We start from the raw sequence: 57,671 nt of genomic DNA, 5'->3' as shown, positions 1-57,671 counted from the left end.
TTTTTTAGAGTATAAAATATTTTAGATATTATTGAAAGTATCATTACTAGAGATAAAATGAAAATTGCTAAAAATAAAAAATAAGATTCAGGCAAAACATTTATTATTGGATCTTTTTTAGGATCAAATATCCAGTAATCATTATTGAAAAATATTTTATGGAATAGGGTAAAGACTTTTGAAAAGTTTAAGTAAAAACTTAAGATTAAACTAAGAAACATAAATAAAACTTCATAGAAGAAAATATTAAAAGCTTTAAATGATATTTTTAGTTTGAATTTTTTTGATATTATAAATAAAATTATTCCTAAAATTAAGCAAGCTAATCCTATTAAATATATTGAAGAAAAAATTTCTTTAACTTCTAGAAAGTGAAATTCTCCTATAGCACTTATTTTAAAGTTTTTAAATTTAAGAACTTCTTCTTGGGGAGAATTTAAATAATGAATTATATTATTATAGTCATTTAAAATTTCTTCACTGATAAGGTTGTTATACTTAGGGATTATATTAAGTTTAATAAATAGGGAATAGAGCACAGGAGAAATATTTAATGTTAAAATAACAGAAAATACTACTGAACTTATTAGAAGGTAAAATGAAAATAATATATCTTTTAAAATCTTAATCATTATGTCTCCTTAAAATAATTATTTTTATTTATTCTAGACTTTTTTATTAAATATTAAACAAAAATACATATTTTAAGAAAAATTTTAGTATTAATTTATAGTATGTAATGTATTAAGAGATAATAATATGGAAATAAGTAATAAATAGATGTATATATATGAAAAAAGTAAATTGAAGAAATTTCAAAAGAATAGCAGAAAACTTAAGATAAATTACCTTAAACATGGAAAATAATAATAATATATTCTAAATAAATAAATTTAGTTATTGAATTTACAACTGGTAAATTATATGATAATAGTAAGAATTAGCACTCTATATTAATGAGTGCTAAACAAAAATTAATTAGCATTTTTAAGGAGGGTTTTTTAATGAGTATTAAACCACTTGGAGACAGGGTTGTTATTAAAAGATTAGAAGCAGAAGAAACTACTAAAAGCGGTATAATAGTTACTGGAACTGCTAAGGAAAGACCACAAGAAGCAGAGGTTGTTGCAGTTGGACCAGGAGCGATAGTTGATGGAAAAAGAACAGAGATGGAAGTTAAAATAGGAGATAAAGTATTATATTCTAAATATGCAGGAACAGAAGTTAAGTTCGAGGGGGAAGAATATACTATTTTAAGACAAGACGATATACTAGCAATAGTTGAATAGTTTTAAAATATAAGTGATTTAGATATTCATAATATATTTGGGAGGTAAATTAATATGGCTAAAACATTATTATTCGGTGAAGAAGCAAGAAGATCTATGCAAGCGGGTGTAGATAAATTAGCTAACACTGTTAAGGTTACATTAGGACCAAAAGGAAGAAATGTTATTTTAGATAAAAAATTTGGATCACCATTAATAACAAATGATGGGGTTACAATAGCAAGAGAAATTGAACTTGAAGATGCTTATGAAAATATGGGAGCTCAACTTGTAAAAGAAGTAGCTACAAAGACTAATGATGTGGCAGGAGATGGAACTACTACAGCTACCTTATTAGCTCAAGCAATTATAAGAGAAGGATTAAAAAATGTAACAGCAGGGGCAAATCCTATATTAATAAGAAATGGAATTAAAACTGCAGTTGAAAAAGCTGTAGAGGAAATACAAAAAATTTCTAAGCCTGTAAATGGAAAAGAAGACATAGCTAGAGTTGCTGCAATTTCAGCAGCTGATGAAAAAATTGGTAAGTTAATTGCAGATGCTATGGAAAAGGTAGGAAATGAAGGAGTTATAACTGTAGAAGAATCTAAATCAATGGGAACTGAGTTAGATGTTGTTGAAGGTATGCAATTTGATAGGGGATATGTATCAGCTTATATGGTTACTGATACTGAAAAAATGGAAGCTGTTTTAGATAATCCATTAGTATTAATAACAGATAAGAAAATAAGCAATATACAAGATTTATTACCATTACTTGAGCAAATAGTTCAAGCAGGTAAAAAACTTTTAATAATAGCTGATGATATAGAAGGCGAAGCTATGACAACATTAGTTGTTAATAAATTAAGAGGAACATTTACTTGTGTTGGAGTTAAAGCACCTGGATTTGGTGATAGAAGAAAAGAAATGTTACAAGATATAGCTACTTTAACAGGAGGCGTTGTTATATCTGATGAAGTAGGCGGAGACTTAAAAGAAGCTACATTAGATATGCTTGGAGAAGCTGAAAGTGTTAAGGTAACTAAAGAAAGTACTACAATAGTTAATGGAAGAGGAAACTCAGAAGAGATTAAAAATAGAATTAACCAAATAAAATTACAATTAGAAGCTACTACTTCTGAATTTGACAAAGAAAAATTACAAGAAAGATTAGCTAAATTAGCAGGTGGGGTTGCAGTGGTTAAGGTTGGAGCTGCCACTGAAACAGAGCTTAAGGAAAGTAAGTTAAGAATAGAGGATGCTTTAGCAGCTACAAAGGCAGCTGTTGAAGAAGGAATAGTTCCAGGTGGTGGAACAGCTTACGTAAATGTAATAAATGAAGTGGCAAAATTAACTTCTGATATTCAAGATGAACAAGTTGGTATAAATATAATTGTAAGATCTTTAGAAGAACCTATGAGACAAATAGCTCATAACGCAGGATTAGAAGGTTCAGTTATAATAGAAAAAGTTAAAAATAGTGATGCAGGTGTAGGATTTGATGCTTTAAGAGGAGAATATAAAGATATGATTAAAGCAGGAATAGTTGATCCAACTAAGGTTACAAGATCAGCTCTTCAAAATGCAGCATCAGTAGCATCAACATTCTTAACAACAGAGGCTGCTGTAGCAGATATTCCAGAAAAAGAAATGCCTCAAGGTGCAGGTATGGGAATGGACGGAATGTATTAATAAAAGAATAAAAAGGATGACTTAACTGTCATCCTTTTTTTATTTAATTCTTATTGAAAATAATTACATAATATGATTAAAATGGTTTAAATGTCGAAAAAGTGATTGAAAAATTTATGAAAACAGGTTATTTAGAAATTAATTGTAATTAAAAGTATTAATTTTAAGTTTTTAATTGGTATAAAAAATATATATTAAAAAAAATAAGAAATATTGTATTATTTTGTAGACAACTGGGAAAAATTGTGTTATTATAAATACATAAGTTACAAATGATTTTTGAAAAACAAAAGAATTATAAATACTAAAGATAAAATAATGACTAACAAATGAATTCATAGAACGAAAGATATTAAAGTTACATATGAGTTAAGTTTAAAAATAGTTTTTGCTATTAAAACAAAAGACATTAGAGAGATACGAAAGAATTTATAGAGTACTTAAATAAGTTAGAATAAACAAAAGATTTAAAAAAACTAAAGATTTAAGATAACTTAAGACTTGAAATAACATAAGAGATTAAATATACAAATGATATAAAAAAAGAGATTCTTTAAAAGAATCTCTTTTTTTATGCATATAAATGGTAAAAATGTCCATAATCCTAATATAAATCTAAAGTTAAAAAATATTTAACTTTAAAAAATATAAAAGGAGGACCATAAATGTTATTACTGAAAGCAAGTGCAATATGTGGAAAAGGAAATGAAGGGAAAAGAAATAAGAAAGGGGGATTCACATTAATAGAATTAACTGTTGTTTTAGCTATTATGGCTATAATTTTAATGGTTATAGCTCCAAATTTTTCATCTGTTAAGGATAGCGCTAAGGCAAAAGTAGATAAGCAAAATTGTGCTGCTATTGAAAGATCTGTGGAAATGTTATTGGCAGAAGATGCTATTTCAAGTAGTATTACAAATATAAAAATAACTTCAAGTAATGGAAATGTACAAATTTCAGGAATAAGTGATGATACGGGTAAAAGTAAGTTACAAGATTTACTTGAAGATTTAGATAAGCCTCAAAGTGGAGAATCTTATAATGTAGATATAGAAAATGGAAGAAAGGTTACGGTGTCTATAGTATAAATATATTTTAATTAAAGTAATTTCATAGGGGCTGTATAAAATATAATAATAAAACTTATTTTACTACATGCCCTTATTTTTTAGGATTTAAAAAGATGATATTTAATTATTTATTAAATAATATTTAACAAAACATTAAATAAATGAAAAAATTAAATTATTCGTATAATGAGTAAAAAAAGCTTAATCAAAAATGTTTACAAAAAATTTCAAGATGTTTATAATAATTATGAAATATTAATAAATAATTCATTTTTGAATGATTTTGGAGGAAATGTGTCTATAATATTTTTTTTATTTGGATTAATAATTGGAAGTTTTTTAAATGTGTGTATTTTTAGAATTCCTGCAGGGGAATCTATAGCATTTCCGCCTTCACATTGTGGTACATGCAAAAAACAATTAAAGCCTATAGATTTAGTACCTGTTTTTAGTTATTTGTTTTTAGGTGGAAAGTGTAGATATTGTAAGAGTAAAATATCTATAAGATATCCACTAATAGAATTGCTTACAGGTTTTTTATATTTTTGTGTATATAAATATTATGGTATATCTTTTTTGACAGTTAAGTACATAGTCTTAATTACATTTCTCATAGTAATTTCATTTATAGATTACGATACCCAAGATGTTTATGCGGTTACTACTTACCCAGCTGTAATACTTGGGATTATTTTTGCCCTAATAGAAAAGTTTTATTTTGGAGAAAACTTATTAAATTATTTTATGGGATTAGTAATATCAGCTTTAGTAATATTTTTAATTAGTAAATTAACTGGAGCTATGGGGAGTGGAGATATAGAGATACATGCCATAGCAGGAATTTTTTTAGGGTGGAAATTAGCAATAATAAATATATTTTTATCATTTATTATTGGGGGAATAATAGCAGTATTAGCTATTTTGTTTAAACAAAAGAAAAAAGGTGATTATATAGCCTTTGGACCAGCTATAGGAATATCTACTATTATTTTAATATTTTTTGGAAACATAATAATACCAATATATTTTGGGGTGTAAAAAATTTAATATACTAGTTTAGATTAAGTTTTATAGTTAAATTTTTAACTTGAAAAGGAGGCATTTTCTTTGATTAGTTATCAGAAAAAGCGTTTAGGAGATATACTAATTGAATCAGGAAAGCTTACAGAGGATAAGCTTAAAGAAGCATTGATTATTCAGAAGCAGGTTGGAAAGAGGCTTGGAGAAATTTTAGTTGAACAAAACTTTGTTACTGAAGAGGATATAATAGAAGTTTTAGAAAAACAATTAAATATTGAAAGAGTAAATCTTGAAATTATAAGAATAGATAGAAGAGCTATAAAGATGATTTCAGAAAATGTTTGTAGAAAGCATTTAATAGTTCCATATGAAATAGATGATAATACTATAAAGGTTGCAATGGCAGATCCCTTAGATATAGTTGCAATAGATGACGTTGAGATTTCTACAGGTTTAAATGTGCGTCCTTATATAGCAGTAAAACAATCTATTCAAAGAGCTATAGATATATATTATTCAAACCAAAAGGTTTTATCAGCAGCGGAAGAATTAACTAAGGAAGTTGATGAAGGAAATAATCTTATTTTAGATAATATTGAAGAAGTTGATAACTTAGATAATGCTCCAATTATAAAAATGATTGAATATGTAATGAAAAATGCAGTAGAGGAAAGAGCTAGTGATATACATATTGAAAGCTATGAAAATATATTAAGAATTAGATATAGAATAGATGGTAAATTACATACAATATCTACTTTGCCAGTAGATACCCTAGCTCCCTTAGTTACTCGTATTAAAATTTTAGCAAACTTAGACATATCAGAGAAAAGACTTCCTCAAGATGGAAGAATTCTTACTAGATTTGGAGATAAACAAATTGATTTAAGGGTATCTATTCTTCCAATGATAACAGGAGAAAAGATAGTTATAAGAATAATAAACAAGGAAAATTTTATAATTTCTAAGGAAGGGCTTGGAATAAAGGACTATGAACTTAATTTATTAGAAAAAATAACAAAGCATTCTAATGGAATAATTCTTGTTACAGGTCCTACAGGAAGTGGTAAAACAACAACGCTCTATACTATTTTAAATGAGCTAAATACAGATAGTAAAAATATTATTACTATAGAAGATCCTGTTGAAGTATCAATTGAAGGAATTAACCAAGTCAATGTTAATAATAAAGTTGGATTAACTTTTGCAACGGGATTAAGATCTATATTAAGACAGGATCCAGATATAATAATGATTGGAGAAATAAGAGATTCTGAAACGGCTCAAATAGCAATAAGATCAGCTATTACAGGTCATTTAGTTTTATCAACTTTACATACTAATAATGCTCCATCTAGTATTTTAAGACTTGAGGATATGGGGGTTCAAAGATATTTAATTGCCAATGCTATTAAAGGAGTTATAGCTCAAAGACTTGTTAGAAAAATTTGTCCAAAGTGTAAATTACAATATGATGCTACACCATATGAAAAAGAAATATTAAATATAGATAAAAATGAAGAACTTATACTTCATAAAGGTAAAGGTTGTGCTTATTGTAATAATACTGGTTATGTAGGTAGAATGGGTATTTATGAAATTATGGAAGTGACTAAAGAACATAGAGAGGCTATTTTAGAAAATAAAAGTGCGGATATTCTTAAGGAGATTTCAATTAAAAATGGCATGAGAACTCTTGGACAAGCATGTAGAAGTTTAGTATTAGAGGGAAATACTACAGTTGAAGAAATGTTAAATATAACTTATGATATGTAATTTGCTAAAAGAAAAGGAGATGAATTATGGCAATTTTTAAATATAAAGCTATTAATTCAGAAGGACAAAGAATAGAAGGTTCTCAAAGTGCTGATTCTGAAAGTCAAATCAGGGAAATGCTTTTATCAAATCAATATTATCCTCTAAGTATAGAAAAGGAAAATAGTAAAAGTAAAAAGAGTTTTTCTTTTAATAGTAAAGTGAAGCTTAAGGATATAGCAGTATTTTGTAGACAGTTTTATGTTATGTTAGATTCTGGATTGTCTATTGGTAAGGCTTTAAATATATTAATAGAACAATGTGAGAAACCAAAGCTTAGGGAAGCCTTAATTGGAGTAAAAGGAGAGTTGAAAAGAGGAGAAACCCTAGCAAGTTCCATGAGAAAAAGAAAAGATGTTTTTCCTAACTTACTTACTAGTATGATTGATGCTGGGGAGAGAAGTGGTAACTTAGATATAATCTTAAAAAGAATGGCTGAGTACTACGAAAAAGAGACAAAGATTAGAGGAAAGATTAAAAGTGCTATGATTTATCCTATAGTTCTTGGAGTGGTAGCTATTATTGCTATTACTTTTATTCTTACCTTTGTAATGCCAACCTTTGTGCAGATGTTTGAAGAAAATAATGTAGACCTTCCAATGTCAACCAAGATGGTTCTTGGGACAAGCAAAATGTTAGGTAAGTATGGAATTATAATTTTTTTAATTTTAGTAACAGCAATTATATTACTTGGTAAATATTTAAAGAGTGAAGAGGGTCAATATAAGTTAAGTTCAATAAACTTAAAAATTCCAGTAATAAAGAAATTAACTCAAAAAATAATAGTTTCTAGATTTACAAGAACTATGGGAATAGTATCATCAAGTGGAATGTCTTTAGTAACCTCTATAGAAATAGTTGCCTCTGTAGTTGGAAATAAAATTGCAGAAAAGGAATTATTAAAAGTAAAAGAAAAGGTCTTAAAAGGGGAAGGGTTAGGAGATTCAATAATGAATATAAAAATCTTCCCGCCAATGCTTGCTTCCATGGTTAAGATTGGAGAGGAAGCTGGTTCACTAGATAGCATATTAGATAAAACCGCAGACTTCTATGATGATGAACTAGAAAGAGAAATAAAAACAGCAACAGCCTTAATAGAGCCATCAATGATAGTTCTTATGGGAATAATTATAGGATTCCTACTAATTTCAATATTAACACCTATGTTTAAAATGTATAACAGTATAAGTTAGTTTAAATTTTAGGAGATGAAAAAAAGTGAGTATTAGAAGTGAGAGAAGGAAAAAAGGCTTTACTTTAATAGAACTTATTATAGTTGTAGCAATTATAGGAATATTAGCAGCCGTAGCTATACCAAACTTTTTAGCTATTCAAAGAAAAGCTAGAGTTAGAGCTGATATTGCAACAGGAAAAACAATATATGATGCTACTATAGAGTTGATTGCTGAAGGAAAAGAAGGGTTTAATATGCCTGAGAAAACAACTATAAAAGATAAGGATGGAAAGTTGATTACTTATTATGGATATGGTATTGACTTATCTAGTTCGAGTGATGAAAGAGCAAAAGAATTAAGAAAGTATATATTAAATAGCACTAATTTAAAACCTAAGGCATTTAAAGGTTGTCATTTTTATGTAAGTGTTACATTTGATTTTTCAGATAATAATTCAAATAATGGCTACGATTTAACCAAGCCAATAGTTAAAGTAGATATTGTAAATTCGGATAATAAATCTAAGGGAGAGGCTTATCCAAATAATGAGCTTTTGAAGTGAATTAAAAGTTAGTAGACTTTTAATATAGATTACATATCATTTTAAGGAGGAAAACTAATGAATACAAAAAAACAAACTAAAAAGAAAAAAGGTTTTACGCTAATAGAGCTTATTATAGTAATAGCAATCATAGCAATATTAGCAGCAATAGCAATACCAAATTTCTTATCAATACAAAGAAAAGCAAGAGTTAAGGCTGATATAGCAAGTGCAAAAACAATATATGATGCAACATCAGCTTTAATTGCAGAAGGTAAAATTGTTCCAACTTCTAATGGTGTTACTTTTACATTAGATAATGAAAAAGTAACATCAAAGCCTGAGGATGCTGGAGAGCCAAAAACAAATGCTAATGCTACAAATGCTTTACAATCATATCTTCAAACAATACCTAAGCCAGAATCAATAGCAAATCAAAAGTTTGAAGTTACAGTAAGTGGAGAGGAAAATTCACCTAAAATACAAGTTAAAATTGGAGATAACACAAATGTTTATCCAGAGGCAAATGAAGACTATAAGTTAAATAAATAATAAGGAGGACTAATAATGTTTTTAAGAAAACAAAATAAAAAGAAAAAAGGTTTTACATTAATAGAACTAATTATAGTAATAGCAATCATAGCAATATTAGCAGCAATAGCAATACCAAACTTCTTATCAATACAAAGAAAAGCAAGAGTTAAGGCTGATATAGCGAGTGCAAAAACAATATATGATGCAACATCAGCATTAATTGCAGAGGGGAAAATAACTACAGATGAGAGTGTTGTTTTAAATCCTGGTTCAACTGATGAAATATCTAAATATTTACAAACTATTCCTGTATCTCAATCAGTAAGTGGAGATGTATTTGCTGTTAAAATAGATATAGATGGAACACCAGAAACTTCAAAGGGGAAAAATGATGCTAAACCAGCTAGAATAGAAGTTTACTTAGTAGCAAAGGATTCAACTATAAAAGATGATTCAACACTTGTTTATCCGACAACTACTGGAGAATATACAATAAATAATACTTCAAGTAACTAAAAGATTAATAATTAAATAGTAACCTGAAAATTAAAAAGTGTAAGGAACTTTTCCTTGCACTTTTCAACTATAAAGGTAAAGGAGGGAAAGTTTTGGCAATAGAAAATAAAGAGAAGAAAAGTATATTGCATATGGATGTTTCTGATATACTTAAGGCTCTTAAGAAGAAAAATTCTGAGAAAAAGAATGATAAAAAAGGTAGTAAGAAAAAAGCTAAGACTGTTATATGTAAAAAAGCTATTTCTATTGATATTGGAAGTGAGAATACCAAGGTTATTGTTGGAAGATATCATAAAAATAAGGTTAGTATAGATAAGGCTTTTTCTTTTAAGACTCCGAAAGGTAGTATAGATGATGGTCATATTAAGGATATAGATAATTTAGCTATGGCTATTAATGATGCTTTGGATTGTAATAATGTTAAGAATGATAATGTAATTTTCACTACAAACAGCACTTCTATTATAAATAGAACAATTATTATTCCAAAGGTTAATGAGGATGAAATAGAATCAGTTATTAAGTACGAGGTTCAGCAATATCTTCCTATAAACTTAGAGGATCATATGATTCAATATAATGTTTTAGGGGAAAAGGTTATTGATGGGAATGAAAAGCTAGAGGTTTTAATTGTGGTTTATCCTAATAAGATGGTTTATTCCTATGCAGAGCTTGTTAATAAAATTGGTGGAAAACCATATGCTTTAGATTTAAATTATAATTCTAAAAGAAAAGCTTATTACGTAATGAATCCTGAAATAAAGGAGTCTATTTTAAGTATTGATATGGGAGCAGAAAATATAGCATTAACAATAATGAAAGACAATGAGTTAATACTTATAAAAACTACAAAATCTGGTGGGAATTATTTAAATAGCAAAATATCAAAGGTCTTAGAAATTTCATTAGAAAATGCAGAAATGCAAAAGAGAGAAAATTGTAATTTGATGAATAGGGAAGAAGGGCCTTTAGAGCATGTTGTTAGAGAGGTTGTAGATTCTTGGTTTGATGAAGCTAGTAGAATAATTAAATATTATAAAAGTAAAAATACTCAAAATAATATAGACAAGATATATATTTGTGGAGGAAGTTCAAACATAAAGGGACTAGAAAGATATGTATCTACTAAACTAAACATGAAAGTAAAGATAGTTCAGGGAAATAGTAATATAGAATTTAAAAAAGGCGTTGAAGAAGTGAATATTTCAGAATACATAAACGCTATTGGAGCCTTAATAAGACTTTAGGTTGGTGATAAATAATGAGAGATTTTAACTTTTTCTCCCATATAACTGAGGAAAGAAAAAGTGATTCAAAAAGAAAATACATAGGATTTGGATTAATTGGAGCTTTAGTCTTTATATTTGTAGTTAATTTTTCCATAAATATTATACATGGGCATGTTTTAGATAAAAACATAAGTTATTATGAAGGGGAAATAGATAACCCAGATATGAAAGAAAAGTTAGGTGTAGCAACGAAGGTTGAAAAGGAGCATGATGCTTTAGAAAAGTATTACAATGATGTGAAGGTGGCTACAGAACAAGTTTATGATAATAATTATGTAACTACTCAAAGAATTAAGATAATAAATAGTACTGTTCCTAAGGATTTAGTATTTACTCAAATAAGTATAGATAATAAAACTTTAACAATACAAGCATTATCAAAAACAAGAAGTGCTATAAGTGATCTTCAATATAAATTAAATAATTTAGGTTTTATAGAAAATACATATATAAGTGGAATTGGAGAAAGAAATGCACAGGGAGACTATTCATTCTCCATAAATTGTACTTTAAAGGAGGTAGGAAATAATGAAAATTAATAAAAGAGAAAAAACTTTATTATTTGTCCTAGCTCTAGGGGTTGTTGGTTTTGGATATTATAAAGTGGTTTGGGATTATCAATATAACAAATTAAAAGATTTAAAATCAAAGGAACTAAAAGTAAAAGAAGAATATAACCATGATGTGAAAATGGTTAATTCTACAGAACCTAATAAAGAAGAAATAAATATTTTTAACTCAGAAATTCAAAACTTAACATCAGGATTTTATTCAAACATATCACAGCCCAATATAATATTAGAATTAAATAATCTTATGAATGATGCAAATGTTAAAGGAACTATGAGTTTTTCTGAAATAAAAACTATGCCAGTTATGGACAAGCAAGATGGAGATTCCTCTAGTAAAAGTGAGGATGATGAAAATCCAAATCAAATACAGGGAATAGTTAATGATTATAATAATATAACTGATAAGAAGAAAAATGAAGATAACAAAGATAAAAAGCAAGAAGAAATATATAACTTAAGCCAAATGACAGTTTCATTAAGTGTAAATGGTACTTATGATAATGTTATGAAATTTATGAAGTCTATTGAAGAGAATCCAAAGCACATAAATATACTTAATTTTAATTTAAGTGCACAAACTGATGGAAATGTATCAGCAAATATGAATATACAACTTGTTGCAATTCCAAAGATAGATGCTTCAAAAGAAGAGTTTACAACAGCTGATGAGAAGTATGGTAAAGAAAATCCATTTTCAGGAGCAAGTGCAGTTGGAACAGGAACAATAGAAAATGAATTAGAAAATTCAAAGGTTAAGAATGATTTCTTAATGACTGTTAGGCCTATAAACTCAGATTTACCAACAATAGTTTTAGGTAAATCAGATGATAAAGATAAAAAAACATATTTAAATAATGATGAAAACTCAGTAAGTAATATTGAGATGTACATTTCAGGTGACAATGGAAAGTACTATTACAAATACAAGGTTGAAGGAAAAAGTTACCCAACAAAATTTGAAGGTAATGGAGAAGAATTTAAACCCAATGGAAATGATATAAACTTTGAAATATTCTCAGAGAAGAGAGTAAATAAAGATGATAAATCTGGAGCTAACATAAAAATTGTGAATAGTTCAGATAAAGAAGTTAATTTAATAATAAATAAGGATGACGAAAAAAGTCCAAGAGTTAATGTAACCACAGATGGCAAGGTTAAAGTGATTAAAAACTAATAGAAAAGGTGTGTGAAGCTATGGGTATCAAAAAAAGAAAAAGTAAAAAAGGGTTTACAGTAATAGAAGCTATAATTAGTTTGGTTTTGTTTACTTTAATAATGATACCCCTAGGTAGCTTTACTTTAACAGCTGTTAAAACATCAGTAAAAAGTGGTGAAAAACAGCAAGCTATAGATATTGCTCAAAGTACCATTGAACAAATAAAGGCATTAAAAATTGATAAATTATATAATTTATCCACATATCCGGATAAAAATAAAATAGTATTGAATAATGGAATGATTATAACTTTAAATAAAGAAAATAATAGTCAAGATAACTTTGATTCTTATAAAGTTAATGGTATTTTTAAACCTAATAATACAAATAAGAGTTTTGAGATTGAGGGTACTATAACTCCAAATTTAAATGATTATAATCATAATAAAGGCGAAGAAAATAAAGAGAGTGAAAAATTAGACTTTAATTATTGTGTTTATATTGGGAATACTAGTATAACTGTTTATAAAATAGTAAATAGGGTATGGTACAGATTAAAATATGAAAGAATTAACAATGAAAATAATGATTTACTTGAATTGAGTATAGATAAGAATATTAAAGGTGAAGTTGATATCAGATCAACACATGAAACTGATATAGATGTATCACCAAATACTGATAATGTAAAAACTAAAAAGGATTTGAATGAATCAGATCTATTAGATAAAGATAAAGAGTCTAAAGTTAAAGTTCTTTTTTATGAAGATGAAAAAAATAAAGCTATAAAGTTGAAAGCTTCTAATAGTGATATAAATGGTGATTTAAGTGTATATGCTTATAAATACAAGGGGAGTGGTGTAAGGTATTATGATAATATTGAAAATACTAATCCTCAAGGAATAGTTAAAATTTATAAAAACTATGTTGAGAAATCACCTTATGACAATAAAGTTGGTTTATATGATATAGATTTAAATGTCAATTATGGAAATCAAGAGATATATAGTATAAAGGCTACAGAATTTATAGGAGAGTGATAATATGTTATACATGAAGAAGAAAAAAGGAGCTTCTCTTGCATATGTAATAGTAGTCTTGGCAATAATTGCAACAATAGGTACAGCTATAGTTTCACTTTCTTTAGCAAATTATAAAGCTATAATAGTTGATTCTAAAAAAACTCAAAATTTATATATGTCAGAATCAGGGTTAGATGAGGCTAAAGTGAAAATTAATAATTTGACTTCAAAGGCTGTAGAAGCGGGAAATAATGCTGTAACTAAAAGTAGTATTGAAAATTTAACTTCTGAAAATATAGAGAGTACTCAAAATGAGATTTTTAAAAAAGAATATAAAAAATATATACATAATAATTTAAAGAGTTTATTTAAAATTAAAGAAGGACATGTCTTGTTTAATACAAAAGGATTTAAATATGAAAAAGAAGATAATTATTATGATATAGAGTTAGTTTTTATAAATAATAATAAATTAGATTTAGATAATGGAATAAACCAGTTAAGTGATTTAGATAAGAACTTTATTTTTGTACTACCGAAAAATAAAAAAAGTGATAAGGAGATTCTAAGCCTAAGATTAAATTCAAAATTAAATGTTAAAGATGGAAATGAAATTAAAAACTATAAGGATGTATCATTAACTTTTGAGATAGAAGTGCCAGATTATAATGGAGCATATTATACAGAAAAGATACCAGTATATACTATATGGCAACAAGGTTTAGTGGTAGGTGAAAATCTTAATATTAATCAAAATAGCAATTTAAATATAAATGGAAGTGTTTATGTTTCAGCAAATTATAATTTTGAAGATAATAAGTCATATAAAAATGAAAGTCAAAATAAAAATGCAAGTGGAATAGTTATTTCTGGTGGTGATTTAAGTATAGATAACGGAACTTTAGTTAGTAAGCAAGACATAATTCTTAATGGAGAGAATGGAGAACTTAAAGTTTTATCTTCAGTGGGAGAAAGTAATAATGGAGTATATACACATAATCTTGGTATATATTCTTTTGAAGATCTTAATTCTAATAAAGTTTTTGGTAATAGTAAAAATTTAAAGGGAAATAAAATTGAAACTAAAGTTCCAGTTTATACTATGAATGATTTAATAATGAATGGATTAAACTCAACAATAAAACTTCAAGATGGTTTTTATGGAATAAATAGTAACTCTGGTGATAAAACTTTAACTGGAGAAAAACAAAATTCAAGTGCTATAATAATAAATTCAAAAGATTTAGGCAATGGATCAAGTTTAGATATTAAGAATAAAGCTGTAATAATGGGAAGTGCATATATAAATACTTTAGGTGAAAGTTACCAAACAGGGGAGTCTTTAGCTGTAAAGGGAAACTACATAGCTTATACATATGCGGTTAAAGGTAAAAATGTTGAGTTTAAATATTATAATCCGCTACAGTTAGTTGAGAGTATAAATGGAGATAGCAGTTTAGACGCTAAAGCTAAATACTTTAAGGAAGCTAGCAAGAGTTTTAATATAAAAAGTAGTGGAATAAAATTACCTAACGCTGATGATGTAAAAAGTGTTGGGGTAACTGTAGATGGTAATAATGATATAAAAGGAAACAACTTGGTTTTAGATGATATTAAAAAAATAAGAGAAAAATATGTAGATAATTATTTTAAAAAAGTAAATTCCATAAATACAGAAACAACAATTTCTAGAGAAAAGAAATATACAAATAAAATTACAAAGGATAATGATTTAATATATATTGATATAAATAATGGAGCTAATGTTCTAAAAAATATAGAGAATAGTCCGTTGAAAATAAAAGATAAATTAATAACAATAAATAAAAGTTGTAATGGAATTATTATAACAGATAAAGATATAAAAATAGATAGTAGTATAGATTTTAAGGGAACTATAATAACTACTGGGAATTTAGATGTTTTAAATAAGGATACGGCTAAAAAACAAAATATAAGTATAACTTATGATGAAGAATATTTAAAACAATTAATAGGAAGTAATTATGAATATTTTAAAGGCGTATTTACTGGAAATCCAGATTCTACATATTTATTAGTAAAATCAGAAAAAGATATAAATGATATAACTTTAGATTTAGTTAAAACAAGTAATTGGGAAGTAAACTAACTATTAAGAGAAAGATGGTGATTAAATGAAAAATTTAAAATTAAGAAAAAGAGGTCTTTCTCTTATAGAATTAGTTGTAGCACTATCATTAATAGCAATCATATTAATGATAGTCAGCCCATTCTTTATTTCAAATTATGTAACTTTAGATAAGACAAGCAATCAAATAGATTTTCAAAGGGAAGCAAAGTCTATAATGAATTATTTTACTGAATCATCTATGGAAGCTTCAAAAATTTCAAGTATTAAAATTGATAATAGTAAAGATAGTATTGATCTAACTAGAAATAGTACAACCGTTGGTCTAGGAAAAGGAGATAATATATCAATAACATTTGATAATGATGAATTAGATAATAATATAAAAACTACTTTTAGGTTAGAAAATGAAGTTTTATATTATAAAAAAGATAATAAAGAAGAGTTTCAGATAGGACAATTTGTAAAAGATATAGAATTTAATGCCTTACCTAGTGGAAAAAATTTCAATACAGCTAACTCAATAGAGGTAAAAATAGAATTTGATACTAAGAATGCTACTCCATATGAGGTTAGTAATATATTAACTTTTAGAAATAAAAAATAAAAGATGGGTTGGAGGTGAAATAGTTGATTAAGTTAGTTGATAATAGAAGAAATATTTTTGTTTTTATATTAATAATAGGGATAATAAGTTTAGTAAGCTTAAAGGTTTTAGCATATGAAATACCATACATGTCAATAAACACTGATACTACAAATTATATGATTAATAATGGAGAAGAGGTTAGTGTAACTTATGTAGTTCAGCCACAAGATTTAGATCCTAGTTATTTTGGATATAGTAATAGAAAACAACCTAATAGTAGAGAAGAACTCAATTATGCAACATTAGACTTAAATATTCCAGATGGAATACAGGTAAAAGATATAAAATTTAATCAAAATGGAATAATTCAAAATATTGATTTAAATTCAATGAATCTGCCTAGTATTCAGTATCAATCTGTAGGAAGTTGGAAGTGGAGTTGGGGTTGGTATTGGAGTGGGTATTTTAAAGCTAATTCATTTGAGATAACTATAAAATACGTTGGTAATAATTTAAGTAATAAGGCTGTTAAGGAGTACGTAATAGGGGGGAATATAAAAGTAGGTTGGGAAAGTGTTGGAGATTTACCCAATGTAAGATTAAGTGTTAATAAAAAGTTAAGTGTTAATATATCTGTAAGTGATTCAAGAGGAAACTTAGGGAAGCCATATAATACATTAGATGATGAAAAAAATGGACTTAATTATGAAGATTTAACTCAAGATAATACCTTAATAGGAAGAGGTTTAGTTAATTTTAAAGTTTTAGGAATAGCAAAGAATAAAAATAGTGATTATTATTTAAAATACAGATTTATAAAAAAAGGACAAGATGACAATACTAAATGGAAAAGTATACTATTAACTACAAATAGTATAAATGCAGATATAGATTATGATAATCCTAATAATTTAACATTTAGATCTTACGATGTTAACCATTTGCCTACATTAAGTGGTAATAGCCAATGGTCTGACCCTAATTTAGTATTTAAAAATCCATCAAGTAATATAAAATATTTACCTACAACTGTTGCTAGTAGTAAAAGTCAATATGGACATTTAACTAGTTATATTGATAGTGATGGGATAACACAATACAAATGGGTACCTAATATGACTTTTTATAATAATATGTATATTGGTGGAGAGTATAAAGAGGCAGCCAAATATTGGGGATACATAAAACCTAAAAAAACTGGGTGGTATATATTGGGTATACTATCTGATGATGGTGCTAAGGGAACTATTACAGCCGATGGAAAAGCATATGAATTTTCAAAGAATGGATTTTATCCTCATGGGGTACAGTATTTTTCAAATCGTGATGCAAATCCAATATATTTAAGTGAAGATGAATATTATCCTATATCATTAGAATATTTTAACTGGGGAGGGGGAGGTGCCTTCAAAGTAGGGTATAAATATAGTGAATATAGAGATTATGGATATAAATATGGAGAACCTGATTATATGGGGGAGGATGGATCTGCATTTACTTTCTATCCTTCAAAAAGTAAAGAACCAGGTGAAAATGCCGATGGAATATTTACTGGTGGAAAGGATGGAATACCATTTCCATCAGAAGAAGGTAGTTACTACATCGATTATAGAATAGTATCTATAGATAAGAATAATGATTCAAATCAAGAGGTGTTAAAGGAAGGTAAATATGGTTATTTTAATGTAGAGAATAGATTTATTACTAATATAAGTATAGAAAATGGAGAAAAATTAATCCAAGGGAAAAAATATGATTTAAAATATACATTAAAACCTAAGTCTATTGCGACTAAAGATATAAGTAATATTTCTAGTGACAAGTTACCAGATACTATAAGACTAACTGATATAAAAATAAATGGAATGTTACCTCCAGGAATTAAGTTCGTTTCAAAAAGCAATAGTAATTTAAATGAGAATTCAAATAGCTATTATATCATAGAAAAGTCTGGTGATGAGACACCAAATGGTACTAATTTTACAATTAAATTTAGTAATGATTTGGTTTATACTTTAGATAAAAGTGATATGATGTATAAAGCTGAAATTATAGAAATTCCAGTTAAAATACAAATTGGTAGAATTGGAGAATTTATTTTTAATGGAAGTGATAATAGAATTACCTATAAGTATTCGGGAAAGGATATGGCAACTATAACTCAATATTTTCCTACAATAAATATAAATGCTATAAGTAGTTCTAAAATAATTAAGATGGGAATTTTAGATTCAGCAGTTAAACCTAGTAATATTGGAAATGTTAATAGTATAAGTAATGTAGTAAATGGAATTCCAAGTAAAGTTGCATTAAGTGTAAAAATAAATTCATTAGGAACTATTATTAATGTTTCTTTAAATTCAAATTACTTAAGAACAGGAAATAGAGATATAACTGTAAGTAAATATAAGATAATAAATGGAAATGTTGACTTTGGAAAATCTGAAACTGCAGAATTTAGTTTAAACAATAATAATATATCCATAAAAGATAAAGATAAATTTAAATTAGAAGAAGGTACTGATTATTTAATTGTTATAAATATTACACCAGACATACCAAATGTGGAGCAATTAAAAGTAGTGGGTTCTATTGAAGGTGCAAGTGATATGGATAAGCATTATGCAATTCTTCAGCCAACAGAAATGCCAGATGTATTTTAATCTAAAAGAAAAATAAGACCACATGAATTAATTTGTGGTCTTATTTTTGTATTTATTAATAAATTTTAGAGCATAATATATTTAATTAAGACTTAAAAATAAGATTAATATAGAAATGCTTTAGTATTATTTAATAAAAAGTGAATATTTATTTATAATTAGGAAAATAAAGGGAATATTTTATTGAAAAGCTTTATTATTACAAATAATATGTAAGATATATATAATAAAATAAAAAATGTATGTATTAATATTAAAAGTACCACTAATAAGTATATACTATATTACATGAAAATAAATGAATTGTTTCTTGCAAATAATATATAATATGATGTTAAAAAATCAGTTATGAACTTTTGGAATTTATTTTATGCATTTTGTTGACAAGCTTTCTTTCATAGATTATAATAAATAAAAATTAAACAAAACGGAATATAAACAAACTCGTATAAGCTTTGAATAAGGCAAGGCGTTTCTACCGGAAACCTTAAATTTCCGTCTATGAGTGAATTTGATATACTATAGGTGTACTATAAGCATATTAACTTCACTTAGGAGTTATTATGCTTTTTTTGAAAATAAAATTTCATCTTTTGTGTATATTTGCAAGTTTGCTTTCAAAAAATAAGTAGAACTTTAAAAGGTAGAAATACGGAAAAACATTTAATTGTACGTAAATAACTTAAAGATAGTGTGTGGAGGCGATAGTATGGCAAGAATATTAAAAACAGCATATACATTTGATGATGTATTACTAGTACCAAACAAATCAGAGGTCCTACCTAATGAGGTTTCTTTAAAAACTCAATTAACTAAAAAAATTCAATTAAACATTCCATTAATGAGTGCAAGTATGGATACAGTTACTGAATCTAAAATGGCAATAGCTATGGCTAGAGAAGGTGGAATAGGAATAATCCATAAAAATATGACAATAGAAGATCAAGCAAGAGAAGTTGATAGAGTAAAAAGACAAGAAAATGGAGTAATAACAGATCCAATATTCTTATCAGAAGATCACACAGTAAGAGAAGCTTTAGATCTAATGGCTCAATACAGAATTTCAGGAGTTCCTGTAACAAGAGAAGGAAAACTAGTTGGAATCATAACAAACAGAGACATAGTATTTGAAACAAACTACGATAAAAAAGTTTCAGAAGTTATGACAAAAAGTCCATTAGTTACTGCGAAGGAAGGAACTACATTAACTGAAGCATTAGAAATATTAAAGCAACATAAAATAGAAAAGCTTCCTTTAGTTGATGATGAAAATAATCTAAAAGGACTTATAACTATAAAAGATATAGAAAAAGCTAAAGCTTTCCCAAATGCAGCTAAAGATGAAAAAGGAAGACTTTTATGTGGAGCTTCAATCGGTGTAACTAATGATATGATGGAAAGAGTAGATGCAGTAGTTAAAGCAAAGGTTGACGTTATTGTTTTAGATACAGCTCATGGTCATTCAAAAGGAGTTATTGAAGGAGTTAAGAGAATAAAAGCTAAATATCCTGAACTTCAAGTAATAGCTGGTAACATAGCTACACCAGAGGCTGTAAGAGATTTAGCAGAAGCAGGTGCAGATTGTGTTAAGGTAGGTATAGGACCTGGATCAATATGTACTACAAGAATAGTTGCAGGTGTTGGGGTTCCTCAATTAACAGCAGTTATGGATTGTGCTGAAGAAGGTAAAAAATTAGGAATACCAGTAATAGCTGACGGTGGATTAAAATATTCAGGAGATATAGTTAAGGCTTTAGCAGCTGGAGCTTGTGCAGCTATGATGGGATCAATCTTTGCAGGATGTGAAGAAGCACCAGGAGCTATAGAAATATATCAAGGTAGAAGCTATAAAGTTTACAGAGGAATGGGTTCACTTGGAGCAATGGCAAAAGGATCAAGTGATAGATATTTCCAAAATGGTACTAAGAAATTCGTTCCAGAAGGTGTAGAAGGAAGAATTGCTTACAAAGGACATTTAGCAGATACTATATATCAATTAATAGGTGGAATAAAATCAGGAATGGGTTACTTAGGAGCACCAACTTTAGAAAATTTATATGAAAATGCTAATTTTGTTGTTCAAACTTCAGCAGGATTTAGAGAAAGTCACCCTCATGATATCAACATAACTAAGGAAGCACCAAACTACAGTGTTAACCAATAATTAGATTAAAAGCTTCAGCAAAATGTTAAAATATATATTAAGTCTTAACATTTTGTTGAATATATTTTATACATAAACGGAAAATGAAATTGTGGAGGAAAGCAAATGAGAGATTTAGTTTTAGTTGTCGACTTTGGTGGGCAATATAATCAATTAATAGCTAGAAGAGTTAGAGAATGTGGAGTTTATTGTGAAATAATACCTTACACATACAGCATAGAAAAAATAAAAGAAAAGAATCCAAAAGGTATAATATTCACTGGTGGACCAAACTCAGTTTATGGAGAAAATACTCCTACATTAGATAAAGAAATATTCAACTTAAATGTTCCTGTATTAGGAATATGTTATGGAGATCAATTAATGGCACATCTTTTAGGTGGAAAAGTTGATACTGCTCCAGTAAGAGAATATGGAAAAACTAATGTAACTTTAGATAATTCATCAAAATTATTTGCTGGAATAGAAGCAGATGAAACTTGTTGGATGAGTCACACTGATTACATAGCAGAAGCACCAGAAGGATTCAAAATCATAGCTCATACAGATGTTTGTCCAGTAGCGGCTATGGAAAACGAAGAAAGAAGACTTTATGGAGTTCAATTCCATCCAGAAGTTGAGCACACTCCATTTGGTCAAAACATGATGAGAAATTTCCTTTACAATATATGTGGATTAGAAAATTCTTGGTCAATGGCTTCTTTCGCAGAAGAAAAAATAGCTGAAATCAAGAAAATAGTTGGAGATAAAAAATTAATATGTGCATTATCAGGTGGAGTTGATTCATCAGTTGCAGCAGTTATGGTTCACAAGGCTGTAGGTAAGCAATTAACTTGTATCTTTGTTGACCACGGTCTATTAAGAAAAGATGAGGGAGATCAAGTAGAAAAAATCTTCAAAGAAGGTTTTGATATGAACCTTATCAGAGTTAACGCTCAAGATAGATTCTTAGGTAAATTAAAAGGAGTTTCAGATCCAGAAACTAAGAGAAAGATAATCGGAGAAGAATTCATAAGAGTATTTGAAGAAGAAGCTGGAAAATTAGGAGATATTAAATTCTTAGTTCAAGGAACAATATATCCAGACGTTGTTGAAAGTGGAACAGATACTTCAGCAGTAATTAAGAGTCACCACAATGTTGGAGGACTTCCAGAAGATATGGAATTCTCATTAATAGAGCCATTAAGAGAATTATTCAAAGATGAAGTAAGAGCTGTAGGAGAAGAATTAGGAATTCCTCATCACTTAGTATGGAGACAGCCATTCCCAGGACCAGGATTAGCTATAAGAGTTCTAGGAGAAGTAACTGAAGATAAATTAGAAGTTGTTAGAGAAGCTGATGCTATATTTAGAGAAGAAATAGCTTTAGCAGGTCTTGAAAGTGAAATATGGCAATACTTCGCAGTATTACCTAATATTCAATCAGTTGGTGTTATGGGAGACGAAAGAACTTACTGCCACACTGTAGGATTAAGAGCAGTTACATCATCAGACGGAATGACTTCAAACTGGGCTCATATACCATATGAAGTTATAGATAAAGTATCAAGAAGAATTGTAAATGAAGTTAAGGGAGTTAACAGAATTGTTTACGATGTAACTTCAAAACCACCAGCAACTATCGAGTGGGAATAATATAAATAATTAATTCAGATAGGTATTAATCCTATCTGAATTTTAATATAATTTATCTGATTATAAATTATTAGGTCTAAATCAGATAAAATTTAAGTATCCAAACTAATCAAAAGATATATAAATTTTTATTACGGATAAATAGGCAGTCATTTTAGTATGATTGTCTATTTATCTTGTTAAATCAATAAAAATATATGCCTTTTTATTAGATTATAAAGGGGCTTTAATAATATTTTGTGGATAATTTAGAGTTTTAATTTTGGTGGATAATTTTATATTTATAAATTACTTATAATTTAAAATAAAAAAGTAGCTATGAAATTTCATAGCTACTTTTGTTTTATATAAATATTTTATTTCGCTGATTTCTTTTGTAAAGCTTGGAATAAAGCTATTACTCCAATTGCTACAATTATTAAAACTATAAATACTGAAAATCCTTGTGAATATCCAGCAAATCCTGATCTGTTTAGGAATGATGCCATTACAGGAGGTATTAAGAATCCACCTAAAGCACCTAATCCACCAATCCATCCTGAAGCTCCACCCATTGCCTCTGGAACTGCATTAGGAACTATTTTAAATACTGCTGCGTTTGCAACTCCCATACCAATAGCAAGTAAGATTATACCTATTATTGCTAAAGTCATAGTTGAAGCAAAAGTCATACAAATTGCACCTATAAGTGCTATTACTAGAGAAACTATAGTAGTTATTTCACCACCATTTTTATCAGCAACTTTTCCACCATATATTCTAGTTAATGAAGTTAATATAGAATATAAAGCTGTTAAAAGACCTGCAACTTTCATGTTTAATCCGAAATAAGTCATCCAGTAGTTAGGGAACCAACCTGTTAATGCTAAGAATCCACCGAAAGTTGTGAAATATATAAATACTAAAGCCCAAGTTTTCCATGATTTAGCTGATATTAAAAGTGTTTCACTTGCTTTTCCTTTAGGGAATAACTCTTGACCGTACTCTTTTGATGCTATTTCCTTAGCTTCATCTTTATTTATTCCTTTGTCAACAAGTTGGAAGTACCAAGCGTTTTGACCTATTTTTATGTAAATTACAGTACCAACTATTAAGAATATTAACCAAGCTAAGTAAGAACCAGGTAATCCTAATAGAGGAAGTGCTAAGTTTGGAATTAATAATGCAAATATTCCAGGTGCTAAGTTACCAACACCACCATATATTCCTAAAGCTACACCTTGTTTGCTTTTTGGGAACCAATATGATGCTTGGCTGACACCAACAGAGAATGTTGCTATACCACATCCAGATAATAGTCCAAGTGCAAATAATAAATAATAATATTGATTTAAGTTATCGCTAAAGAAAGCTAATACTACGTATAAACCACCCATACCTATTATTGATAAAAGTAGTAAAACTATAAGTGGCTTTCTCCCACCAGTTGTGTCAACCCATGCTGAAAAAGGTATTCTAAGTAAAGAACCTGATAAGTTAGGGGCTGCAATAAGTAATGCTAATAACACTGGATTAAGGTTTACGAAAGCTTCTTTAAATACTGCAGAAGTTGGTCCATAAAGAGAAACTGCTGCAAAACCTATGAAGAAACCTAATGTAGCTCCTATTAATCCACGATTTGGATTACCTTTAAGATTTAAGTTTTTCATCTCATTCACTCCGTTTTTTCTTTGATTGTTAATTTTTTAACTCTGAAATTTATAATTATCTAATAAATACTTTGAAAGTATATCATCAAATAAAAGAATAAACTGTAACTTTTATCACGAAAATAAAAATAATTTTATAGTAACAAATTACTAGAATTTCATATTATATATATTATTATCTTTAAAATTAATAATTTAATACATATTAGGCATATATTTAAAATAACTTATTATTTAGACCTAAGATTCATTAATTGTAATTAATAATCTTTTTGAGAAAATATTTATAATGAAAAAATAATTTTACAATATTGCAAAAATATTGGAAATAATTTAAAATACAAATAATATAATTTTAAAAGACGTGTGTTTTTCTATGATATACACTTGAGTTTTTGATAAAGTAATTATATATTAATGTTTATTTTAATAATTTATTAATTTAAGTATGTGCTTAAAAATAAATTACAAACTATATAAGTGTTCACATGAAAATGAAGAAAAATACCTAATAAAATTTTATTTTAAAAATCACATTAAATGTATGTTATTGTAACAATATTTTTTATATGGGGCATTTAAATTTTGTTACATAACAGCAATAAATATATTAAAAGGGGGCAGATTAAATGAAAAAAAGAAAATTAGTTGCATTATTAACGGCAGGGTTAGCAGCTTCAATGTTATTTGTAGCATGTGGAGGAGGAGCTAACAATACAGCTCAAGGAAATGGTAATGGTTCAGAATCAGGAGGAACTACTAAGGATTTATCAAAGCCAGAGAGAATAGAGGCATCAAATCCTAGTGCACTTCCAGATGCTGCAAAAAATAGAACTGATACTTTAATAGTAGGAACTACAGATCCAAAGGGTGAATTTGTTCCAATATATTCTTCTACTCTTTATGATTCATGGGTTAACAAGTTAGTATTTGATGGATTGATTACTAATAATGAAAAGGGAGAACCAATTCCAAATGTAGCAGAAAGTTATGAAGTTTCTGAAGATGGAAAAACTTATACATTTAAATTAAATAAGGGTATTAAATTTACTAATGGTCAAGAATTAACAGCAAAGGATGTAGCATTTACATTTACTTCTATTTGTGATCCAGGATATGATGGACCAAGAATGGATGCTGTAAATAATTTAGTTGGATATGAAGAGTACAATAAGGGCGATGCTAGTAGTGTTGAAGGTATAAAGGTTATTGATGATTATACAATATCATTCACTAACAAGAATACTGATGCAGCTGGTATATGGAATTTTGAATATGGAATTATGCCTGAAAGTGTTTATAAATTTGAAAAAGGAAACTTCCAAGCTGTTAAGGATAAATTATTAGAGCCAGTAGGTTCAGGTGCTTATAAATTTGTTCACTTTAAACCAGGACAAGAAGTTAAGTTTGAAAAAAATGCTGATTACTGGAAAGGGGAGCCGAAGATTCCTTATATAGTAATGAAAGTTACAAATGCACAGACATTATTACAAGAATTAATGGCTGGAACAGTTGATATAGATAGAGTTGGTGCTAAACCAGAAAATATAGATCCATTAAAACAAGCTGGATTCTTAAATTTAGATTTATATATGCAAAATGGTTATGGATATATAGGGCTTAACTATGGAAGTGATAAGGTTAAAGACCCTAAAGTAAGACAAGCGTTACTTTATGGATTAAATAGAGATGGATTCATGCAATCTTACTACCAAGGATATGGTCAAGTTTATAATTCACATATTCTTCCTACTTCATGGGCATATAACCCAGATGTTCCTAAGTATGAATACAATCCAGAAAAAGCTAAAGAATTACTTGATGAAGCTGGTTGGAAAGATACAAATGGAAATGGAGTTAGAGATAAGGATGGAGTTGAATTAGAACTTCAATGGTTAACTTATACTGGTTCTAAATATGTTGATGCTTTAATCCCAATAGTTCAACAATCTTGGGAACAAATAGGTGTTAAAGTTACTCCAGAACTTATGGAATTTGGAACAATGATGGATAAAGTTAATAACAGAGAATATGATATATTCAATGGTGCTTGGAACCTTTCAATAGATCCAGATCCATCAGGAATATTTGCAATTTCTCAAGATGTACCAGGCGGATTTAATAATATTGGATGGAGAAATGAAGAAGCAGATAAGTTATTAAAAGAAGGTAAAGGAACAACAAATCAAGAGGAAAGAAAGAAAGCTTATGCTGAATGGCAATTAAAATTCTCTGAAGATGTACCTTATATTCTTCTTGGAAATGCACAAGAAATGTTTGCATCAAATTCAAGAGTTAAAGGATATAACCCTTCAACTTATATAGATTGGACTCACGATGTTTATAAACTTGAATTAGATAACAATAAATAAAATTTAAAATAAATTAAGAAATTAGCCTGGACAAAAAATCCAGGCTAATTTTGAAAAATGGGGGGAACAGCAATATGCTACAGTATATCACTAGAAGAATACTATTAATAATACCGACTATTGTTGGTGTATCATTAGTACTTTTCTTCATATTTGCTATGGCTCCAGGAGATGCTATTACAGCAAATATGGATCCAAATATGAGTGTAGAAACAAAACAAGCAATAAGAGAAAAATATCATTTAGATGAGCCAAAAACAACACAGTACATGTATTGGTTAAAAGGCGTTGTAACAGAAGGGTCTTTAGGAGAATCTTTTTACTATAAAAGACCAGTTTCAGAAGTAATGAAAGACTTTATACCAAATTCCTTTATTTTAGGAGCGGCATCACTAATTTTGGGGCTTATAATTGCGGTGCCAATAGGTATAGTTTCAGCAACAAAGCAATATTCATTTTTTGATAAATTTTTTACGGTATTTGCCCTTATGGGAATATCAATGCCATCATTTTTCTTTGGACTTATATTAATTAAATATTTAGGAGTTCAACTTAATTTATTTCCAATATCGGGTATGACTACTCCAGGAAGTGCATATACAGGAATGCAATATGTTCTAGATGTATTAAAACATATGATTTTACCACTTATAGTTTTAACTCTTGGAAGTGTAGGTGGATGGATGAGATACACAAGATCAAGTATGCTTGAGGTAGTTAGACAAGATTATATAAGAACTGCTAGGGCAAAAGGATTAAAAGAGAAGGTAGTTATATATAAACATGCTTTAAGAAATGCACTTATACCAGTTGTAACACTATTAGGAATGTCAATTCCAGGATTATTCTCAGGTGCTACATTAACAGAAAAAATATTTAACTGGCCAGGAATAGGTCCAGTACAGTTAAGTGCAGTTAATAACAGAGATTACTATCTACTTATGGGTATAAACCTTACTTTGGCTATATTAGTTTTAATAGGAAACTTACTTGCTGATATTATATATGCATTAGTAGATCCAAGAATAAGGCTTAAGTAGGAGGTGCTTTTTATATGCAAACAGAATTAAATAAAGAAGTTAAAGTGAAAAAAGAGAAAATAGAAAGCCCTTGGACTGTAGCTTTTAAAAGATTGAAAAAAAATAAGTTAGCTTTAGGTGGCTTATTTATATTGTTGGTATTAGTTTTAATTTCAATATTAGGACCAATGTTATATCCACATGATCATTTAACCATAGATTTAGTAAGAACTAATCAACCACCATCAGCACAGCATTGGCTAGGAACTGATGAATCTGGAAGAGATGTTTTAGCTAGACTTATGTACGGGGGAAGATATTCACTTTCAATAGGTATAGTTGCGGTAGGAATTTCTATAATTATAGGAACAACTTTGGGGATATTAGCAGGATATTATGGAGGATTTATAGATAGTTTAATTATGAGAATTGTTGACGTATTTATGTGTTTTCCATTCTTATCATTATTAATAATGGTATCTGCTATAATGTCAGATTTAAAAATACCACCAGAGTATAGAATTTTTGTAGTTATGTTTATTATAGGGGCACTGAGTTGGACTGGTACCTGTCGTATGGTTAGAGGTATGGTCTTATCTTTAAGAGAACAAGAATTTATGCAAGCGGCAGAAGCTTTAGGTCTATCAGATGCTAGAAAAATGTTTTTACACTTATTACCTAATACATTAGCAGTTATTATAGTTTCAGCTACATTGGGAATTGGTGGAGCTATATTAACAGAATCATCTTTAAGTTTCTTAGGTCTTGGAGTTACACCTCCTACACCAACTTGGGGGAATATGATACAAACAGCTCAAGATTACTATACATTAACAAATAGATGGTGGTTATGGATACCTCCAGGAGTATGTATATTCTTAACTGTTATATCTATAAATATTTTTGGAGATGGATTAAGAGATGCTCTAGATCCTAAGCTAAAGGTCTAAGGGGGCGAGTGTAATGGGAAAAACATTAGTAGAATTTAAAAATCTTGAAACTCACTTTCATACAGGTGAGGGAATTGTTAAAGCAGTAAATAACGTTAGTTTTAAAATAAAAGAAGGGGAGACAGTTTGTGTAGTTGGAGAATCTGGATGCGGAAAATCTGTTACTGCCATGTCTCTTATGAGATTAATACCAAGTCCTCCTGGAAAAATAGTTGGAGGAGAAATTCTTTTTGAGGGAAAAGATGTTTTAAAGTTCACAGAACAAGAACTTATGGATATGAGAGGAAATGATATATCAGTTATCTTCCAAGAACCTATGACATCATTAAACCCAGTATTTAAAATAGGAGATCAAATTTGTGAAGCAATAATTCTTCATCAGCATTTATCAAAAGAAGAAGCTGAAAAGAAAGCTATAGAAGTTTTAAAAATAATTGGTATAGCTAGAGCAGAAGAAATAATGAAATCTTATCCTCACGAATTATCAGGAGGAATGAGACAAAGAATTATGATTGCTATGGCAGTTTGTTGTAATCCTAAGCTTTTAATAGCTGACGAGCCTACAACTGCCCTTGATGTTACAATTCAAGCACAAATTCTAGATCTTATGAGAGATATTAAAGAGAAATTAAATACATCAATATTATTAATAACACATGACTTAGGAGTAGTTGCTGAAATGGCTGACTATGTTGTTGTAATGTATGCTGGTAAGGTTATTGAGGAAGCTCCAGTTTTAGAGCTTTTTAAAAATCCTCTTCATCCATATACACAAGGTTTACTTAAATCTAAGCCATCAGTTAATGGAAATGAAACTAGACTTTATTCAATACCAGGACAAGTTCCTAATCCGGTAGGTATGCCAGATAATTGTTACTTCAATGAGAGATGTGATAGATGTATGGAAAAATGTAAGGATGTTCAACCTACTCTTGTTGATGTAGGAAATAGACATAAAGTTTCATGCTGGTTATATAAGGAGGGAAAGTAGATGGCAGATAATACAGTTTTAAAAGTTGAAAATTTGAAAAAATACTTTCCGATTAAAGCAGGAGTTTTTTCTAAGACAGTTGGAAATGTAAAAGCTGTTGATGGAGTAAGTTTTACTATAGATAAGGGTGAGACTTTAGGATTAGTTGGAGAATCAGGTTGTGGAAAATCAACAACAGGAAGAGCAATTTTAAGATTATTTGAAAAAACAGATGGAAATGTATATTTTGAAGGAAAAGATATTTTTGCTCTTAAAAAGAAAGAACTTAGAGATTTAAGACCAAAAATGCAAATGATATTCCAAGATCCATATTCATCATTAAATCCTAGATTATCAGTAGATTCTTTAGTAGGAGAGGCTCTTTTAAGTCATAAGTTATGTAGTAAAGATGAATTGCCTGAAAGAGTAGCTAAAACTATAGAAAGATGTGGACTTGCTAGATATCATATGAAAAGATATCCACATGAATTCTCAGGTGGACAAAGACAAAGAATAGGTATAGCAAGAGCCTTAATTTTAAATCCAAGTTTTATAGTTGCAGATGAACCTGTTTCAGCACTAGATGTTTCTATACAATCACAGATTGTAAACTTAATGATGGATTTACAAGAAGAAATGGGATTTTCATATCTTTTCATATCTCATGATTTAAGTATAGTAAAGCATATTTGTCATAAAATAGGTGTAATGTACTTAGGTAGCTTAGTTGAATTAGCTCCTAAAAATGAACTTTATGATAATCCATTGCATCCATATACAAAGGCATTATTATCAGCAGTTCCAATACCAGACCCTACAATTAAGAGGGAGAGAATAATATTAAAGGGTGATATTCCTTCACCAGCTAATCCACCAAGTGGATGTAAGTTCCATACTAGATGTCCATATGCTATGGATAAATGTAAGAAGGAAGCGCCAGAATATAAGTGTGTTGGAAAAGATCACTTTGTTGCATGTCACTTAGTTTAATTAAAATTGGGTTTTATTTATTAAAATGTAAAAATTGAATTAAAAAATTAAATTTTATGTAGTGTAGGGGATTAAATTCTCCTACACTATAACTATATATAATAAAATTTCATTAAATATATAAAAAGTTCTATATTGTATTGTAATCCATAAATAATAAATGATAAAATATTAACGTGTGGTAAACAGGGGGAATTAAGTTTGTTTTGGTTTAAAGATGAAATAACTAGAAGAAAAGAAAAAGAAGAATATGAGAAATTAATGGAAGAAGTTAAAAATAAAGAAAAGCCAACTTTTAAGGATTTGGTTGCTATAATGTTAGCGCAATACGCAATAATACTTCCAATGGTTTTTGGAGGCTTAATTATTTTTGCGATTATATTATATATATTAATGGCGTGGTTAAAATAAATTTATAAACGCTAATGGAGGTAGTAATAATGAAAAAAGGATTAGTTGTTGATTTATCAAAAGCAGCTCCATATTTAAAATCTCACGAAGTTGCTTACATGCAAGAAACTATAAACCAAGCACACAATAAGTTACATAATGGAACAGGTGCAGGAAATGACTTTTTAGGATGGGTTGACCTACCAGTTAATTATGATAAAGATGAGTTTGCTAGAATAAAAGAAGCTGCTAAGAAAATACAAAGTGATTCAGATGTATTAGTTGTTATAGGAATAGGTGGTTCTTACTTAGGAGCAAGAGCTGCTATAGAAATGTTAACTAATAACTTCTATAACTCTATGTCTAAAGATAAGAGAAAAACTCCAGCTATATTCTACGCAGGAAATAACATAAGCTCAAGCTACATGGCTGATTTATTAAAAGCTATTGATGGATTAGATGTAAGCTTAAATGTTATATCAAAATCAGGTACTACTACAGAACCTGCTATAGCTTTCAGAATCTTAAAAGATTACATGGAAAAGAAATACGGAAAAGAAGAAGCTAAGAAGAGAATATATGCTACAACAGACGCTAAGAAAGGTGCTTTAAAAACTTTAGCTGATGCTGAAGGATATGAAACTTTCGTAATTCCAGATAATGTTGGAGGAAGATTCTCAGTATTAACAGCAGTTGGATTATTACCAATAGCTGCAGCTGGAATAAACATAGATGAAATGATGGAAGGAGCTGCTGATGCTAGAGAAGAATATGCCAATCCTTCATTAGCTGATAACGAATGTTACAAATATGCAGCTGCTAGAAATGCTTTATACAATAAAGGTAAAGCTATAGAAATATTAGTTAACTATGAGCCATCAGTTCATTACTTCAATGAATGGTGGAAACAATTATATGGAGAATCAGAAGGAAAAGACAACAAAGGATTATTCCCAGCTGCTGTTGATTTCTCAACTGATTTACACTCAATGGGACAATACATCCAAGAAGGTAGAAGAGATATCTTCGAAACAGTTATTAATGTAGGATCTCCAAGAGAAGAAATAGTAATCGAAGCTAACGATGAAAACATAGATGGATTAAACTTCTTAGCTGGAAAAACTATGGACTATGTTAACAAACAAGCATTCAGAGGAACTTTACTTGCTCACAATGATGGAGAAGTTCCAAACGTAGTTGTTAATGTTCCAGAATTAACTCCATACTACTTCGGAAGATTAGTTTACTTCTTCGAAAAAGCTTGTGGAATCAGTGGATATGTTTTAGGAATAAATCCATTTGACCAACCAGGTGTTGAAGCTTACAAGAAAAACATGTTTGCTTTACTTGGAAAACCAGGCTTTGAAGATTTAAAAGCTGAGTTAGAAGAAAGATTAAAATAATATAAATTTAATTATAAAAAGGAGCTCTTTTTAGAGCTTCTTTTTTGTTTTAAGAGTATAATTTTATTAATATATAAATTATTTATTATTTTAAGAGTATTAGTAAATTAATAAGAATGTGTATAATTTTATTAATGGATAATTATTTAATATTCAAAAAAAGATAATAGAGAATATATTATGGGAGGATTATAAAGGTGAAAATAATTATTGATGGTGATGGATGTGCAGGAAGAGATATAATTGAAGAGGTTGGTAAAAAGCATTCAGTTAAAATATTAATTTATTGCACAATAAATCATATGATAAATTCAGATTACTCTGAGGTGAGAATGGTTGATGGTGGATTTCAAAGCGTAGATATGTATGTGGCTAATAATACTGAGGAAAATGATATTGTAATAACTCAAGATTATGGAGTTGCAGCTATGGCTTTAGGAAAAGGAGCTTTAGCCATTAGCCCTAGAGGATATATTTATGACAATGATAATATTGATAGATTACTTTTTGAAAGACATTTAAGTCAAAAAAATAGAAGAGCTGGTGGGAAATCAAAAGGAAATCATAAAAGAAATAAGGAAGATGATGATAGACTTTATTATAATTTAGAAGTTTTGATAGAAAAGGTAAAGGCTATTTTAAATTAGATATAATAAAATAAGGTTTGAAAAATTAAAAAATAAGTTTGGAAAATTAAAAAATAAGTTTGGAAAATTAAAAAATAAACTTTGTAGAATTAGAAGATAAACTTAATAAATAATGTAGATAATATTTAAATGATATTAAAAAGAAATCTCAGAGTGGCTGAGATTTCTTTAATGGTTTGATTATATGGATATAATAAAATTAGGAGATTTACAGTGTTAAGTAACACTACCTATATTATAGACAGTTTTAAACTTTTTATACATTTTATAAAAGTAGAAAAAATGTAGAAATAGAGTGTTTTATGGTAAGAAAAATAGAAAATATTTACATAAAAACAGAAGTATAATATAATTTATTTATCTATAATGTTTCGGGTTTTAGGGGGAGTGATTATGGGAGAATTACTTTTAGAGTTAGATACGAGAGATATAATAGAACATAATAGTCCGGTTAACATAAAAATAATAAATAACACTAATGACAATTTAAGATATAAAATCTTAATAGGAAAGGATGGAATTTGGGAAACTTTAAGAGAATTTGAAAAAGAAGATGAATTTATATGGACTCCTAAAGAAGATGGAGAGTATATGATTATGGTTCAAGGAAGAAAAGAGGATTCAAATAAGCCTTTTGATTACAAAGTTACTGAGGGGGTTAATGTGAAAAGAACAGTTCATGGCCTTCAGGATGAAATGAATAAAGATGAAATAAATAAAGATGAAATTAAAGAAGAAAAATTAATAAAAGGAATCTATCTAAATAAAGATGTATTTAATGTTGGAGAGAAGGCAGAGTTAAAGGTTGATAGTAACAATGAAAATATTATGTATAGATATTTTATAAGTGGAAAGAACGGATGGCAACTTATAAAGGATTATACATTAGAAAATAAATTAAATTATACTATTAATGAAAGTGGTCAATTTGAGTTTTTAATTGAATGCAAAAAAACAAGTTCAACTAATACAACAGATGATTATGCCACAGTTATATTTACATCAAAAGAATTTGTAAAGCCTGAAATAATTAATTTTATTAATTTAAGTGAAAAATTAATAGTAAACTCAGAGCTTACCTTTGAAGTGGAAGCAAATTTTGAAGATGAAAGAACAGCACTATATAAGTTTGTAAAAATTTCACCTGATGGAAGTAGAACTTGCATTCAAGATTTTTCATCAAGCCGTATAGTAACTTTTAAAGAATTTAAAGAGGGAAGATATAAGCTTTTATGTTTAATAAGAGATATGTATTCTAATAAGGAATTTGATGATAGAGCCGTTATGGTATATGATATAAAACCATATGAACCATTACAATTAAGAAGTTTTACTACAGATTTAAGCTCACCTCAAGAAAAAGGAGAGGTAATAGAGATAAAAGCTGTTATTGATGGAGGAAGTGATATCCTCTATAGATTTAAAATAGATGGAGAAATATCTGAGGATACGGGTTATACAAGAAATAGTACTTTAAAATGGAATGCTAAAAAAGAAGGAAATTATAGAATAACTCTTTGGGCTAAGGATGAATCCTTTATTGGAGATTATGAAATAGAATCTAAATTAGATTATAAAATAGAAAAAAAGGTGAAAAAGCCAATAAAAATAACAGAATTAATATTTGATAGAGATAAGACACCTTTAATAAATGAAGTAATAAAACTTAGGGTTAGTGCAGAGGGTGGTACTGACTTAAAGTATTCCTTCTTAATAATTAAGGATGGTAAGACTATAGAGAGTATTGATTTTGGAATTAATAATTGGGTAGAGTTTATTCCAAGTGAAAAAGGAAATTATCAGCTTGATGTAAGAGTAAAAGACAAATATTCAACAAAGGAATATGATGTGCATACTGTTTTAAATTTTAAGGTTAGGGAGTATGCAGAAGGGAAAATTGATCATATATTAGTTCCAGCAAAGGAATATTTTTTAGTTGGAGATGATATTGATATTGAGGTAATAGTTCAAAATACTAGACAAGTAAAGGTTAAGTATGTTACTAAAGTAAATGGACAAGTAGTAGAAGAAACTGATTATGTAAAAAATAAGAGGTTTAAAGTTACACCAAAATGTCCAGGAAAATACACAATTGATATATTTGCTAGAAATATTAAATGTAAAGAGGGATTTGATTCAAGAAGAGAAGTAAGATTTTATGTTAGTGAAGCTCTACCTATTACAGACACTAAAATAAGTACTTCTGATAAAGTCTTTAAAATTAATGAAGAGATAAACTTTTCTACAAAATGTGAAGGTGGAAGTAGAGTTTGCTATGAATATTATATAATGGTTAACGGAAATTGGTCTTTAGTTCAAAAATATAGTAGAAAGAGTTATTATTCTTTTAGACCATATGTACCAGGAAAGTATAAAGTTTTAGTATTAACTAAAAGTTATTATAAAAAATGTGCTTATGAGGACTATGATACTTTTGAATTTAAGGTAGAATAAAATATTAAAGTTTAATATATGTTTAGGACTTTGTTTTACATAATATTAATTTTAAGATAAGCTTTTAAGACTAATATTAGTTTTAAATTATTTGAATTTAATATTTACTTAAAATAGAGTCCTATTTATTTTTATAGTTTTAATAAAACTTTTAAAAGGAAAAAAGAGAAAATTTAAAAAAAGAAATTGGAATAGATTTTTTAAATATTTAATTGTTTTAATAAATTTGATAGGATTTTATGATTAATAATGTGATTTTCTAGTTTTTAAAGATTTAATTATTTAAGAAGGATAATAAGTTGTAATTAGTTAAACTTTGCTTTATACTAACCACAGATATAAATGTGATTTTTTACGAAGGAGTGACTATTTAGTGGAAAGATTGGATAAGGTTTTATCAAACTTAGGATACGGAACGAGAAAAGAAATAAAGCAAGTTGTTAAAAAAGGATTTGTAACAGTTAATGATGAGAAGGTTAAAGATAGTGGACTTCAAATAGATCCTGAGAAAGATACAATAGTTATAAATGGGGAAAAAGTAGAGTATAAAAAGTACATATATTTAATGATGAATAAGCCAGCTGGAGTAATTTCAGCAACTTATGATAAGAGAGATGAAACTGTTATCGACTTATTATATATGGAAGATCAAGTTTTTGAACCATTTCCAGTAGGAAGACTTGATAAAGATACAGTGGGATTATTATTATTAACTAATGATGGAGATTTAAATCATAAATTAATTTCACCTAAATATCATGTTGATAAGGTTTATTATGCAGAAATAAATGCTCCTATAACAGAAAAAGATATTAAAGCTTTCGAAAATGGTGTAACTTTAGATGATGGATATAAATGTATGAGTGCAAAGCTTAAGGTTATAGAAAATTTAGAGGATTCATCTAGAGTAGAAGTTACAGTTCAAGAGGGGAAATATCATCAAGTAAAAAGAATGTTTGAAGCTAGAGGGAAAAAGGTTGTTTATTTAAAAAGAACTTCTTTTGGAAATCTTCCACTTGATGAAAGTTTAGAAGAAGGCGAATATAAAGAGCTTTCAGAAAGTGAATTAGCGGTACTTTACAAAAATTTTTAAAAATTTAAATAGTAATGATTGTAAAGGGAAAATTCATGTAGGAAAACTTGCAAAAAAAATATTAGATTACTTGCAATTTAAGTAAACATCTAATATAATAGTTGTGCGAGGATAAATAAAAGGAATAAATAGCCCCCTTTTTATTTATTGCTTATTGCTGAGACGCAACCTAGCCCCAAGGGTTGCGTTTTTTATTTGCAAAATAATGCAAGAAAAAATGCGTTTAACATTAGTTGTTGAAATAATATATTCAGTTTATATGAAGAGTTGATACTTTAAAGTATCAATTCTTTTTTTATACTATGATTTAAATAAATATTGTTATATTGATATAGCATATATAAGTATTTATTTAAAAGGCTTGCTCTAAAAACTGTTCCCAAAAGAATTAGAAATATACTTTCAATAAGTAAATTAAGTTTATTCTTAATATTATGTAATATTTTTCTAAAATAAATATGAACTGAGTTATTTTTTTTATAGTTGATGAATATAAATATAAAGTTAAATTATATTTATTATGTTAATACTAGTAAGAGGGGGGGAAACAGTATGAGGAGAACTAAAAGCGTATTTTTATGTACACTTTTAGCAACATTAGCTTTTATGCCAGTTAAAGATAATATTATATTTGCTAAAGAAAAAGCTGGCGTTACTATTGATGTAGTGGAAGAAAAGAATAATTTGTTTAATGAAGAAATTATTTGGGAACCAGGAAATTTAGAAGAAAGCTCAATAAAAATATCTAATAATTTAAGTGAAGATATAGTTATAAAAACTCTAAATTTTCATGATGAAAAACTCTTAGACTATGTAAATTCTTCATATATTGATGAGGGGGATGAAAGGTATAAATATTTTTTGGAAAATGCATTTATTACTGTAAAAGACAGTAGTGATCTGATTTTTCAAGGAACTCTTGAAGAGGTTTTTTCAGAAGGAAATATTAAATTAAAAGATGGAATAAATGTAGAGTCTAATAATAGTAAACTTATAGATTTAGAAGTAAAGATTTCTAATGACTTAGATAATAGAGGACAAGGCATACAAAATGCATTTAGTCTAAGTATTCAATATGAATATGAGGATGAAATAAATAATGGAAGTGGAAACTTACCAAATACAGGGGGCTTTAGCAATAACAATTTTATGGTTTTTGGAGTTCTAGCTTTAGGTATAGGAGCATCAATATTAAAGTTACCTCAAAAAAAGGAGGAGATTTAATATGAAAACCCTTAAGATGAGAAGAATAATTTCATTAGTATTAGCTATAGGGATAACAGGAGGTTTAGGAAGTGTAGCCTATTTTTCAGATAAAGAAAAAGTAAACGGTGATTTAAAGTTAACTTTAGGAACCTTAAGTTCTGAGGCTACAAAAACAGTTAAAATAGAGAAAATGGACATAGAAGTTCCTGTTAGTGATACTTTTATAATAACTAATAATGGAACTTTAGATCAAAGGATGACATTAAATTTTAAAAATTCATCAATAGGAAATGATGGACTAGAGAAAATAAAGTATTCCTTAAGTTTTGAAAGTAGTGAAAATAGAAATATACAAGGGTATGGAAATGGAGAAGAGACATTACTTTCACTATTTAATAAAAATATTCAATTATTAGATGCAGAGGGTAATGAAGTAGTTTTAAATGATGGTGAAGTTTTAACTGCTACATTAACATTAAATATGCAAAGAGATATGCCAGAGAATTATTCTAATGCAGAATTTAAATTTGATTTAAATATAGGGTATGCTCAGGAAAATAGTAAGTAGTAGAGGAGGAGTTTAAGTGATTAGTAAGAATAAAATTATAGCATTAATTTTAGGAGTTTCACTTGCTTCAAGTGCTACTTATGGAAGTTATGCTTATTTTAGTGGAGAGTATTCAGTAAAAAATACGGTTAAAATAGTTGAGTTAGATCCTAAGGAAAGTCCTTTTGAAATTTCAAAGATAAGCACTAGAGAAAACTCTCTTGTATTAGAGTTTTCTAAAAAAGTCTTCTACAGTGGAGAGAATATAAATAGTGATATTGTTGGAAGTGAAACTTTTTTAGATAATGTTGAAATTTCAATAGAGGGAAAGGAAATTATAATAAGTAAAAAGGATGGAGAATTTTTAATTCCTGTTGGAATAGAAAATAATTTGCCAAGTATAAAATTAAATAGTAATTTTGAAGATAGATTTGGTAAGGATTTAGAAGAAATAACTTTATACTTATATGAAGATTCTAATGGAAACATCACATGGAGTTTAACTAATGATCAAAATGGTAATAAAGAAAGTCAATCTAATAATGAGATTAAGGGAGATGAAAGGGTTAAACCTAATAGTGAGATTAAAGAGGAGGTTATAGATCAACCTAATAATGAAGTTAAAGAAGAATCTTCAATAGAAAATTCTAATAATGAAGTTGAAAATATTGAGACTCCAAAAAGTGGAGATGAAAATACTACACCTGTAGAAGGAGAGAATTTACCTAAGGAAGAAAATTTAGAGCAAGAAAATATTAATGAAAATGAGCTAAATAAATCTTTAGGAGAGGGAGAAATTTCAAATAATCTTACTAATATTAATTAAGAAAAAATATATGAAATAAATTAAAGAGGTAAATTTAAAAGATTATATTTAAAGTAAGAGTATTATATTTGAAATAAATGGTCACATTTTATAATGTGGCCATTTATTTTTTATTAATCATGTAAAAGAATAATATGTTTGATAGAATATAATATATAGATTTATATGGTATAATAAAGTTTAGTTTTATTGTAGGAAGAGGAGTGATCTAATGGATTTAAAAAGCTTGCTTAATAAAGAACAATATGAAGCAGCAACCACAATTGATGGTCAAGTACTTATATTAGCAGGAGCAGGTTCTGGTAAAACTAGAGTACTTACACACAGAATAGCATACATGATAGAAAATGATATAAAACCTTATAATATATTAGCGATAACATTTACAAATAAAGCAGCAGGGGAAATGAGAGAGAGAGTAAAATCTCTAGTTGGTGAAGTGGCAAACAACATGTGGATATCAACATTTCATTCATCTTGCGTGAGAATTTTAAGAAGAGAAATAGATAAATTAGGTTATAGTAAAGACTTTACAATATATGATTCATCAGATCAGAAAACATTAATAAAACTTGTAATGAAAGAGCTTAATATTAATGAAAAAGAGATAACTGATTTAGAGATTTTAGGTACTATAGGAAAAGCAAAGGATAATATCCAAAGTGCACAAAGTTTTAAGAAAGAAAATGAAGATAACTTTAGAAAAAATAAAATAGCAGATGCATATCTTTTATACCAAAAGAAATTAAAAGAAAATAATGCCCTAGATTTTGATGATTTAATAGTAAAAACTGTTGAGTTATTTAGAAAGCATAATGATGTATTAGAGTTTTATCAAAATAAGTTTAAATACATAATGATAGATGAGTATCAAGATACAAATAAAGCTCAATATGAATTTGCTAAGCTTTTAGCTGCAAAACACAAAAATATATGCGTAGTTGGTGATGATGACCAATGTATTTATGCTTGGAGAGGGGCAGATATAAGAAATATATTAGATTTTGAAAAGGATTATCCAGAGGCTAAAGTTGTTAAGCTTGAACAAAACTATAGATCAAAAGGAAATATTTTAGAAGCTGCTAATAAAGTTATAAAAAATAATGCAGAGAGAAAATTTAAGATTTTAAGAACTGAGCAAGTAGAGGGAGAAAAAATAAGTATTCATAGAGCTTACTCAGATAAAATGGAAGCTTCCTTTGTTGTTTCAGAGATAGAAAAATTAAAAAGTGATAAAGGATATAAATATAAGGATTTTGCTGTTCTTTACAGAACAAATGCACAGTCTCGTAATTTTGAGGAAGCATTAAGAAGAGCAGGAATTCCATATAGAATTTTTGGAGGGCTAAAATTCTATGATAGAAAAGAGATAAAAGATATTCTTGCATACTTAAAAATAATAGTAAATCCTAAAGATTCTATAAGTTTAAGAAGAATAATAAATGTTCCTAAAAGAAGTATTGGAGATACTACTGTAGAAAAACTTCAAAATCATGCAACTGAAATAGATGATACATTATACAATGTTTTATTAGATGTAGATTATGTGCCAGGATTAACAGCTAGAAGCATAAATCCTATTAAGAAGTTTACTGATATGATGGAAGAAATAATGGTTATGTCAGAGCAACTAAGTGTATCTCAATTAATTGAATATGTTTTAGAGAAAACAGGTTACTTAAAATCACTTAAAGATTCAAAGCTTATAGAGGATCAAAGTAGAATAGAAAACTTAGAAGAATTAGTTTCTGATGCTGTTGAATTTGAAAAGAGTAATGAAGAAGATAAATCATTATCAGCTTACTTAGAGAAGGTTGCTCTTGTTCAAGATATGGATGATTTAGAAGCAGAAGATAATTATGTAATGCTTATGACAGTTCACAGCTCAAAGGGACTAGAATTCCCAACAGTTTTCTTAGTTGGTATGGAGAACGGAATATTCCCAAATGCAGCTTGCTTTGAACATGATAATCAAATGGAAGAGGCTAGAAGACTTTGCTATGTTGGAATAACTAGAGCTGAGGAAAAATTATATATGACATCAGCTGAAACAAGAATGATATTTGGTAAAACAGTAGCTTATGGACAATCAGATTTTATATCAGAAATTCCAGCTAACATAAAAGACTATGTAAATATCAATGGGAAAAGTTCAAGTAACTCTTTCAAAAATAGTTCACAAACTTATGGAGAGACTAGAAAAACTTATAATCCTCATAGCATTAGAGGAGGAATGAGTGCTTCTAAAGCAAATGAATCCCTAAATAAGACCTTATCAGGAAAATCTTCAGGTAATGCAGGAATAGATGAACTAACTATGGGAAGAAAAGTTAAGCATCCTAAGTTTGGTGTAGGAACATTAATAACAAAGAGTAAAGTTGGAGATGACTATAAACTTACAATTGCCTTTGATAGTCAAGGAGTTAAACATTTAATGTTTAGCTTTGCACCACTAGAGCTTCTTTAATATAGAAATTTACTTTAATAAGGAGTAGATGAGTAAGATGGATAAGAAAAAATTAATAGAAGAGTTAGTTGAAGAGTTAAATAAATATGCTTATGAATATTATGTTTTAGGAAATTCTTCAGTAACAGATAAAGATTATGATAAAAAATACTATGAATTAGTAGATTTAGAAAAGGAAACAGGATATAAATTACCCTATTCACCTACTCAAAGAGTTGGTGATGTAATTCTTCCTGAGTTTAAAAAATACACTCATAAAGCTAGACTTTGGAGTTTAGACAAAGCTCAAACTTTAGAGGAAATTAGAGAGTGGCATAATAGAAATGTTAAATTCCTTGAAGAATATAATAGAACTTCAGATGAAGAATTACCACCATTAAAATATATTTTAACTAAAAAGTTTGATGGATTAACAATTAATCTTTCCTACGATGAAAATGGAGTATTAGTTACTGGAGCAACTAGAGGAACTGGGGCTATTGGTGAAGATGTCACAGCTCAGGTTAAAACTATAAAATCAATTCCATTAAAAATTGATTGTCATGATTTTCTAGAAATTCATGGAGAGGCTATCATGACTACAGAAGCCTTTGAAAAATACAATAGTGAAGCAGAGACTCCTCTTAAGAATTTAAGAAATGGAGCAGCGGGAGCTTTAAGAAATTTAAATGTAGCAGAGACAGCTAAAAGAAATTTATCAGCTTTCTTCTATGATGTTGGATATAAGGAAGGAGCTCCTTTTAAAACTTATATGGAAATGTTAAATTTCATAAAAGTTAAGGGATTTCCAATGGATGATTATATTAGGGAATGCAAAACTTTAGATGAAATTCAAAAAGAAATTGATTATATAAGAGATATAAGATTTGATTTAAATTATGATATAGATGGATTAGTTATAGCTATAGATGATATAAGAACTAGAGAACTTTTAGGATACACAGTTAAATTCCCTAAGTGGGCTATTGCATATAAATTTGAAGCACAGGAGGCTACAACTAAGCTTTTAGATGTTGAATGGAATGTAGGTAGAAGTGGAAGAGTATCTCCAACAGCTATCTTAGATCCAGTAGAGTTAGCAGGAGTTACTGTTAAGAGGGCTACATTAAATAATATGGATGATATAGCTAGAAAGGGAGTAAGATTAGGAGCTGAAGTATTTGTAAGAAGAAGCAATGATGTTATTCCGGAAATAATGGGAGTAGTTCCTGAAAGTTTAGAAGGTACAAAGGAAATTGAAGAACCAAAGGTATGTCCAGCTTGTGGAGCACATTTAGTTCATGAAGGAGTTCATATCTATTGTGAAAACACTTTAGGATGTAAGCCTCAAATGGTTAAAACTATAGTTCACTTTGCTGGAAGAGAAGCTATGAATATAGCTGGTTTTTCAGAAAAAACAGCGGAGCAATTATTTGAAAAACTTGATATAAGAGATATATCAGATCTTTATAAATTAGAATATGAAAAATTATTAGATTTAGATAAGTTTGGTCCAAAGAAAGCACAAAATCTTTTAGATGCCATAGAAAAAAGTAAAGATTGTACTCTAGAAGCATTTTTATATTCCTTAGGAATTCCTAATGTAGGAGTTAAAACTGCTAAGGATTTAGTAAAGAGATTTGAGTCTTTAGAAAACCTAGAGAAGGCTACTTTTGAAGAATTAGTATCTGTTCAAGATGTTGGAGATATAGTTGCTAGAAGTATAATAGAATTCTTTAAAGAGGAAAGAACTTTAAAAGTAATAAATGAATTATTATCCCTTGGAGTAAACCCTCATTATGAGAAAAAAGAAGTGTTAGAAAGTCCATTTATGGGAAAAACAGTAGTAGTAACTGGTACTTTAGAAAACTATTCTAGAACATCAATAAAAGAAAAATTAGAATCTTTAGGAGCAAAGGTTTCAGGAAGTGTAAGTAAAAAGACTGATTTTGTAATAGCAGGAGAAGCAGCTGGTTCAAAATATGATAAAGCTAAATCTTTAGGTGTTACTATATTAAGTGAAGAAGAATTTGAAAATATGATATAAAAAAATAAAAGCTATGTGAGTAATTTCACATGGCTTTTATTTTTCCTCTATATTTGAGTTTTCTTTTATTTCCTCTGATATATTTGTATCCTCTTCTGATTCTGTATCAGTTTTAATATCTTTATCTAAAAGGTTTTCTTTTATTTCAGAATATGAAACTGAATCATCCATAGCATTTAAGTTATCAAATATTTTTTCCTTATTTCTTATTAGAGATATATTGTGTGCTATTTTTTCAAGTAAATAATTCTTATACTTTATTTGTCTGTAAGCTTTATTTGCAATTACAAAACTCCAGATTCCTAAAAATATCATTATTAACATGAAAAGTATAGCAACAACTTGAACTGCTAAGGTCATTTAATTTTACCTCCATATAAAATAATAAATAAATTATACCATAAGAATAGTTATAAATAGTATTAAATAATTATTACATTAAAACATATAATTTTAGTAAGTGATAAATAAGGAGATAAGTATATGCTGAAATCTTTTTATGTTCTTATGAATTCAAAGAATATAGAAAAGTCATTAATGAAATTTAGGAAGATATCAATAAAAAAAGTAAGCCAAATAATAATTAAAGAGTGTATTAAAGAAAAATTAAATTATGAAATCATAGAAAAGAATAATAATGAATTTATAGTAGAAATAAGTTCTAGTAGAAAAAAGACTTTAATAGTATTTCATAAAGCGTTAGCTGTAACAATTTATGATTACTATAAGTTTATACGTTTAATACAAGATAGAGAGATAGATAAGGGCGTATATATTACCACAGGAGTTTTTCAACAAGATGTTTATAACATGGCAGAAACAGATAGATTTATAAATAGAATAAAACTTCTAAATGGAAAAGACTTTGTTGTTAAGCAAAGGTGGATAAAGAGAAAGAAACATCATCATATTTCATACGACAAATTAAGTTTTAAATCTTTATTTTGAGGGTAAAGATTTGTTTTATATAAAATTTAATGAGCTTAAATTACTTTCTTATGTTTTATAAGTATAAACATTCCTTTTACCATGTTATTTAGATAGTTTTTATAACTATATTTAGAAATAAATTAAATAATTAAGTGATATAGTTATTAATAATTTGAAGAGAAAAGATTATTGAAGAAGATAATTACATGTTTCATATGAAAAGTTAAGTTTTAAATGCTTATTTTGAGGGTAAAATAAGCATTTTTATATAAATTTTAATGAGTTTAAATTACTTTCTTATGTTTAATAAGTATAGAAATTCCTCTTACCATGTTATTTACATAGCTTTTATAACTATATTTAGAAATAAATTAAATAATTAAGTGATATAGTTATTAATAATTTGAAGAGAAAAGATTATTGAAGAAGATAATTATATGTTTCATATGAAAAGTTAAGTTTTAAATGCTTATTTTAAGGGTGAAATAAGCATTTTTATATAAATTTAAATAAGTTTAAATTACTTTCTTATGTTTAATAAGTATAGAAATTCCTCTTACCATGTTATTTAGATAGTTTTTATAACTATATTTAGAAATAAATTAAATAATTAAGTGATATAGTTATTAATAATTTGAAGAGAAAATATTATTGAAGGAGATAATTATATGTTTCATATGGCAAGTTAAGTTTTAAATGCTTATTTTGAGGGTGAAATAAGCATTTTTATATAAATTTTAATGAGTTTAAATTACTTTCTTATGATTGATGAGTATAGACATTCCTTTTACCATGTTATTAATAGTTTTTATAACTATATTTAGAAATAAATTAAAGAAATAATATCATTTATTTGATTTATTTCAACTTATATTTGTCAATAATTTAAAAGGAAAAGATTATGAAGGAGATAATTACATGTTTCATATAACAAGTTAAATTTTAAATCCTTATTTTGAGGGTAAAGATTTGTTTTATATAAAATTTAATGAGCTTAAATTACTTTCTTATGTTTTATAAGTATAGACATTCTTTTTACTATGTTATTAATAGTTTTTATAACTATAAGTTGAAATAAATTAAAGGAATAAATCAAGGAAATAAATCAAAGAAAGTATATTTAGAAATAAATTAAATAATTAAGTGATATAGTTATTATTGAAGGAGATATTTACATGAAGAAAGTAATTTTATTTATATGTTTAATAATTTTATTAGTAGTTGGAGTAGGAAGGAGTTATGTGGATGTAACCCCTGTTTCTAATATGAACTTTGAATATAATGAAGGGATTATATATTCTCTTGAAAGTTTACCAGATACCATAAGTCCTAATGAATCATTAAATAAAGGAGAAGAGGATTTAGTAAGCAATATATTTTCAGGATTAGTTGAGGTAAATGAAAAAGGAGAACCAATTCCAGACCTTGCTATGGGATGGAAGGTTAGTGATGATGGCTTAGAATATACATTTAAGATTAATGAAAAAAATAAGTGGAGTAATGGCACAGAAGTTACAGCAAAGGATTTTCAAATATTTTTTAGGGATTTATTAAGTCCAGATAATGAAGATTATACAAGTAATGAGTTATATAGTATTTACGGAGTTAAGGATTATAGAGAAGGGAAAATTGATTTTAGTGAAGTAGCAATAAGTAGTCCTGATGATTATACATTGGTTTTAAGAATGAACAATAAGGATAATGATTTACTTAAAAATTTAGCTAAACCTATATATAGACTAAGAGATTTAAATGAACCATTAGATAATTATAAGAAAGATTTTAATGAAATATCATATACTGGGCCATATGTTATATATGATGTAACTAAGGATGGATTTATAAGATTAAAAGACAATCCTTATAATAGTAGCGAATTAGAAATAAAAGATATAGCTTTTAAGGAGAAAGAGTCTGATGAAATTGAGTTAGCAGCTTTTAATCTAGAAAAAGTAGATATTTTAAAGAATCCTCCTATAATATATTCAGAGGATATAGGATTATATAAAGATTTAAGTAAATATAATAGTGATATTTTAAAGTTAATGATTGTAAATAGTGATAAAGCTGAAATGGTTCAGGGAATATCTAATATTATGCAAGTTTTAATTAGTGATAGTAATATATTAAAAAATAATTTAGGAAAACCATATATAAAAGTAATAAATAACAAAGAAGAAATTCACTCAATTAAAAAGGATGGAGATAAAGGAGATTATAAGATTAATGAATCAGAAAAAAATAATCTTAAAGAATCAGGTAAAAATACTTTGAAAAAGGTTCTTAATAATAATGAGGTAGTAAAAATAGTTGTAGGAAATAATGAAGAAGATAAAGCTTTAGCAAGTGAGCTGAAAAAATTTTTAGACAAGGAGCTAGCCATAAAGAGTATAGTAAAAATTCATGATGAGGGTATAGAAGAAGTAATAAAAAGTGGAGAGTTTAATATAGCTTTTGGTGAATTTAACTTAAATGAAAAAAACTCAGAAAGCTTAAAACAGGAAGATATAAATAAAGAAGAGGGAGAAAAAGAGGGAAAAGAAACTGCTACTTCAGAAAAGCCTAATTTAAGTTTAGTTAGTTTATGTTTTAAAAATGATGTTTGGTGTAAGTCACCAAAGGTTAATTATTTATTTATTGATTCAAATGGAAATTTAATATTAAAATATAGCAGTTAAAATACTTATAAGTTTATATGAAAGTAAATTTGCACTCTAAGTATTAAAAAAACTTTAGAGAAATTTATTTTACATAAGTAATCCTAAATTACAGATTGTATTTAATAATAAAATCTAAGCTAATAAAATATATTTTCTGTCATATAAATCTAAATCATAAACCATATTTAATAAAAAACTTATAAATAGCACATTAGGAAAAGAAAGATTATAGAAGTTCCTAGAAAGCTATTTATAAGTTTTTAATTGTTTTATGGAGTATAAATTATTATAAATCAGTAGAATCAAGAATATTTTTCATTTTATCATCTAAATCCTCTTTTTTATCTATTGAAGAATCACTATATTCAGATATTTCTCTAGTTAAGTTTGGATTTGTTGGTGGTGGAGAAATTTCATCAACTTGATTTTCATTAGTTATAGAATTATAGTCTGATTCTCCAGCATCAGGTGGAACTATAGGAGTCTTAGAGTTAAAATTATTTAATTTAGGAAGTTTATTTGTTTTTTGTACATTCTTTAAAGAGTCTATTTCTTCTACTAACATAGCACTTTTTTTCTCTTTAGGAGTATCAGTAATAAAATCTATATATTTATCAATAAAACTATTTATAAATACAAAGAATATAAACATATTTTTTGTACTATCAAAGGTAGTTTTATCTGAAGTGAAAATTGATTTCTTTGTAGAGTACTTTAGATTTTTTGTGAATATAGGTGCTAATCCTGTAAGTTCAGGGCTATTAGCATTAGTCATTCTAAACATTGATTCATCAATTAAATCATCAGGCTTTAAAGAGAACTTTTTATATCTTTCATGAGAATCTAAATTTGGTGCATCAGGGAAACTAGTTACTATGCCTGAGTTAACTATATAATTTTTATAGACCTTAGATATTATATTCTCTCTTTTATCTGAGGAATCCTCATCTAAATCAAAGGACATTAAAAGATTAGTTAAATATAAGCATATTTCCATATTAGAATATTTATACTCTTTTTTATCTGTTCCTTTTAGGATTATTCCCTTTTCATCATTAAACATATTACAGAAAAGCTCAATTAAGTCTAAGTAAGCATCTTTAAATATAAGTATGTTTGTATTCTTATAGCTTAAATACATATTTAAGGCTAGTAGAGAAGTGGTTTCAAGATTAGAAAATGTGCTATTTGATTCATAATATTTGTTTAATATGAAATCAGACAAATCTAAAACTAATAATTTACAATCTTCATTATTTGAATATAGAAGCATGTTATTTAAGCAATAGTCTATTTTGCAACATTCATCTAAGGAAAGTGAGTATAATTCTTCTTTAAAATTAACAAACATGTTTAATATTTGAAGTGCAAAATCTTCATAGGTTTTGCTATCAGAATCTTCAGGGGCTACCTTACTATACATATAGTAAGCTAACATCATTAATGCTTGATCTGAATAAGACATTTCATCTTCTTTTTCACTTATATTTAAGCTAGACTTAGAAGAAGACTCATCATTTTTCTTATTTACAAAAAAACCTTCTGGATTTCTTAAATAGGTATAGTAAAATTCCAGTTGAAGCTTACTTAAATTTTTATAAAAGGCAGCTCTTTTATAAAGTGCACTATTAATATTTTTAAATTTTTCATAGTAAGAACAAAGTCTTAAAAGAGAAAGGGTCATTAATGCATTAGATGAAACTGGAATATCTTTTTTAAAGGTGGTATCATCCCAAGTTTTTGAATACTTAGAAGAATAAATATTAGGCTTTGCTTTTTTATATATACAAATTAATGGGGTATTATTTTTAAAGAATGATATCTCATCTTTTTTAAAGTTTTCTTTAAGATTTTTGTAATTTGTAGATATTCCACACCTAGATTCAAGTACTATATGATTTACTGATTCTTTTGAAAGAAAAAGTAATTGTGATGCCATCTCTTCTTTAGAAAGAGAATTAGCTTTGAAGAATGAACCTATATACTTCAAATAATTCACCTCATGATATTATTTCTTATATATATTAATATGAATTTTTATTATAAATATTACCTAGTGAGTACATAATACTTTTAGGTGAAATAAAGGTTTAGAGGGCTTTTTATAGACATAATTTTTATATATAATCCATGTTGATAAAGGATAAAATAACCAATATACTATTCTTATAATTAGTGTTTTGAAAATAAATTAAGGTAAGGAGATATTGAATGAGAAGTAGTGGAAGAAAAAAAGAACAGATAAGACCAGTTAAAATAACAAGAAACTTTACTAAATATGCAGAAGGCTCTGTATTAATAGAAGTTGGGGATACTAAAGTATTATGTACTGCTTCAATAGAAGAAAAAGTTCCACCTTTTTTAAAGGGTTCTGGAGAAGGGTGGATAACTGCTGAATATAACATGATTCCAAGAAGTACTCAAAGTAGAAAACAAAGAGATATAAATAAACTTAAAATAGATGGAAGAACAATGGAAATACAAAGACTTATAGGAAGAGCTCTTAGATCAGCTGTAGATATGAAAGCTTTAGGAGAAAAAACTATTTGGATAGACTGTGATGTTCTTCAAGCTGATGGGGGAACTAGAACGACTTCTATTACAGGCTCATTTGTGGCGCTAGTTGATGCTGTAAATAAACTTCATCAAAAGAAACATTTTAATGTTTATCCTATAAGACATTTTGTCAGCGCAGTAAGTATTGGAATAGTAGGAGAAGAGAAAGTATTAGACTTATGCTATGAAGAAGACCATGTAGCTAAAGTAGATATGAATGTTGTAATGACAGAAGAGGGAGAATTTATAGAAATTCAAGGTACTGGAGAGATTGGACCTTTTTCAAGAAAAGAATTAGATGAATTATTAAATCTTGCTGAAAAAGGAGCGAAACAAATGATACAAGCACAAAAAAATGCTTTAAAGACAGATTCTTTATGGATCGGAACAGGGAGAGAGTAAAATGAAAAAATTTATACTAGCAAGTAATAATGCACATAAGGTAAAAGAAATAAAAGAAATATTAAAAGATTTTAATTTGAACATATTATCTTTAAATGAAGCAGGAATAGATATAGATGTTGAAGAGGACGGAAAAACATTTGAAGAAAATTCTTTTAAGAAAGCTAATGAAATAAGAAAGTATTTACTTAGTAAGGGTGAAAGTGATTTTATTGTAATGGCTGATGATTCAGGGCTAGAAGTAGATTATTTAAATGGAGCACCAGGTATATATTCTGCTAGATATGCAGGAGAACATGGAAATGATTCTAAAAATAATGAAAAATTATTAGAGGAATTAAAAAATGTTAAAGATGATGAAAGAAAAGCTAATTTTATATGTGTAATAGTTGCAGTTACAGATAAAGGAGAAAAAATAGTAGCAGAGGGAAAAAGTTATGGAGTAATTTTAGAAGCTTTAAGTGGAAATGAAGGCTTTGGATATGATCCTTTATTTTTCGTACCAGAATACAAAAAAACTTTCGCAGAAATGACTTCAGATGAAAAGAATGCTATTAGCCATAGGGGAAGAGCTTTAGAAAAACTAAAGGATAATTTAAAAGGGATACTTAAATAGGAGGAGAAGAAATGAAAGTAGCTATAGTCAGTGATACACATGGAGTTACTCATGTTATTGAATATATAAAAACTTTACTAAATGATTCAGATGTTCTTATACATTTAGGAGATAATATAAATGATGTTAAGTTATTAAGTGAAAGTTTTAAGGGGAAGGTATATTCTATTGTAGGAAACTGTGACTATGAAAGAAATGGGCAAGTTGAGCAAGTTATTGAAATTGAAGGCAAAAAATTTCTAATAACTCATGGTCATAAATATACAGTTAAGTATGGATTAGATAAAATTTACTATAGAGGACTTGAATTAGGGGTAGATGGAGTAATTTTTGGTCATACTCATAGAAAAGTAGCCTTAAAAGAAGGAAATATGTGGATAATAAATCCTGGTAGTCCATCAATACCTAAAGATGGAGAAGCAAGTATAGCTTTTATGAATGTAGATTCTGAAAATATAGAAGTAAGATTTTTTTCTATTTAATTAGAATTAAATTAAAAAATAAGTGTTAATACATAAAAAAAACTATGTATTAGCACTTTTTTTAAAAAGAAAACATAGATTTTATCAGGGTTTCAGAGGATTCGATAAAATTTTCTAAAAAAACTTTAAAAAAAGTGTTGACATAATAATAACTATACTGTAGAATAACTATTGTCGTCGCGAGAGAGCGGCGGTGAAACAAAGCCTTCGGGGTGTGGCGCAGATGGGAGCGCGCGTGGTTTGGGACCATGAGGTCGCAGGTTCGATCCCTGTCACCCCGACCATTATGCGGGTGTAGTTCAATGGTAGAACACCAGCCTTCCAAGCTGGATACCCGGGTTCGATTCCCGGTACCCGCTCCACAAAATGTTTCAAAAGTTAAGTAAAAAAGTGCTTGACAAAACATTTAAAACTAATTAAAATAAATTTTGTTTTTAATGTGTATCTTTAGCTCAGCTGGATAGAGCAACGGCCTTCTAAGCCGTGGGTCAGGGGTTCGAATCCCTTAAGGTACACCATATGGTGGGCGTAGTTCAGTTGGTAGAGCACCAGATTGTGGCTCTGGGTGTCGCGAGTTCGAGTCTCGTCGCTCACCCCATATTGGGATATCGCCAAGCGGTAAGGCAACGGACTTTGACTCCGTCATTCGCAGGTTCGAATCCTGCTATCCCAGCCAAAATGTGATTTGCTAGCTCAGTCGGTAGAGCACGTGACTTTTAATCACGGTGTCCAGGGTTCGATTCCCTGGCAGATCACCAAATTTAATTTGCAGATGTGGCGGAATTGGCAGACGCACTAGACTTAGGATCTAGCGCCTACGGCGTGGGGGTTCGACTCCCTTCATCTGCACCAATTAAATTTAATTTTAAGCATTCAATGCGGGAGTGACTCAATGGTAGAGTGTCACCTTGCCAAGGTGAAAGTTGCGGGTTCGAGTCCCGTCTTCCGCTCCAATATGCGGGTGTAGTTCAATGGTAGAACACCAGCCTTCCAAGCTGGATACCCGGGTTCGATTCCCGGTACCCGCTCCACAAAATGTTTAAAATGTTAAGTAAAAACACTTGACAAAACATTAAAAAACATTTAAAATAATAATTGTTTGATGTGTATCTTTAGCTCAGCTGGATAGAGCAACGGCCTTCTAAGCCGTGGGTCAGGGGTTCGAATCCCTTAAGGTACACCACACTTCGGGGTGTGGCGCAGATGGGAGCGCGCGTGGTTTGGGACCATGAGGTCGCAGGTTCGATCCCTGTCACCCCGACCATTATGCGGGTGTAGTTCAATGGTAGAACACCAGCCTTCCAAGCTGGATACCCGGGTTCGATTCCCGGTACCCGCTCCATAAATGTTTAAAATCATTTCAAAATTTATTAATGTGTATCTTTAGCTCAGCTGGATAGAGCAACGGCCTTCTAAGCCGTGGGTCAGGGGTTCGAATCCCTTAAGGTACACCATATGGTGGGCGTAGTTCAGTTGGTAGAGCACCAGATTGTGGCTCTGGGTGTCGCGAGTTCGAGTCTCGTCGCTCACCCCATATTTTGGGATATCGCCAAGCGGTAAGGCAACGGACTTTGACTCCGTCATTCGCAGGTTCGAATCCTGCTATCCCAGCCAAAAACTTGATTTGCTAGCTCAGTCGGTAGAGCACGTGACTTTTAATCACGGTGTCCAGGGTTCGATTCCCTGGCAGATCACCAAATTTAATTTGCAGATGTGGCGGAATTGGCAGACGCACTAGACTTAGGATCTAGCGCCTATGGCGTGGGGGTTCGACTCCCTTCATCTGCACCATTAAATTTAAACAAGCATTCAATGCGGGAGTGACTCAATGGTAGAGTGTCACCTTGCCAAGGTGAAAGTTGCGGGTTCGAGTCCCGTCTTCCGCTCCATATGCGGGTGTAGTTCAATGGTAGAACACCAGCCTTCCAAGCTGGATACCCGGGTTCGATTCCCGGTACCCGCTCCATTCAAAAGATAACCGAATCGGTTATCTTTTTTTTATTTTTAAAAATATAAGCATCTATAGCTCAGCTGGATAGAGCGTTGGACTTCGAATCCACAGGTCGCGAGTTCGAATCTTGCTAGGTGCACCAATTTTAAGGGTTACAATGATTTTGTAACCCTTATTTTTTTAGGTTAATTTTTGAAAATAATTAATTAAATGATATTATAAAATTATAGGTAATATATAAGATTTACAATATAGATAAAAGTAAATTAGTAATTATAAAGTTTAAAGTGATTATTAAGTGTTTAGCTAGAGGAGGAAGTAAAATGAGAGTATTAGAAAACCTAGAGCCTAAAAGTGTATTTAGATTTTTTGAAGATTTAACAAGAATACCACATGATTCTGGAAATGAAAAAGAACTTAGTGATTATCTTGTTAAGTTTGCAAAGGAGAGAAATCTTGAAGTTATTCAGGATGAGGCACTAAATGTAATAATTAAAAAGCCTGCTACTAAGGGGTATGAAACTGTACCAGGAGTTATAATTCAAGGGCATATGGATATGGTATGTGAAAAATTAAAGAGTAGTAATCACGATTTTAAAAAAGATCCTTTAAAATTAAGAATTATTGATGATAAATTTGTTTATGCTACAGATACTACTTTAGGAGCAGATGATGGTATTTCCTTAGCCTATGGATTAGCTATCTTAGATTCTAATAATATAGAGCATCCAGCAATAGAGTTTGTAGCAACTACAGAGGAAGAAACAGTTATGGGGGGAGCTACTGCTTTAGATACTTCACTTTTAAAAGGAAAGGTTTTATTAAATATAGATGCTGAAGAAGAAGGAGTATTTATTGCAGGCTGTGCTGGAGGAATAATGGTTTATCCAGAAATAAATGCTGAATTTGAAGAGTTTAATGGAGAAGCTTTAAAATTAGAGATTTCAGGTTTTAAGGGTGGACACTCAGGAATGGAAATCCATAAACAAAGAGGAAATGCTAATAAGTTAATGGGAAGAATCTTATATGCTTTAAGCAAAGAAGTTGACTTTAACATTGCATCAATTAAGGGTGGATCAAAACATAATGCAATACCACAATATTGTCAAAGCATAATTGCAGTTAAGAAAGAACAGGTAGAAAAGGTTAAAGAAATTTGTACTGCCTTAGAAAAAGATTTAAAGGCAGAATACAGAATTGGAGAGCCAGATGTTAATCTTTCTGTTAAAAGTATTGAAGGAGTGGAAAAACAATTAACTAAAAAGGTTACAGAGGATGTAACTAGATTTTTAGTTTTAGTTCCAGATGGATTACAATCTATGAGTCAAGAGATAAATGGATTAGTTGAAAGCAGTTTAAATCTTGGAATAGTAGAAATGGTAGAGGATAAAATTAAATTTATTATTGATATAAGAAGTGCAGTTAAGAGTAAAAAGATAGAAATTACAAATAGAGTAGAGGCTCTTTGTAAAGTTATAGGAGCTAATATGACTAAAGATGGAGATTATCCAGAGTGGGAATATGAAGCAGAATCAAAAATAAAAGATTTAAGCATTAAAACTTACAGTGATTTATTTGGAAGTGAGCCTCAAATAACAGCTTTACATGCAGGTCTTGAGTGTGGAATCTTTAAAGAAAAGATGGGACAAGAGGTAGAAATGATAAGTTTTGGTCCAGATATATTTGATGTGCATACAGCAAATGAGCATTTTAAAATAGAATCTGTTGGAAGATGCTATAGATTCTTAACTGAATTATTAAAGAACATGAAATAATGATTAAAAACTTTATAATAAATTCTATAGTTTAAAGATATTAGTTAAATAAGAATTTAAATTTATGAAAGGTGCATAGGTTAGAATTTATATATAGAAAGAAAACCAGTTTAATATTTTCCTATAAAAAGTACCATAGATCAGAATTAATAATAAGAGTGTGTAGTAATTAAGATTATAAAAATATTATAGTAATAAAGTAGCAAGAAAAAATAAAAGAGGATGCATACAATAATTTTTAATAAAACTTATAGAAAGTAAGTATGAAAATATGTTTTTAAGTTTTATTATTAGATTGTATGTAACCTCTTTTTCTTTAAGGGTAATCATCTTACCACTCTCTGCCATTGTCTCCTGCCATAGAATTATGAGTTATACTTGGATATAGAACAGAATAATGGTCTAATTTATATGTACTAGTATTGAATACAAATAGTATTTTAAAATCTTTTGTTATTTTATATCCAATAATTTTTTCTTTTGATTTAGTTGTAACAGTATAATCAGGCTTCCCAAAAAAGTTTTCTACATTATTTAAATCTAAGCTTTTTAAATCCTTATTTAAAGATCTAATTTCAAAGATTTGATCACCCTTATTACATCCAAATGATAAATTATAGGAATCAAAATTAAAGTAATTTCCTTTAGCTTCAGCAACATAATTTTCACTAGAAGGTTTTCCTAATTTGTCAATTACATCATATATTGAATCACCTAGTTTAAAATCATAGTCAATAATTTCACCTTTTACAGCCTTTTCTTTAATATCTTTTAATAATTTTTCGGCTTTATTATCTAATTTTTTATTAGTATTTTTATTATTGGAAACATTGTTATCTTTGTTATCTTTATGTGAAGCATTGTTAGAGTCAGATTTTTTAGTGTCATTATTAGAACTGTTATTATTATTGGAATTAGAATTTTGCTGATTACTATTTATTATTTCTACAGAAGAATCACTTGATGAATTAGAAGAATTTGTACATCCTACAAATAGCAATGCAAAAATTATAATAACTAAAACTGGTACAAGTAACTTTTTCACTTTAATCACTCCTATTATATTTTTAAAATTAATTAAATTATATATTTTTTGTTTACAAAAAAGTTAACAAATTTATTAATTAATAAAATTTAAGCCTTTTGTTAAAATAAGATAATTCTAATTTTTAAAATAGATTATTAATAATAGTGGAAATAATATAATTTATAGTGTGATAAATGAGATGATAATTTATATAATTACAAATATATTTTCAAATGTTTTTTTAGGTGGATGGAGTGTTATATTATATAAGTAAGCCATTTTAATAAACATTATTAATATTTGGAGTTTATTTTATAAGAATCTCTGAAGTTTTTGTTTTTTTATATATTACACAAAGCCTTATACATATTAATTAATTATAATGAAAAATTTTTATACATATTATAATCTTTAAATATTTAGACAATAGAAAGGAGCTTTATATATGAAAGAATTAATTAATTTATATTTTCTTTTTATAAAATTAGGATTTATGAATTTTGGAGGGGGATATGCTTTATTTCCAATATTACAAAAAGAAATAATTGAAAAAAGAAATTGGATTACTAATGAAGAGTTAATGGATTACTATGCAATTGGTCAGTGTACCCCAGGAGTAATTGCAGTAAATACAGCCACATTTATAGGTCATAAAAGAAAAGGAAATCTAGGAGGAATACTAGCAACCCTTGGTTTTGTTACTCCATCATTAATAATGATAACAATAATTGCTACATTTATTGGAAACTTTTCAGATCTTCCAATAGTTAAGAATGCCTTTGCTGGGATTCGTGTATGTGTAGCAGTATTAATTTTAAATACAGCAATAAATTTAATTAAGACATCAGTAATTGATATTAAAACATGTATTATTTTTGTATTAGTAGCTGGATTTTCTATATTTACAGATATATCTCCTGTTTTATATGTAATAATAGCAGGAATAGCAGGAATAGTATTAAGATCAATTGGAGGTAAAAAGAATGATACTAATTAGATTATTTTTAGAATTTTTTAAAGTTGGTCTTTTTGCCGTAGGCGGTGGAGCTGCTACTATACCATTTCTATATAATATTTCAGATAAAACACATTGGTTTACTCATACTGATCTTGCAAACATGATTGCAATATCTCAATCAGTACCAGGTGCTATGGGAATCAATATGGCAACTTATGTTGGTTATGCAACCTATGGAGTTTTAGGTGCCATTACCTCAACCATAGGTATTATAGTACCTTCAATAATTATAATTTTAATTGTAGCGAGAGTCTTAGCAAAATTTAAAGAAAATAAAAGAGTGGCTGATTGTTTTTATGGATTAAGACCAGCATCAACAGGTCTTTTACTTGCGGCAGGCTTTGAAATAGTAAAAATATCAATATTAACTTTAAATAAATATGCAGAAACACATAATATTACAGATATATT

General features: G+C 28.3%; 46 protein-coding genes, 20 tRNA genes and 1 riboswitch (2 of these 67 cut by a window edge). Of the genes, 61 read left to right on the top strand and 5 right to left on the bottom strand.

Features of this window, described 5'->3' with window-relative positions:
* Positions 1–632, bottom strand: the 5' portion of a protein-coding gene (locus GOM42_RS12700) for a TIGR01906 family membrane protein (protein WP_011591102.1). 19 nt of this gene lie to the left of the window's left edge; only the first 632 of its 651 coding nucleotides appear in the window; the start codon lies at positions 630–632; its stop codon lies beyond the left edge, outside the window.
* Between the two features lie 372 nt (positions 633–1,004).
* On the opposite strand from GOM42_RS12700, the gene groES reads away from it, so the two are divergent.
* From groES to guaA, 18 genes are all read left to right on the top strand, one after another.
* Positions 1,005–1,289 carry a co-chaperone GroES gene (gene groES, locus GOM42_RS12695; RefSeq protein ID WP_003454296.1) on the top strand — a complete coding sequence of 95 codons (285 nt, stop codon included), beginning with the start codon at positions 1,005–1,007 and terminating at the stop codon, positions 1,287–1,289.
* A gap of 54 nt (positions 1,290–1,343) precedes the next feature.
* Entirely contained in the window at positions 1,344–2,963 is a 1,620-nt protein-coding gene (gene groL, locus GOM42_RS12690; protein WP_003454479.1) for a chaperonin GroEL, read from the top strand.
* 665 nt (positions 2,964–3,628) lie between these two features.
* Positions 3,629–4,051, top strand: a complete 423-nt coding sequence (locus tag GOM42_RS12685; protein ID WP_003460119.1) for a type II secretion system protein — start codon at positions 3,629–3,631, stop codon at positions 4,049–4,051.
* 276 nt (positions 4,052–4,327) lie between these two features.
* Complete coding sequence (locus GOM42_RS12680) at positions 4,328–5,071, top strand: A24 family peptidase (RefSeq protein ID WP_003454467.1); 744 nt, start codon at positions 4,328–4,330, stop codon at positions 5,069–5,071.
* Positions 5,072–5,140: 69 nt separating this feature from the next.
* Complete coding sequence (locus GOM42_RS12675; protein ID WP_003462253.1) at positions 5,141–6,829, top strand: ATPase, T2SS/T4P/T4SS family; 1,689 nt, start codon at positions 5,141–5,143, stop codon at positions 6,827–6,829.
* A gap of 26 nt (positions 6,830–6,855) precedes the next feature.
* Positions 6,856–8,061 (top strand): type II secretion system F family protein, encoded by a 1,206-nt coding sequence (locus GOM42_RS12670; protein ID WP_110077510.1) that lies wholly within the window; start codon positions 6,856–6,858, stop codon positions 8,059–8,061.
* 25 nt (positions 8,062–8,086) lie between these two features.
* On the top strand, positions 8,087–8,605 hold the full coding sequence (locus GOM42_RS12665; RefSeq protein ID WP_110035053.1) for a type II secretion system protein: 519 nt from the start codon (positions 8,087–8,089) through the stop codon (positions 8,603–8,605).
* Between the two features lie 57 nt (positions 8,606–8,662).
* Positions 8,663–9,136: a prepilin-type N-terminal cleavage/methylation domain-containing protein gene (locus GOM42_RS12660; RefSeq protein ID WP_110077511.1), complete on the top strand. Its 474-nt coding sequence runs from the start codon at positions 8,663–8,665 to the stop codon at positions 9,134–9,136.
* A 15-nt stretch (positions 9,137–9,151) separates the two neighbouring features.
* Positions 9,152–9,634, top strand: coding sequence for a prepilin-type N-terminal cleavage/methylation domain-containing protein (locus GOM42_RS12655; RefSeq protein ID WP_110077512.1), 483 nt, complete (start codon positions 9,152–9,154; stop codon positions 9,632–9,634).
* A gap of 92 nt (positions 9,635–9,726) precedes the next feature.
* The gene (gene pilM / locus GOM42_RS12650) at positions 9,727–10,881 is read left to right on the top strand and encodes a type IV pilus assembly protein PilM (RefSeq protein WP_110035051.1); all 1,155 of its coding nucleotides are present in this window, start codon (positions 9,727–9,729) and stop codon (positions 10,879–10,881) included.
* Positions 10,882–10,895: 14 nt separating this feature from the next.
* Positions 10,896–11,462, top strand: coding sequence for a PilN domain-containing protein (locus GOM42_RS12645; RefSeq protein ID WP_110035050.1), 567 nt, complete (start codon positions 10,896–10,898; stop codon positions 11,460–11,462).
* Complete coding sequence (locus GOM42_RS12640; RefSeq protein WP_003475034.1) at positions 11,452–12,669, top strand: hypothetical protein; 1,218 nt, start codon at positions 11,452–11,454, stop codon at positions 12,667–12,669. Before GOM42_RS12645 ends, GOM42_RS12640 begins: the two co-directional genes overlap by 11 nt.
* Positions 12,670–12,689: 20 nt before the next feature.
* The gene (locus GOM42_RS12635; RefSeq protein ID WP_110077513.1) at positions 12,690–13,691 is read left to right on the top strand and encodes a prepilin-type N-terminal cleavage/methylation domain-containing protein; all 1,002 of its coding nucleotides are present in this window, start codon (positions 12,690–12,692) and stop codon (positions 13,689–13,691) included.
* A 4-nt stretch (positions 13,692–13,695) separates the two neighbouring features.
* Positions 13,696–15,804 (top strand): type II secretion system protein, encoded by a 2,109-nt coding sequence (locus GOM42_RS12630; protein WP_110035049.1) that lies wholly within the window; start codon positions 13,696–13,698, stop codon positions 15,802–15,804.
* Positions 15,805–15,829: 25 nt separating this feature from the next.
* Positions 15,830–16,390, top strand: coding sequence for a prepilin-type N-terminal cleavage/methylation domain-containing protein (locus GOM42_RS12625; RefSeq protein ID WP_011591096.1), 561 nt, complete (start codon positions 15,830–15,832; stop codon positions 16,388–16,390).
* 23 nt (positions 16,391–16,413) lie between these two features.
* Positions 16,414–19,035, top strand: coding sequence for a hypothetical protein (locus GOM42_RS12620; protein WP_110035048.1), 2,622 nt, complete (start codon positions 16,414–16,416; stop codon positions 19,033–19,035).
* A gap of 424 nt (positions 19,036–19,459) precedes the next feature.
* Positions 19,460–19,557: riboswitch (purine riboswitch) on the top strand.
* 187 nt (positions 19,558–19,744) lie between these two features.
* Positions 19,745–21,199 carry an IMP dehydrogenase gene (gene guaB, locus GOM42_RS12615; protein WP_003454518.1) on the top strand — a complete coding sequence of 485 codons (1,455 nt, stop codon included), beginning with the start codon at positions 19,745–19,747 and terminating at the stop codon, positions 21,197–21,199.
* Positions 21,200–21,304: 105 nt separating this feature from the next.
* The gene (guaA, locus tag GOM42_RS12610; protein WP_003460104.1) at positions 21,305–22,834 is read left to right on the top strand and encodes a glutamine-hydrolyzing GMP synthase; all 1,530 of its coding nucleotides are present in this window, start codon (positions 21,305–21,307) and stop codon (positions 22,832–22,834) included.
* A 356-nt stretch (positions 22,835–23,190) separates the two neighbouring features.
* Here guaA and GOM42_RS12605 read toward each other — a convergent pair whose 3' ends face one another.
* Positions 23,191–24,483, bottom strand: a complete 1,293-nt coding sequence (locus GOM42_RS12605) for an MFS transporter (RefSeq protein WP_110035047.1) — start codon at positions 24,481–24,483, stop codon at positions 23,191–23,193.
* Positions 24,484–25,112: 629 nt separating this feature from the next.
* Between GOM42_RS12605 and GOM42_RS12600 the strand changes: the two genes are divergently transcribed.
* The 15 genes from GOM42_RS12600 to ligA all read left to right on the top strand — a co-directional run bounded on the left by GOM42_RS12600 (position 25,113) and on the right by ligA (position 43,843).
* A complete protein-coding gene (locus tag GOM42_RS12600) occupies positions 25,113–26,855 on the top strand; it encodes an ABC transporter substrate-binding protein (RefSeq protein ID WP_049039196.1) in 1,743 nt (580 codons plus the stop codon).
* Between the two features lie 74 nt (positions 26,856–26,929).
* On the top strand, positions 26,930–27,895 hold the full coding sequence (locus GOM42_RS12595) for an ABC transporter permease (protein WP_003454494.1): 966 nt from the start codon (positions 26,930–26,932) through the stop codon (positions 27,893–27,895).
* Positions 27,896–27,909: 14 nt separating this feature from the next.
* Positions 27,910–28,824, top strand: coding sequence for an oligopeptide ABC transporter permease (gene opp4C, locus GOM42_RS12590; protein WP_003454342.1), 915 nt, complete (start codon positions 27,910–27,912; stop codon positions 28,822–28,824).
* Between the two features lie 13 nt (positions 28,825–28,837).
* Positions 28,838–29,815, top strand: a complete 978-nt coding sequence (locus tag GOM42_RS12585; protein ID WP_003454477.1) for an ABC transporter ATP-binding protein — start codon at positions 28,838–28,840, stop codon at positions 29,813–29,815.
* Positions 29,816–30,784 carry a dipeptide ABC transporter ATP-binding protein gene (locus GOM42_RS12580; protein WP_003454313.1) on the top strand — a complete coding sequence of 323 codons (969 nt, stop codon included), beginning with the start codon at positions 29,816–29,818 and terminating at the stop codon, positions 30,782–30,784.
* Positions 30,785–30,985: 201 nt separating this feature from the next.
* Positions 30,986–31,195 carry a hypothetical protein gene (locus GOM42_RS12575; RefSeq protein ID WP_003454512.1) on the top strand — a complete coding sequence of 70 codons (210 nt, stop codon included), beginning with the start codon at positions 30,986–30,988 and terminating at the stop codon, positions 31,193–31,195.
* Between the two features lie 29 nt (positions 31,196–31,224).
* The gene (locus GOM42_RS12570; protein WP_003459531.1) at positions 31,225–32,577 is read left to right on the top strand and encodes a glucose-6-phosphate isomerase; all 1,353 of its coding nucleotides are present in this window, start codon (positions 31,225–31,227) and stop codon (positions 32,575–32,577) included.
* Positions 32,578–32,774: 197 nt separating this feature from the next.
* A complete protein-coding gene (locus GOM42_RS12565; RefSeq protein ID WP_003454468.1) occupies positions 32,775–33,224 on the top strand; it encodes a YaiI/YqxD family protein in 450 nt (149 codons plus the stop codon).
* 393 nt (positions 33,225–33,617) lie between these two features.
* Positions 33,618–35,678 carry a triple tyrosine motif-containing protein gene (locus tag GOM42_RS12560; protein WP_252597665.1) on the top strand — a complete coding sequence of 687 codons (2,061 nt, stop codon included), beginning with the start codon at positions 33,618–33,620 and terminating at the stop codon, positions 35,676–35,678.
* Positions 35,679–36,051: 373 nt separating this feature from the next.
* Positions 36,052–36,771, top strand: a complete 720-nt coding sequence (locus GOM42_RS12555) for a pseudouridine synthase (protein WP_003462288.1) — start codon at positions 36,052–36,054, stop codon at positions 36,769–36,771.
* 552 nt (positions 36,772–37,323) lie between these two features.
* On the top strand, positions 37,324–37,995 hold the full coding sequence (locus tag GOM42_RS12550; RefSeq protein WP_003475059.1) for an LPXTG cell wall anchor domain-containing protein: 672 nt from the start codon (positions 37,324–37,326) through the stop codon (positions 37,993–37,995).
* Position 37,996: 1 nt separating this feature from the next.
* Positions 37,997–38,545 carry a TasA family protein gene (locus tag GOM42_RS12545; protein ID WP_061415957.1) on the top strand — a complete coding sequence of 183 codons (549 nt, stop codon included), beginning with the start codon at positions 37,997–37,999 and terminating at the stop codon, positions 38,543–38,545.
* 16 nt (positions 38,546–38,561) lie between these two features.
* Positions 38,562–39,350 (top strand): hypothetical protein, encoded by a 789-nt coding sequence (locus tag GOM42_RS12540; protein ID WP_110035045.1) that lies wholly within the window; start codon positions 38,562–38,564, stop codon positions 39,348–39,350.
* Between the two features lie 211 nt (positions 39,351–39,561).
* Positions 39,562–41,817 carry a DNA helicase PcrA gene (gene pcrA / locus GOM42_RS12535; RefSeq protein ID WP_110035044.1) on the top strand — a complete coding sequence of 752 codons (2,256 nt, stop codon included), beginning with the start codon at positions 39,562–39,564 and terminating at the stop codon, positions 41,815–41,817.
* A gap of 37 nt (positions 41,818–41,854) precedes the next feature.
* Complete coding sequence (ligA, locus tag GOM42_RS12530) at positions 41,855–43,843, top strand: NAD-dependent DNA ligase LigA (RefSeq protein ID WP_110035043.1); 1,989 nt, start codon at positions 41,855–41,857, stop codon at positions 43,841–43,843.
* A 36-nt stretch (positions 43,844–43,879) separates the two neighbouring features.
* On the opposite strand, the gene GOM42_RS12525 is transcribed toward ligA, so the two are convergent.
* Entirely contained in the window at positions 43,880–44,203 is a 324-nt protein-coding gene (locus tag GOM42_RS12525) for a hypothetical protein (RefSeq protein ID WP_003459451.1), read from the bottom strand.
* A 123-nt stretch (positions 44,204–44,326) separates the two neighbouring features.
* On the opposite strand from GOM42_RS12525, the gene GOM42_RS12520 reads away from it, so the two are divergent.
* Both GOM42_RS12520 and GOM42_RS12515 read left to right on the top strand, forming a co-directional pair.
* Positions 44,327–44,791 (top strand): restriction endonuclease, encoded by a 465-nt coding sequence (locus GOM42_RS12520; RefSeq protein ID WP_003454358.1) that lies wholly within the window; start codon positions 44,327–44,329, stop codon positions 44,789–44,791.
* A gap of 1,157 nt (positions 44,792–45,948) precedes the next feature.
* A complete protein-coding gene (locus tag GOM42_RS12515; RefSeq protein WP_110035042.1) occupies positions 45,949–47,451 on the top strand; it encodes an ABC transporter substrate-binding protein in 1,503 nt (500 codons plus the stop codon).
* A 268-nt stretch (positions 47,452–47,719) separates the two neighbouring features.
* Here GOM42_RS12515 and GOM42_RS12510 read toward each other — a convergent pair whose 3' ends face one another.
* Positions 47,720–49,423, bottom strand: a complete 1,704-nt coding sequence (locus GOM42_RS12510) for a hypothetical protein (RefSeq protein WP_110035041.1) — start codon at positions 49,421–49,423, stop codon at positions 47,720–47,722.
* A gap of 221 nt (positions 49,424–49,644) precedes the next feature.
* On the opposite strand from GOM42_RS12510, the gene rph reads away from it, so the two are divergent.
* From rph to GOM42_RS12390, 24 genes are all read left to right on the top strand, one after another.
* The gene (rph, locus tag GOM42_RS12505; protein ID WP_252597664.1) at positions 49,645–50,391 is read left to right on the top strand and encodes a ribonuclease PH; all 747 of its coding nucleotides are present in this window, start codon (positions 49,645–49,647) and stop codon (positions 50,389–50,391) included.
* Position 50,392: 1 nt separating this feature from the next.
* Positions 50,393–51,007 carry an XTP/dITP diphosphatase gene (locus tag GOM42_RS12500; protein WP_003459440.1) on the top strand — a complete coding sequence of 205 codons (615 nt, stop codon included), beginning with the start codon at positions 50,393–50,395 and terminating at the stop codon, positions 51,005–51,007.
* An 11-nt stretch (positions 51,008–51,018) separates the two neighbouring features.
* Positions 51,019–51,489: a metallophosphoesterase gene (locus GOM42_RS12495; RefSeq protein WP_110035040.1), complete on the top strand. Its 471-nt coding sequence runs from the start codon at positions 51,019–51,021 to the stop codon at positions 51,487–51,489.
* Between the two features lie 208 nt (positions 51,490–51,697).
* Positions 51,698–51,773: transfer RNA gene (locus tag GOM42_RS12490), tRNA-Pro, on the top strand.
* A gap of 4 nt (positions 51,774–51,777) precedes the next feature.
* A tRNA-Gly gene (locus GOM42_RS12485) sits at positions 51,778–51,851 on the top strand.
* Between the two features lie 79 nt (positions 51,852–51,930).
* A tRNA-Arg gene (locus GOM42_RS12480) sits at positions 51,931–52,007 on the top strand.
* A 4-nt stretch (positions 52,008–52,011) separates the two neighbouring features.
* Positions 52,012–52,087 (top strand) — tRNA-His (locus GOM42_RS12475).
* A gap of 3 nt (positions 52,088–52,090) precedes the next feature.
* Positions 52,091–52,165, top strand: a tRNA-Gln gene (locus GOM42_RS12470).
* Positions 52,166–52,171: 6 nt separating this feature from the next.
* Positions 52,172–52,247 (top strand) — tRNA-Lys (locus GOM42_RS12465).
* Positions 52,248–52,257: 10 nt separating this feature from the next.
* Positions 52,258–52,341 (top strand) — tRNA-Leu (locus GOM42_RS12460).
* A 26-nt stretch (positions 52,342–52,367) separates the two neighbouring features.
* A tRNA-Gly gene (locus GOM42_RS12455) sits at positions 52,368–52,442 on the top strand.
* 4 nt (positions 52,443–52,446) lie between these two features.
* Positions 52,447–52,520: transfer RNA gene (locus tag GOM42_RS12450), tRNA-Gly, on the top strand.
* Positions 52,521–52,595: 75 nt separating this feature from the next.
* A tRNA-Arg gene (locus tag GOM42_RS12445) sits at positions 52,596–52,672 on the top strand.
* A gap of 5 nt (positions 52,673–52,677) precedes the next feature.
* A tRNA-Pro gene (locus GOM42_RS12440) sits at positions 52,678–52,753 on the top strand.
* A 4-nt stretch (positions 52,754–52,757) separates the two neighbouring features.
* A tRNA-Gly gene (locus GOM42_RS12435) sits at positions 52,758–52,831 on the top strand.
* Positions 52,832–52,866: 35 nt separating this feature from the next.
* Positions 52,867–52,943, top strand: a tRNA-Arg gene (locus GOM42_RS12430).
* A gap of 4 nt (positions 52,944–52,947) precedes the next feature.
* Positions 52,948–53,023 (top strand) — tRNA-His (locus tag GOM42_RS12425).
* A gap of 5 nt (positions 53,024–53,028) precedes the next feature.
* Positions 53,029–53,103: transfer RNA gene (locus tag GOM42_RS12420), tRNA-Gln, on the top strand.
* Between the two features lie 7 nt (positions 53,104–53,110).
* Positions 53,111–53,186: transfer RNA gene (locus GOM42_RS12415), tRNA-Lys, on the top strand.
* 10 nt (positions 53,187–53,196) lie between these two features.
* Positions 53,197–53,280 (top strand) — tRNA-Leu (locus GOM42_RS12410).
* 23 nt (positions 53,281–53,303) lie between these two features.
* A tRNA-Gly gene (locus GOM42_RS12405) sits at positions 53,304–53,378 on the top strand.
* A gap of 3 nt (positions 53,379–53,381) precedes the next feature.
* Positions 53,382–53,455 (top strand) — tRNA-Gly (locus GOM42_RS12400).
* A 50-nt stretch (positions 53,456–53,505) separates the two neighbouring features.
* Positions 53,506–53,582, top strand: a tRNA-Arg gene (locus GOM42_RS12395).
* Positions 53,583–53,763: 181 nt separating this feature from the next.
* The gene (locus GOM42_RS12390) at positions 53,764–55,215 is read left to right on the top strand and encodes an aminoacyl-histidine dipeptidase (protein WP_011591085.1); all 1,452 of its coding nucleotides are present in this window, start codon (positions 53,764–53,766) and stop codon (positions 55,213–55,215) included.
* Between the two features lie 331 nt (positions 55,216–55,546).
* On the opposite strand, the gene GOM42_RS12385 is transcribed toward GOM42_RS12390, so the two are convergent.
* Entirely contained in the window at positions 55,547–56,260 is a 714-nt protein-coding gene (locus GOM42_RS12385) for a YjgB family protein (protein WP_011591084.1), read from the bottom strand.
* A 427-nt stretch (positions 56,261–56,687) separates the two neighbouring features.
* Between GOM42_RS12385 and GOM42_RS12380 the strand changes: the two genes are divergently transcribed.
* A complete protein-coding gene (locus GOM42_RS12380; protein ID WP_003462654.1) occupies positions 56,688–57,239 on the top strand; it encodes a chromate transporter in 552 nt (183 codons plus the stop codon).
* Positions 57,226–57,671: the 5' portion of a chromate transporter gene (locus tag GOM42_RS12375; protein ID WP_003476466.1), read on the top strand. It continues 124 nt past the right edge of the window; 446 of the gene's 570 nt are visible here — the first part of the coding sequence; it begins with the start codon at positions 57,226–57,228; its stop codon lies beyond the right edge, outside the window. The genes GOM42_RS12380 and GOM42_RS12375 overlap by 14 nt, the downstream gene beginning before the upstream one ends.

It is taken from the genome of Clostridium sp. 16K-1-R1 (genome assembly GCF_023921145.1).
Taxonomy (GTDB): domain Bacteria; phylum Bacillota; class Clostridia; order Clostridiales; family Clostridiaceae; genus Sarcina; species Sarcina perfringens.
The sequence above is the reverse complement of the archived record's forward strand: the minus strand, read 5'-3'. Positions and strand labels throughout refer to the sequence as shown.

What these genes read in the sequence shown, in the direction of transcription:
- guaA (WP_003460104.1), top strand. Translation starts at nt 21,305, where the DNA reads ATGAGAGATTTAGTTTTAGTTGTCGACTTTGGTGGGCAATATAATCAA.
- GOM42_RS12545 (WP_061415957.1), top strand. Translation starts at nt 37,997, where the DNA reads ATGAAAACCCTTAAGATGAGAAGAATAATTTCATTAGTATTAGCTATA.
- GOM42_RS12525 (WP_003459451.1), bottom strand. Translation starts at nt 44,203, where the DNA reads ATGACCTTAGCAGTTCAAGTTGTTGCTATACTTTTCATGTTAATAATG.
- GOM42_RS12670 (WP_110077510.1), top strand. Translation starts at nt 6,856, where the DNA reads ATGGCAATTTTTAAATATAAAGCTATTAATTCAGAAGGACAAAGAATA.
- GOM42_RS12645 (WP_110035050.1), top strand. Translation starts at nt 10,896, where the DNA reads ATGAGAGATTTTAACTTTTTCTCCCATATAACTGAGGAAAGAAAAAGT.
- GOM42_RS12495 (WP_110035040.1), top strand. Translation starts at nt 51,019, where the DNA reads ATGAAAGTAGCTATAGTCAGTGATACACATGGAGTTACTCATGTTATT.
- GOM42_RS12500 (WP_003459440.1), top strand. Translation starts at nt 50,393, where the DNA reads ATGAAAAAATTTATACTAGCAAGTAATAATGCACATAAGGTAAAAGAA.
- GOM42_RS12380 (WP_003462654.1), top strand. Translation starts at nt 56,688, where the DNA reads ATGAAAGAATTAATTAATTTATATTTTCTTTTTATAAAATTAGGATTT.
- GOM42_RS12605 (WP_110035047.1), bottom strand. Translation starts at nt 24,483, where the DNA reads ATGAAAAACTTAAATCTTAAAGGTAATCCAAATCGTGGATTAATAGGA.
- pcrA (WP_110035044.1), top strand. Translation starts at nt 39,562, where the DNA reads ATGGATTTAAAAAGCTTGCTTAATAAAGAACAATATGAAGCAGCAACC.
- GOM42_RS12560 (WP_252597665.1), top strand. Translation starts at nt 33,618, where the DNA reads ATGGGAGAATTACTTTTAGAGTTAGATACGAGAGATATAATAGAACAT.
- opp4C (WP_003454342.1), top strand. Translation starts at nt 27,910, where the DNA reads ATGCAAACAGAATTAAATAAAGAAGTTAAAGTGAAAAAAGAGAAAATA.
- GOM42_RS12390 (WP_011591085.1), top strand. Translation starts at nt 53,764, where the DNA reads ATGAGAGTATTAGAAAACCTAGAGCCTAAAAGTGTATTTAGATTTTTT.
- GOM42_RS12660 (WP_110077511.1), top strand. Translation starts at nt 8,663, where the DNA reads ATGAATACAAAAAAACAAACTAAAAAGAAAAAAGGTTTTACGCTAATA.
- GOM42_RS12550 (WP_003475059.1), top strand. Translation starts at nt 37,324, where the DNA reads ATGAGGAGAACTAAAAGCGTATTTTTATGTACACTTTTAGCAACATTA.
- GOM42_RS12570 (WP_003459531.1), top strand. Translation starts at nt 31,225, where the DNA reads ATGAAAAAAGGATTAGTTGTTGATTTATCAAAAGCAGCTCCATATTTA.
- GOM42_RS12595 (WP_003454494.1), top strand. Translation starts at nt 26,930, where the DNA reads ATGCTACAGTATATCACTAGAAGAATACTATTAATAATACCGACTATT.
- GOM42_RS12630 (WP_110035049.1), top strand. Translation starts at nt 13,696, where the DNA reads ATGTTATACATGAAGAAGAAAAAAGGAGCTTCTCTTGCATATGTAATA.
- GOM42_RS12625 (WP_011591096.1), top strand. Translation starts at nt 15,830, where the DNA reads ATGAAAAATTTAAAATTAAGAAAAAGAGGTCTTTCTCTTATAGAATTA.
- guaB (WP_003454518.1), top strand. Translation starts at nt 19,745, where the DNA reads ATGGCAAGAATATTAAAAACAGCATATACATTTGATGATGTATTACTA.
- GOM42_RS12520 (WP_003454358.1), top strand. Translation starts at nt 44,327, where the DNA reads ATGCTGAAATCTTTTTATGTTCTTATGAATTCAAAGAATATAGAAAAG.
- GOM42_RS12685 (WP_003460119.1), top strand. Translation starts at nt 3,629, where the DNA reads ATGTTATTACTGAAAGCAAGTGCAATATGTGGAAAAGGAAATGAAGGG.
- GOM42_RS12515 (WP_110035042.1), top strand. Translation starts at nt 45,949, where the DNA reads ATGAAGAAAGTAATTTTATTTATATGTTTAATAATTTTATTAGTAGTT.
- groES (WP_003454296.1), top strand. Translation starts at nt 1,005, where the DNA reads ATGAGTATTAAACCACTTGGAGACAGGGTTGTTATTAAAAGATTAGAA.
- GOM42_RS12580 (WP_003454313.1), top strand. Translation starts at nt 29,816, where the DNA reads ATGGCAGATAATACAGTTTTAAAAGTTGAAAATTTGAAAAAATACTTT.
- GOM42_RS12655 (WP_110077512.1), top strand. Translation starts at nt 9,152, where the DNA reads ATGTTTTTAAGAAAACAAAATAAAAAGAAAAAAGGTTTTACATTAATA.
- groL (WP_003454479.1), top strand. Translation starts at nt 1,344, where the DNA reads ATGGCTAAAACATTATTATTCGGTGAAGAAGCAAGAAGATCTATGCAA.
- GOM42_RS12585 (WP_003454477.1), top strand. Translation starts at nt 28,838, where the DNA reads ATGGGAAAAACATTAGTAGAATTTAAAAATCTTGAAACTCACTTTCAT.
- ligA (WP_110035043.1), top strand. Translation starts at nt 41,855, where the DNA reads ATGGATAAGAAAAAATTAATAGAAGAGTTAGTTGAAGAGTTAAATAAA.
- GOM42_RS12600 (WP_049039196.1), top strand. Translation starts at nt 25,113, where the DNA reads ATGAAAAAAAGAAAATTAGTTGCATTATTAACGGCAGGGTTAGCAGCT.
- GOM42_RS12640 (WP_003475034.1), top strand. Translation starts at nt 11,452, where the DNA reads ATGAAAATTAATAAAAGAGAAAAAACTTTATTATTTGTCCTAGCTCTA.
- rph (WP_252597664.1), top strand. Translation starts at nt 49,645, where the DNA reads ATGAGAAGTAGTGGAAGAAAAAAAGAACAGATAAGACCAGTTAAAATA.
- GOM42_RS12635 (WP_110077513.1), top strand. Translation starts at nt 12,690, where the DNA reads ATGGGTATCAAAAAAAGAAAAAGTAAAAAAGGGTTTACAGTAATAGAA.